Raw genomic sequence first — 57,671 nt, 5'->3', positions numbered from 1 at the left:
ACATGATTGCCGTGAACTTGATTTAACCACGTAATAGCATTGGCATAGGGTAAACCAGCGCGATTTAATGCCACGGCTTCCTTGTCATCACCCACGTGGTCTCCGACATTACATTGGGCAAACTCCCCACGACTGGCACCTTCGCCATCATGGTCACAGCCACTGCCATCACGCGTGGTAGTGTAAGCAACCACGTTTTCAGGGCTATGCCATTGAGGTGTTATCATGTTGAGCTCCGTCGCTCTGCAGCCATTTTATTGGGTCAGACAAACCAGTTGCACTGATTAAATCATATCCTCAGGGTTTTCTTTAGAGTCTAAGCGTACTGCAGCCAATAAATCTTGCATATCTTTTGGCAGTGGCGCTTGCCATGTCATCCACTCTTCCGATTCTGGATGATACAAAGAAAGCTGAGCTGCGTGTAAAGCCTGACGCTGGAAACCCCGTAACGTGTTAACAAAATCATCAGATGCACCTTTCGGTAAGCGTGGTCTACCACTGTAGGTAGGATCGCCTAGTAACGGATGCTTAATGTGGGCCATATGCACACGAATTTGGTGGGTTCTGCCTGTTTCCAGCTTTAAGCGCAAATGCGTATAAGCACGAAACTTCTCGATAACACGAAAGTGAGTTACTGCAGGTTTACCATTTTCACGCACGGCCATGTGTGTACGCTTAGTTGCATGGCGCCCAATAGGCGTATCCACCACACCACCAGCTACCATAGTGCCCATCGCAACGGCTTCATACTCTCGGCTCATCACTCGTGTTTGCAGCTGATCTACCAGGTGGGTTTGTGCTGGTAAGGTTTTCGCTACTACCATCAGGCCTGTTGTGTCTTTATCTAAACGATGCACTATACCGGCACGAGGCACTTTATCGATGTCAGGAACATGATTAAGCAATGCGTTAAGCACAGTGCCACTTGGATTGCCCGCACCAGGATGAACCACTAAGTCAGCAGGTTTGTTAATGACTAAAATATGTTCATCTTCATAAACAATATCCAATGCAATATCTTGCGCTTGGCTAGTGACCTGCACTTCTATTTCAGCGCTAACAGTCACCACCTCATCCATTTGCATTTTATGGCGTGGTACTGTGATAACCTGTCCATCAACGGACACATTTCCGCCTTGGATCCAAGTTTTTAGCTTAGAACGTGAATATTCAGGGAACAAATCAGCTAAAACCTGATCTAACCGAAGACCAAAGTGCTCAGCCCCTGTGGTTGCTTCTAATTGTAATGTGTTGTCCGACTCTGTCATAACACCGATTATTAAGTGTAAAAAGGGTATTATAACAAGCTTTCAATCGGTACACTGCGTTGTTTGCGAATTTGTATGGTTTTTATCATCGCGAGTACGTTAGAATACGAGAACATGAGCTTAGACAGCGAAGTAATCAATACTGTTTAGCAGGAAAAAAGAACTATTATGAAATCAATTCGATTACTGGCACCTGTGTTATTAGGTGCAATGGTATCTGTCGCAGGCTGTAGTAGCTCCTCCGACGAAGAAGAAAAAGCCGTTATGGCTAATATGGGTGCGCAACAGCTATATAACAGAGCCAAAGAAAGCATGGAAGTGGGTAACTTCAGTGCTGCGGCCCAGACATTAGGCGCATTAGACTCTCGTTACCCATTTGGCCCGCTTTCGCACCAAGTGCAATTAGACCTTATCTATAGTTACTACAAATCAGGTAAGAGTGATGAGACGTTAGCCACTATCGATAGGTTTATTCGTCTTAATCCAAACCACTCAGATGTTGATTATGCCTACTATATGCGTGGCCTTACCAACATGGAGTCTGACAGTAACCTGTTTCAAGATTTAATGAACATTGATAGGACTGACCGAGATCCTTCGAAATCTCGTCAGGCTTTTGAAGATTTCAGACGCTTAATGCAGCAATACCCTGACAGCAAATATGCTGCAGACGCACGCAAGCGCATGCTTCATATTAAAGACAGGCTTGCACGATACGAAATTGCTATTGCCCGCTTCTACATGCGCAGACACGCTTATGTTGCAGCAGCTAACCGTGGCAGATATGTTATCGAGCACTTCCCTGAAAGTACACAAATTCAGCAAGCGCTTGAAATTATGGTATCTAGTTACGAGCAATTAGGATTAGATGATTTGCGTGGTAATGCCATGAAGACATTGAAGTTGAACTTCCCTGAAAGTGACTTTATTAGTTAATCATTCTAATAGCAGTAATAAAAAGCGCAGTTTAAAACAAACTGCGCTTTTTTTTGAATCTGCTTTTTAACTTTAACTGAGAAAATTTACAAAAATACTATTACGAAGGCTAGCGAAAGAAAAGATGACTAAATGGATTGAGAAGGCGCGCTATACCAGACGTAAAATGTAAGGGCTGGTCAACAATAGTAAATACTAAGCAACCTTGGGCATTATCAGAACGCGGGGTATGCGTATTTTGGCCATCCATGAAAATAAAATCGCCAGAATCGTAGTTGTTAATCCCATCACTGAATTCACCGTTTATCACCAAAGTGTATTCAGTGCCTCGGTGAGTATGTTCGGGCACACTACCACCTTTAGCCATATATATGAAATTGGCTACTCCTTGGCTACCTAAATCCACAGGTGCCTGCCATAACTTCCCTACTAAACTAGACCAGCCCCCTGTCTTCTCTATATACCGCTGAAGTGTTCGCGGGAGGACAAAGTTCCTGCCATCAAGCTCAATAGAATGGATAGCAGCCTTACTGACTTCTGTCTTACTGCTTGGCTTTCGGGAGATTTCTTTCTGATTCAAGCCGGTATCAGCTTCAACAGAAGACGGCGCTTGAGTAATTTGCGCAATCATTGCGCTGTAATCGGCTTTAAGGTCAACTTGCTTAAAACCATTATCTTGCAGTAACGAACCAGCTAGGCGCTCGGTTTCTTGTTCCACAAATCGCTGACACGTGCTGCACATATCACAATGTGCAGAGACCATCAGCGACACCGCCGGCGATAAATTTCCGTCAACGAATGAAACAAGTTGTTGAGCACTCGGGTGGAACCTAATCATTACTTTGCAACATACCTTTTAATCTTTGAAGTGCTAAGCGAGTTCTTGACTTAACAGTACCCAGTGGGATATCTAATTCATCGGCGACTTCTTGCTGAGATTTACCATCAATGTAAATAGCTTCAATAACTGCCTTTTGTTTAACCGGAAGCGATTCAAACAAATAACCGATTTGTTCTAACGTTACTTGTTCGTCAAGAGGTGCTTCGTTTAGGTCGGCAGTTTGTTCACACAATACTGGCCAAAGATCATCAGAGCATACATCTTCTTTTCGGTTTTGAAGCTTACGCAGCATATCAAAACGAATATTTCGAGCAATGGTGAAAATCCAGGTAGATGGCGAACCTTTCTCTGCGTTAAATAAATGCGCTTTTTGCCACACATTCGACATAGTGTCTTGTACTAGTTCCATGGCAAGGGCTTCGTTACCCATCTGCTTTAAAGCGTATGAACGAAGTCTTGGAGCAAAGTAATTAAAAACTCGCGCAAAAGATTTTTTACAACGCTTTTGGGCAACTTCAACTAGGTAATCTGACATCTCAACCGCGCATTCTTTCGGTTTAATCGTACTCTTACTTTGTTCTAAAGGAATTCCAACTAACATAAGGTTTCGTCCGTTTATCCGATTCGATTAATATATTTTACAAACAAACGATGAAAGAAGTTCGAAAAAATCGCCAATTCCACATTACAATTGTTTAATGGAATTTAACACTTTATCTATTAATTCGGTTTATCGAATTAATGCACACAGATAGTTAAGTAAGTTCTTGCCACCACCCTGTCTAAGAAATTGCTGCTTTTGTCCACCATCAACAGGTAGCAATTCAAGCCACCGTCTTAACACCCACATAGGGTCGTCAAACCGGGTTTCCTCATAAAGTGATGCTATCTCCGTATACTTCGCAAAAATTTCTTTCAAACGCTCATTTATAGGCGCTAATTGCTGAGGTGATATTTCGCAGTTCCAAGGCGATACAGAATGACAATGACCTGTACGTAACCCATCTGATTCAACTGCTACATCAGTTACCTCAACTAACTCTAATCCAGCAACCTTTATGCCAAGCAAGCCGTCATCGAGCAAATCGAAGTCGACAACCTTGGCGTAGGTACCAATCGGATAAATATGTTCATTACGGGATTTATCACCAGATGCGTTTAGCATACACATCACAAACCCTTTATTTTCAGCACATGCCTGCTTAACCATGCGCGTGTACCTTGGCTCGAAAATGCGTAACGCCATGCGTCCCTCTGGAAGCAAATGGGCAGATAACGGAAATAGTGGAATGGGTGTCTTACTCATAAACTCTTAACTCTTTTGGTCATAAGCAATTACGCCACTGTGAACAAATTGGATCGCTAGGGAAAAAATTTCACACTTTAGTCTAAAGGTAATGATCCGACGCGCTACATTATTTGTAGAATGAATATATTAAGAAAACATTAACCAACCCGGTTACGCTTCGAATAGTAGAACGATAATCAAAATAGCGTGTATAGTATTTGCAAACAAGCTCCCACGCAGTATTAGCAATAGTAACAACACGTTACATGGCCGTTTTATGTTTATCCAAGCAAATTAACAAAGTGAAGAAGTGATGACTGTATTAGATAGATTCTCAACGATGTACGCCGATATATGCCAAATCACCCTAGATGACTTAGCAGATATTTATGCTTCCAACGTGGCATTTGTTGACCCTATCACTACCCACCATGGCCTTAATAGCGTACAAAAGTATTTTGCAAATTTACTTGGGCAAGCCGAACGCTGTCAGTTTGACATATCAATGATAGCGCCAGTGAATAGCAACAGCATCACCCATATCGTTAACTGGACAATGAACCTCAAACTTAAGCAAAGCGACAAGTTAATTGTCGTAGACGGGAATACCCAGTTGACGGTAAAGGATGACAAGATTGTCTATCACAAAGATTACTACGATTTAGGCGAAATGGTATATGAACACATTCCTCTGTTAGGCTTCTTTGTGAAGAAAATTAAAAAGAGGTTAGCGAAGTGAAGACATTACTCATTACAGGCGCCACCTCAGGAATTGGCAAAGCATTAGCACTTCATGCGGCAGAAAAAGGCTATCAGGTTATTGCATGTGGTAGAAATCAAGAAGTGTTAGATGAACTGGCGTCGAAGCCAAACATTAAGCCGCTTCAATTTGATGTAACTTCTCTAAAAGAGGCTAAACAAGCGCTGCACAACGTAAAGTGCGACATTGCTATTTTAAATGCAGGCACCTGTGAATATGTAGATATTGATGAATTCGAGTCGGATATGTTTAGGCGGGTTTTCGAACCGAACTTTTTTGGCGTAGTTCACTGTGTAGAGGCGCTCATTCCTTCATTAAAGAAAGGGAATAAGCTAGTCATCGTAGATAGTATGGCCCGCCTACTTCCCTTTACCCGTTCTCAGGCATACGGGGCAAGTAAAGCAGCTCTTCACTATTTTACAAAAAGCTTAGAGGTTGACTTACACGACCGCGGTATAAATGTTCAAGCGGTATCACCAGGGTTTGTTGAAACACCCCTTACTGACAAAAATGACTTTGATATGCCAATGAAAATTACGGCAAATGAAGCGGCGGTTTCTATGCTTAAAGGTGTTGAGACGGGTAAGCAAACCGTTTTCTTCCCTCGCATATTTGGCTTTATACTTCGATTTATGCATATCTTACCGGTTGGATTACAAAAGAAATTATCGCTATCGATGCGAGAGAAGCAGTAGAGCACAATAACAATGACAAAAAATGTAGCGATTATTGGGACCGGCATTTCAGGCCTGACGTGTGGGTATTTGTTAAATAAAACAGCTAATATCACTGTTTATGAGTCCAATGATTACATTGGCGGGCACACCGCCACGAAAAAAATCAACGATGAGGGTATTGAACGAAATATCGATACCGGTTTCATTGTATTTAATGATTGGACCTACCCTAGATTTATAAAGCTGATGAAGCAGCTTGATGTCGCATACCAGCCTACCGAGATGAGCTTTTCTGTTACCAGTGAGAAAGCTAACATCGAGTACAATGGCAATACGATAAACAGCCTATTTGCACAGCGTCGGAATATACTACGCCCAAGGTTCTGGCGTATTGTGCGTGACATTCTGAAATTTAATAAAGCCTGCAAAGCCTTTGTCGCCGAGAAGCGAGACACTTCTTCTATGACGCTTCAAGATGTCATTAACGAGCTAAAATTAAGCGATGACTTTGCGCGCTATTATATCTTGCCCATGTGCGCCGCTATTTGGTCTGCAAGTCTTGCCCAAACTAGGCAGTTCCCACTGACTTTCTTTCTCCAGTTTTTTAACAACCACGGTTTATTGAATATAACTGACAGGCCACAGTGGTATACCATTAAAGGTGGCTCTAGCACTTATATTCCCCCGTTAACTGCCAGTTTTAAAGACAAGATAAAGCTATCATGTGGCGTTACTAATGTGAAAAAAGTAGGCCAAAAGTGGCAGGTAACTGACACATCTGGCACTCAAGCTTTATTCGATGACGTTATTTTCGCCTGTCATAGCGACCAAGCACTAGCCATGCTAGATACTCCCAGCGAAGTTCAGCAAGCGGTGTTGGGCGCTATTCGCTTCGCTGAAAATGACGTCGTTATGCACAAAGATACAAACCAACTTCCTAAGCGAAAGCTTGCATGGGCAAGTTGGAATTACCGCTTAAAAGACGATGCTGGCGAGGAAGAAAGACCGGCTTCGGTGACTTACGATATGAATATTCTTCAGCGATTAGACGCAGCTAATACCTACTGCGTCACCCTTAATAACACGGATAAAATTGATACAAGCGCGGTATTGGGTAGTTACCAATATTCGCATCCTCAATTTAGTGACGTTATGGTGAATGCACAACAGCGCCGAAGCCAGATATGTGGTGTGGATAATCTGCATTTTTGTGGCGCCTACTGGTATAACGGTTTTCATGAAGATGGTGTGCATAGCGCATTAGATGTATGTGAGCGATTTGGAGCTCACCTATGATGGATAGCGCTATTTATGAAGGAAAGGTGTATCACGAGCGCTTTTCACCTACCCAACATAAGTTCGACTATCATATTTATTTGTTCTGGATAAAGTTAAGTGAAGTCGATGCATTGCCAGCAGCCTTGAAACACTTCTCTGTTAATTCTAAAGCAAGGGTACGCTTTAAACGAGAAGACTATTTAGGTGATAGCAACAGGCCATTAGACCAAAGCGTACTAGAAAAAATGAACAGTTTAAGTGAGGATACCTTAAGCGGCGATGTGTACATGCTTGGGCAACTTCGAATGTGGGGAATGTATTTCAGCCCTGTTAATTTTTATTATTTAAAGGGTAAAGACAATGCCTTTACCCATGTATTAGCAGAAGTCAGCAATACCCCTTGGAATGAGCGGCATTATTATCTGGTCGATTTAGCCGTGCAAGCAGACACACCAAAAGCATTTCATGTATCACCGTTTAATCCCATGGACATGACTTACAAATGGCGAATAACGCAACCTAGCCAACGCCTATCATTAACGATGGACTGTGTTCGAGGCGAAAAAGAGTTCAATGCTGGAATTAATTTAACACGGCTTTCATTAGATAATGCGAATCTAAGTCGGGTTATGAAACGTATACCTAGTATGACCATTAGAACAATAATTGGCATATATTGGCAGGCGTTAAAGTTACTTATAAAGCGTACACCACTTTATAACCACCCTAAGAAAAGTCAGGAATAATAACAACATGTCTTCCGGTGAATCTGTATTTAGTACCCCGTCAGAAGCGTCTCTTTTAGACAAGGTATGTAGGCGCGCATTTTTAAAGTGTTTAGAGAAACTTCCACATGGTTCACTTACCATTATGGAAAATGGCAGCACGATCTCTTCACTGGGTAACCCCAATGACGATTTGCACGCTACGATTAATTTCAAAGACGTGAAAGCGTATCGCCAATTATTATTGGGCGGCAGTGTAGGTGCAGGTGAAGCCTACATGGATGGTCTGTGGGAAAGCGATAATGTGACGGCAGTGGTGCAAATATTTGCGCGCAATTTATCTACCCTTGACGCATGGGAAAACAAGTTCAAATGGATTTCCATGCCTATTTTAAAAATTCAGCACTTTGCCCGCCGCAATACACAAGACCAAGCCAAGAAAAATATTGAAGCCCATTACGATTTAGGTAATAAACTCTATACTCGCTTTTTAGATAATACGATGATGTATTCATCGGCGATTTATCCTGATGTGAATGCCAGTTTAGAAGAGGCGCAAAATCACAAACTTAAAACAATTTGTGACAAGCTTCAGTTAACCCAAAGTGACCACCTTTTAGAAATTGGCACTGGCTGGGGCGGTTTGGCGGTATATGCTGCCAAGCATTATGGTTGTAACGTGACCACCACAACTATCTCTGAAGAACAATATGCGTGGGCAGAGCAATGGATTGACCGCGAACTGGTATCTGACAAAGTCACCTTGCTGAAAAAAGACTATCGCCTATTAGAAGGTAAATACGACAAGCTGGTTTCAATAGAAATGATTGAAGCCGTTGGGAAAGATTACTTAGGTAACTTTTTTGAAAAGTGTTCATCGTTATTGAAAGACGATGGGCTGATGTTGCTTCAATCCATTACTATTGACGATAGACGTTACGAGAGTTACGCCAATAGTGTGGACTTCATTCAAAAATACATATTCCCCGGTGGATTCTTACCCTCGCAATATCAATTAAACTCTCATTTAAAGCGCTATAGCGACATGATGATTAGAGATCTGCATGATATCGGGTTAGATTACGCCCAAACCCTAAATCATTGGTACGAGGCCTTTATTAGCGCCAAAGAAGCGTTACTAAACGACGGTTACGATGAACGTTTCATGCGAATGTGGATTTACTATTTAAAATACTGTGAAGGCGGTTTTTTAGAAAGAACCATTAGCACTGTGCAATTGGTAATATCTAAGCCGCATCACAGGGAGGCATTGCAACGCTAGTTGCATACGAAAGACAACTTCAAACCAAAAGGGCGAATCATCTGATTCGCCCTTTTTGATTTTGTGTTCGGTTTAGTAACCTATTCATCAACCACGGATATAGGTTGGGAGGTCATGGGTTTACCTTGATTAATATTAATCTCTACCCGTCTGTTTCTTGCTCTATCGGCAGGCGTTGTCGCCTCTTCCACCATGGGGTCGGTATCAGCCTTGCCGACTACAGACATTCTGCTTTCATCGAACCCCGGCGCTGTTCGCATGGCCTCGGCTACGGCTACGGCACGCTGAGACGATAAATCCCAATTAGAACGATAGAGTTCATTAGCAATGTGTTGTCCGTCACTGTGCCCTGAGATTTCTATTTCCCCTGGAACATCTGCTAACAACACCCCAATTTTGCGTAAGATAGGCTGGAATTGAGGTTGTAAAAATGCAGAACCTGCAGAAAACGAACCGTTCTCTCTAATGCGAATAGTCAGCTGCTGACCCAAAGACTCTAACTCTACTGCGCCATCGAGAATTTGCTTTTGTAGCTGCTGCGCCACTTTTTTCATTAACTCAGCAGTTTGAGTTTGATCTGAACTTTGCGACTCCGAGGACGACTGATCAGTGGCCGTTTGCTGTGACTGCCCCCCGCGTTGCTCACCCCGTTGCTTCTGCCTACCGCCTGATGAGTCTTCATCACCCGCTTGAAACTCCAGCATCTGCTGGGTCATTTCAATTGTTTGTTGCTGAATAGTGTCGATGGGCGACGGATCTGGACGACCAGGCCTAAACTCCATAGCAATAACACTGGTGCCTTTAGGAATGTCCTTAACTTCAATTTTGTTTTGTACACCGAAGGCAAACTTCATAGAGCCCGCGATTTGCTTAAACTTCAGTACATCCATTTCTGAAAACGAAAGTAAGAGCACAAAGAAGCACATCAGTAGCGACATAAGATCCGCGAAGGTCCCCATCCATGCAGGAAGCCCCTCGGGAGGACATTTTGGGCACTCTTCTTCAGCCATTATTCATCCTCAGCGCCCGTACCGCGTTTACTTGCCGCCAAATAGTTTTTCAGTATACCTTCAATTACACGCGGGTTTTGCCCATCGGCAATCCCGACAATGCCATCGAGCACTAGCATTTGGTTAAGCTTTTCTTCTTGTGCGCGGTTACCGAGCTTTACCGCCATGGGTAGGCAAATAATGTTGGCAAGAAATGCACCATACAAGGTGGTTAATAGTGCTACCGCCATCGCCGGCCCAATCGATTTAGGATCATCCATGTTAGAAAGCATGGCCACCAGGCCAATCAGAGTTCCAATCATTCCCATCGCTGGTGCGATATCACCCATGCCTTTAAATATGGTGGCACCAAACTCGTGTCGCTCGGTGGTCATAGAGATATCTTTCGCTAAGGTTTCTCTGACCACTTCTATGTCGTGACCATCAACCAGCATGTCTACGCCTTTTTGCATAAACGGGTTTTCTATTTCAGCTTCTTCCAATGCAAGGAAACCGCCTTTACGCGCTGCATCTGCCATCTCAACAATTTTTTCGATAAGATCTTCAGGCGTATCAATTTTGAACATGAATGCTTTGCCTGCAATTTTACCTGCACCAAAGAACTGCCCTAAAGTGTATTGGGATAAAATAACGAAAAGGGTGCCACCAAATACGATCAAGATAGACGGTACGTTGATGAACATGGCAATACTGCCACCCATAACCATGGCCATTACTACAAAGCCGATGGCGCCCAACATACCTATGACGGTTGCTAAATCCACTCACTCTTCCTCATTTTTTGCAGACGCTGCATAACTATTACTCGTATTCTATCGGCATTGTATAGAATTTCTATAACAAGATTATCGCAAATTGCCTTAATTATTGTAGACATAATGACGTTAGTCGAACTTTAGGCAGCAGTTTTGATGGCAGCGCCTAGATCACAATGCTTTATCATAGATAGTAGCAATAGGGCATATGTTGACAAACCATTTGACCCATTGGCTACCCTCAGTTAATGTGCGCGTAATCCCAAGAAACGCCTAAAATTGAGTGCTATTGTGACGAAAAAGACAGATTCTCCCTCGTTTGAGGAAACCCTTACCGAATTAGATGCCATAGTCAATGAGATGGAAAACGGTGAGTTGCCATTAAACGTTGCACTTGAAAAATTCGAGCGAGGCATTGCCCTTTCTCGCGAAGGCCAGAAATCGTTAGAGCAAGCAGAACAAAAAGTTAAAATTTTGCTTAATGAGCAAGGTGAAAGCGCACTACACCCTCTTCCTGAAGACGAGCAACCTTAAGCCTCGTGTCGCAACAAACAGGTACAATATGAATTTCACTGCATTGCATCAGCAAGTTAAGCAGCAGACCGATACGTCGTTAAATACGCTTATTGATGACCTTCCCGACGACGCACCGCGGCTTAAAGAAGCAATGCGTCATGCGTTGTTGGTGGGCGGTAAACGCATGCGACCTTTACTGGTTCAAGTTATCGGCAACACCCTGGATGTGCCTAAAGGCGATCAAATGGCTATCAGTATGGCAATTGAGTGTGTGCATGCTTACTCGCTTGTACACGATGACTTGCCAGCCATGGACGACGACGATCTGCGTCGCGGCCAACCAACTTGTCATATTGCATTCGATGAAGCCACCGCAATATTAGCCGGTGATGCTTTGCAAGCCCTCGCTTTTAGTACATTGGCAGACGCGCCGCTGAGTGAATTCGCAACCAATAAACGTGGCGAGTTACTTTCTGTATTAGCGCGCGCCGCAGGCTATCGCGGCATGTGTGGCGGGCAAGCTATCGATTTAGCCAGCACGGGCGAAGAAATAAGCCTTGAGCAGCTCAAGCGTCTACACAATTTGAAAACCGGCGCGCTACTTCGTGCATGTATTGAAATGGTATCTATTGTTTCTCAAGACCTTGATAGTGGCAGTAAAGCAGACTTATTAGCCTACGCTGACGATATTGGCCTTGCATTTCAAGTCCAAGATGACATTCTGGACGTAGAAGGTAATAGTGAGCAATTAGGAAAGCCAGCAGGCTCTGACATTGCTTTGGGTAAAAATACCTTTCCTGCCAAGCTTGGCATCGAAGGCGCAAAACGAGAACTTGATAAGCTGCATCAGAATGCCCTTCAAGCCTTGGCTCGTTTACCCTACAATACAGACAGTTTAATTGCGTTTAGCGAACTATTGGTAAAACGAGACCATTAGTTCTGCAACCATGTTGAAAAAGATAATAAATAATGAGTTTAGACCTCCAACATTACCCCACGCTTGCTATTGCGCAAACGCCGGATAAGTTAAGACAGTTACCGCAAGATAAATTGCGTGAGTTGTCAGATGAATTACGAGAATATTTACTAAATAGTGTAAGCCAAACCAGTGGGCACTTTGCATCGGGCTTAGGCACGGTAGAGCTTACCGTTGCTTTGCATTATATTTATAATACCCCTGTAGACAGATTAATCTGGGACGTGGGCCATCAGGCCTACCCCCATAAAATTCTGACTGGCCGAGCCACTCAAATGTCGACTATTCGACAAAAAGACGGGTTACATCCCTTCCCTTGGCCTCCTGAAAGCGACTACGACACTTTTGCGGTGGGTCACTCTTCGACTTCAATTAGTGCTGCGCTCGGGATGGCTGTTGCCGCCGAGCAAGAGGGCAAAAATCGTAAAGTGGTTGCCGTTATTGGCGATGGCGCGATTACCGCAGGCATGGCATTTGAAGCGATGAATCACGCAGGCGATATCAATAAAGATATGGTTGTGGTGTTAAACGACAACGAAATGTCTATCTCTGAAAACGTAGGAGCCCTTAATAGCCACCTTGCACGCTTACTTACAGGTAATGTATTTAACTCTATTCGTGACGGTTCTAAGAAGTTATTAAGCAACGTACCTCCCATTAAAGAGTTTGCTAGTCGCGCAGAAGAACACCTTAAAGGCATGGTAGTGCCCGGCACTATCTTTGAAGAGCTTGGCTTTAATTACATTGGCCCTATTGATGGCCATGATGTCGATGCCGTTGTAGATACTTTGCGTAATATGCGCAAATTCAAAGGCCCACAACTGCTTCACGTGGTCACTAAGAAAGGTAAAGGCTACGCCCTTGCTGAAAAAGACCCGATTAAATTCCACGCAGTGCCTAAATTCAACCCTGCCGATAACGCGTTACCAAAAGCGAAACCTTCAGCGCCTACTTTTTCTGCTATTTTTGGCAATTGGTTGTGCGATATGGCAGCGCAAGACCCCAAATTGATGGCGATTACACCCGCCATGCGTGAAGGCTCTGGTATGGTCGCGTTTTCGCAGCAATACCCCAGACAATACTTTGATGTAGCCATTGCAGAACAACATGCGGTTACCTTCGCTGCGGGTTTAGCTCGCGATGGTTGTAACCCGGTGGTTGCCATCTACTCAACCTTTTTACAGCGTGCGTACGATCAGCTTATTCACGATGTCGCATTGCAAGACTTGCCTGTTTTATTTGCCGTGGACCGTGCTGGAATTGTAGGTGCTGATGGCCCTACTCACCAAGGTGCGTTTGATATTGCCTTTTTACGCTGCATACCGAATATGATTGTCATGGCTCCGTCTGATGAAAATGAATGTAGACAAATGCTATACACGGGTCACAAAGCGCAAAAACCTGCTGCGGTACGCTACCCTCGTGGTTCTGGAATGGGTATCACCCCTGACACCGCAATGACCGAGTTACCTATTGGTAAATCGAAGGTTAGCCGTGCCATTAGCGGTAAACCATCGAAAAAAGCAGCAATATTGAATTTTGGCACACTCTTACCTAATGCATTAGCCGCTGCCGAAGCGGTGGATGCTACGGTTATTGATATGCGGTTTGTAAAGCCCCTGGACGGCCAGGCTATTGAAAAAGCGGCTAGTGAACACGATATGCTTATTACCTTAGAAGATGGGTGCATAGCTGGTGGTGCGGGCTCTGGTGTACTTGAGTACTTGCAACAACAAGGTATTATGAAACCGGTTCGTACATTAGGGCTTCCTGATAGCTTTATTTTACAAGGTACGCAGCAAGAAATGTACAAAGAACATGGACTAGATATCGAAGGTATTAGCGCTACTCTTAAAAGCTTACAAAGCTAGCTAATTGCTTTCTTTCTAACTAGCCTTTATATATAAAAAGCCCGCATTAGCGGGCTTTTTAGTATTTATGATTCTTTGACGTATGAACAAGCTAGCTTACATCAGCCCGATACTAAAACAAGGTGGTAAATGCCGGCCATACTAGCATCATGATATGTAAGCAAGCACACGCCATTGCGCCTGCCACTATATCATCAAGCATAATGCCTGTACCGCCGTGTAAGCGCTTATCGATAGGCCCTATTGGCCAAGGCTTTAAAATATCGAATATACGAAACAGAACAAACCCTGCTAACAGAGACGGCGCCGTGATGGGTACAAATAAAAAGGTAATAAACATACCCGCCACTTCATCCCACACAATAGAACCATGATCGTGCACCTGCATATCATCAGCAGTTTTTCCGCACAGATAAATACCAATAATTGAGGCAAAAACGGTGAAAGCGATAAACGCTATCACTGGCATATTCGCAGACAACATTAACAGTGGAAGCGCAGCTGCCGAACCAAATGTGCCGGGCATAAACGGAACAAGTCCGCTACCAAACCCAAGCGCTAAAAAGTGCACTGGATTCTTCATGCTAATTCTAGCGCGATATTCTTTTTGCATATAATGCTCTGTTAGCTTCTAGAAACTATGCTCGTAACCATTTTCATTGGTTGGTGTGAACGGCTGATTATCTTTTAACAAAAAAAGCTGACCGACTTGACCAGTCAACTGACCAATACAAGTGGCTTTCACGCTACTACTGCCCATTGAGGTTTCAAAGTTGCCTCGCTGTTCTTCGCCTACGGTAAAGATAAGTTCATAGTCGTCGCCTGCTGACAGTGCATATTCGATAGCTTGGGCATTATCAACTGCACTGGTTAACGCTCTCGATAAAGGGAGCTTATCAACGTGCACATTTGCACCACAGCCTGATGCTTTCAGTATATGGCCTAAATCAGAAATTAAGCCATCAGACACATCAATACATGATGAAGCAATACGACGAAGAGCCGTTCCCATTGCTACCCGAGGCGTAGGGTAATAATGGCGATTAATAAGCACATCTCGCGCTTCCCCGGCCACAGTGAGCTTATTCTGCAGAATATCTAAGCCAGCACCAGCATCACCTAACGTCCCTGTAACGTAGACCCAGTCGCCGGGTTTTGCATTACTGCGGGTTAGTTCGGAGCCGGGTGGAATAAACCCCTGCGCCGTAATGGTCATGGCCATTGGGCCTTTAACGGTATCGCCACCAATCAACTGCACAGAATAGTACTGCGTAAGCTCATACAAACCATCTACGAACTCGCTGAGCCACTCATCTTTCACGCTTGGCAATGACAACGATAAGCTGATCCACGCGGGTTCAGCGCCCATGGCGGCTAAATCGCTTAAATTGACGGCTACGGTTTTATACGCCACTGATTTTGCTGGCGCATCTTCTAGGAAGTGCACGCCGGCTACCAAGGTATCGGTAGTAACGGCAAGTTGTTGGTTACTAGGAACGTTAGTTACGGCGCAATCATCACCAATACCAATAACAACGTCTTTACGAGTGTGGCCACCATCAGAGAAGTAGCGGCCGATAAGATCAAATTCTTTCACGATAGTCTATTAAACCCTTGTGACATCCAATGCCACTGTACAAGGTTAATCGCGTTCGTCTTTACGCAACGAGCGAACCGCTTTATCAAGCGCACCATTGATGAATTTATGACTTTCTTCGGCCCCGAAAGACTTCGCAAGTTCAATCGCTTCATTAATAATTACGCGATAAGGCACATCCTTACGCTCTGTAAGTTCCAGTGTCGCAATGCGTAAAATAGCCTTTTCGATTGCATCTAGTTCTTCAGGCAAACGGCCCAAATACGGCTTGATAGTCGTATCTAAGTGGCTAGCGCTGTGCGCCACACCGCGAAGCAGTGCCTGAAAATAAGCCATATCAACTTTCTTCATATCGTTACTGGTCGCAAGCGCCAGTTCAATTTGCTGAATATCGTTATGACTCATTTGCCATGAATAGATGCCTTGAAGGGCAAGTTCACGGGCTTTACGACGAGCTGAAACTTTCACTTAATTTTTTACCTTAAAGCTTTTCAACAGCATCGATAACGTTAACCATTTCAAGCGCACCTAAGGCTGCTTCAGCGCCTTTGTTGCCTGCTTTGGTTCCAGAACGTTCGATAGCCTGTTCAATAGAATCTGTAGTGATAACGCCAAAAGATACCGGTACACCGTATTCTAGCGATACTTGCGCTAGGCCTTTGTTACATTCGCCTGCAACAAAGTCAAAATGAGGTGTGCCGCCACGAATTACCGCACCTAGTGCAATAATGGCGTCAAAAGATTTTTTCTCAGCAAGTTTCTTAGCAACAATAGGCAACTCATAAGCACCTGGAACACGAACCACTGTGATATCGTCTTCGTTCACTTCGCCGTGACGGTCTAGAGTATCTAATGCGCCTTCCAATAAGCTCTCAACAACAAAGCTATTAAAGCGTGCAACAACAATAGCAATCTTCTTACCGGTCGCTCTGATATTACCTTCAACTACTTGCATGATTTCATTCCTCGAGAAAAACGGCGCGAAGTATACCACAACTACGCCCAAACTAAATCGATTGTTTCTTTTACTCTGCTACTTAGTTCATTAGTCGCAGCCAAGTAATAAGGAGGGGGAGTGCCTGCCGTAAACCCTCCACCGCATGGATGCGGTGGCGGAGCGTACATGGATGTATTCACCGCGTGTTTGCGGCAGGCACTCCCCCTCCTTTATAAACTGCTCAGTCGTGAACGTACTCAACTACTTCTAGGCCATAGCCTGATAAGGCATGGTACTTAATAGGCTTGCTTAGTAAGCGCATTTTCTGAACGCCAATAGAGGCTAAAATTTGGCTACCTACACCAATAGTACGTGACGAGCCCTGCCAATCAGCACCAGTTGGACGCTCGCCTCTATCTTCTGCAGCAAAGCGGCGAACCTGTTGTTCAATTTGCTCATCTTTACCAAGCAATACCAGAACACCGCCTTCATCAGCAATTTTTTGCATACCTTCAGATAAGGTAAGCGAACGATGAATACCACGGGTAGAACCCAGCAAATCACTGAAGGTATTGTGAAGATGCACGCGAACTAATGTTGGATTCTCAGCGCTAACTTCCCCTTTCTTCAAAGCAAAGTGTAGCTGATTATCAATACTGTCTTTGAAAGTATGAAGCTCGAAATCACCATATTCTGTAGGTAGGTTGCACTGAGCGACCTTTTCAATGGTAGTTTCGTTTAAATTTCTGTACTCGATTAAATCGGCAATGGTGCCAATTTTAAGGCCGTGTTTTTCAGCGAATTTCTCAAGCTCTGGTCGACGAGCCATTGAGCCGTCTTCATTTAAGATTTCAACGATAACACCGGCCGGCTCTAACCCTGCTAAGCGCGGCAAATCGACTCCCGCTTCGGTATGCCCTGCGCGGTTTAATACGCCGCCTTCTTTAGCAATTAGCGGGAAAATATGCCCAGGCTGAACAATGTCGGTAGCTTTCGCTTCTTTGGCAACAGCAGCCTTAATAGTTACAGCCCGATCAGCCGCTGAAATACCAGTAGTAACGCCTGTTGCCGCTTCAATCGATACGGTGAAGTTTGTCGAAAACTGCGCTTCGTTTTTATCCACCATTAACGGAAGGTTAAGGCGTCTACAGCGTGCTTCGGTCATCGGTAGGCAAACTAAACCTCTGGCATGCGTTACCATAAAGTTAATGGCTTCTGGCGTTACATGTTCTGCTGCCATAATAAGATCGCCTTCGTTTTCACGATCTTCATCATCCATCAAGATAACCATTTTACCTTGACGAATGTCTTCAATAATTTCTTTCGAGGTGTTAAATGCCATAGTTTTTATACTTCTTGTAGGGTTACTTTCTCAAAAATCCGTTCTCAGCCAAAAATGCCATATCAATGTCTTTTGATATAGGTGAGGCTGCTTTATCACCCATCATTAAGCGTTCAAGGTAACGTGCTATTACATCTACTTCTAAATTTACGGCGCTGCCAACGTCGTAATGTCCCATCACCGTTTCTTTCAGCGTATGGGGAATTATCCACAGCATAAACTCAGCACCGTTGACTTCATTCACCGTAAGGCTCACGCCATCAACAGTGATGCTGCCCTTATGAGCAATGTACTTGGCTAAAGATGTAGGTGCTTTTACCCAAAATTCAACATAGTCGGTGTGTTTTATAATTTTACTGATCTCGCCCACGCCATCGACGTGACCTGAAACAATGTGTCCGCCCAGTCTGTCAGTGGGTCGCATTGCCTTTTCAAGGTTCACAGTAGAGCCCGTGCCGTAATGGGCAAACCCGGTAAGTTTTATGGTTTCAGCCGATACATCAGCGCAATAATAATCGCTACCCATATCAGTTACGGTAAGGCATACCCCGTTGGTAGCAATACTATCACCAAGCGCTACATCGGCCATATCCAGTGTAGTTGATGAAACCGTTAACCGTATGTCACTACCTCGGTTATCGAGTTTGGTAATCTTGCCTAAAGCTTGAATAATTCCAGTAAACATAATGTTCCTATAAGGCTATTGAGGCGTGTTAAGGGTGTTAAGAAGGTAACGAAGCTTAATATCGTTACCTATTTGTCGACTTTCAATCAGCGACAATTCAATAGCTTGATTCAATTCGGTAAAGGTGGGTAAAGATACCATACTCACCCCTTTGTCTCCCAATAGCTTAGGCGCTTGATAACAGATGAGTTCATCTACTTCACCAGCCATCAGTAATGCGCCAACCAAACCTGGTCCTGCCTCTACCCACACTTCGTTAAACTGCATGTCGCCTAACTGCAGCATCAATTTACTGATATCCACTTTACCGTTCATCGCATCAACGGTTAGGTGTTGGCGATTGTCAGTATCGGCGCTATTTTGGGTAGATACCACGAAGGTTGGATGACCATCGTTCATGCACGTGTAGTCCCTTGAAAGATCATCGGCACTATTCACAATTATCCGCACTGGCTGGCGAATAGCCTCCAATGGGTAATCAGTGAACTTCGCTTCGCCTGATCTGACTAATAGACTAGGATTATCGGCTTTTACCGTTCCCGAGCCTGTTAACACCGCGCAGCTTTGTGCACGGTAATGCTGCACATCTCTTCTAGCTCCTGGCCCAGTTATCCATTGACTGTTACCATTTTGAAGGGCAATTTTTCCATCCACACTTATGCCTAATTTCACTCGCACATAAGGTTTGCCAGTTAACATTCGCTTGATAAAACCCGGGTTCAACGCGGCAGATTCTGCCGACATAATATCGGATGAGACCTCAATGCCCGCATCTTGTAACATGCGAATACCATTACCGCTAACATTGGGGTTCGGATCAGTCATGGCAATAACCACCCGCGACACTTGTGCTTTTATAAGTGCTTCAGCACAGGGGGGCGTTCGTCCATAATGGCTACATGGCTCTAAAGTCACATAGGCCGTAGCACCTTTTGCGCTTTTACCTGCTTCACGAAGGGCATGAACTTCGGCATGAGGCGTACCGGCTTGGACATGAAAGCCTTGGCCAATAGATTCATTGTTATTATTAACAATGACACAGCCAACACGGGGGTTAGGAGAAGTAGTATATCGGCCTTTTTGCGCCAGCCGAATGGCTTTGGCCATCCAATAATAGTCAATTTCTACGGCCTTACTCGGCAAGTCACTGGTTGAACTGCTACTGTGATTTTTGCCTAGGTCGGTATTTGAGCCGCTATTTATATGAGCATGGGTAGTATTAATTGACACTGCATATCCCGTGGTTAATCCCCTAGTCTGGCTATTTCCTCACCAAACTCTCGGATATCTTCAAAGGAACGATAAACAGAGGCAAACCGCACATAAGCGACCTTATCTAGCTCTTTGAGCGCTTTCATAATAAGGTTGCCTAACAGTTCACTCCCCACTTCTCGTTCGCCGGTTGCCCGAAGCTCTGACTTAAGCGACAAGATACACTGTTCAACTTTTTCTGTACTCACTGGGCGTTTTTCTAGCGCGCGCTGTAAGCCTGCACGAAGCTTATCTTCGTTGAAAGGCTCTCGTGAACCATCACGTTTAATAACACGCGGCATTACGAGTTCTGCACTTTCGAAGGTAGTAAAACGTTCATGACACATTGCGCATTCACGACGCCGGCGCACCTGATGCCCCTCTGCCACTAGGCGAGAGTCAATCACTTTTGTTTCTTGTGCTGAACAAAAGGGGCAAAACATGAGCGATCCTTAACTTACTATTTACTACGCGTTAGCCTGTGTTTGTATAGACTAACGCGCGGTAACTACCTTATATCGGTTGCTTACGCGTAAACAGGGAACTGTTCACAAAGTGCAACCACTTCACTTTTAACACGGTCAATAACGCTGTCATCACCCATATTATCTAACACATCACAAATCCATGTAGCGACTTGTTTGGCTTGTTCTTCTTTAAAGCCACGACGTGTAATTGCTGGGCTACCGATACGCAATCCACTTGTAACAAACGGTGAGCGAGGATCGTTAGGAACCGAGTTCTTGTTGACAGTAATGTTAGCCGCACCAAGGGCAGCATCAGCATCTTTACCCGTAATATCTTTATCAATAAGATCTAACAGGAACAAATGGTTTTCAGTACCATTAGATACAATTTTGTATCCGCGTTCTTGCATTACCGCCACCATCGCTTTTGCGTTCGCAACAACCTGTGTTTGGTATTCTTTAAAGTCTGCCTGAAGTGCTTCTTTAAACGCTACTGCTTTTGCTGCAATAACATGACACAAAGGACCGCCTTGATTGCCTGGGAATACTGAGCTTTGAAGCTTTTTATAAATGGCTTCGTCACCACAGGCAGACAAGATTAGTCCGCTACGTGGGCCCGCTAGGGTCTTATGTGTCGTTGTAGTTACTACATGTGCATGTGGGAGTGGATTAGGATAAACACCCGCAGCAATCAAACCTGCAACGTGCGCCATATCAACTAACAGGAAAGCGCCTACACTGTCGGCGATTTCCCGAAATTTTGCCCAATCAACAACACCCGAATAAGCAGAGAAACCGCCAATAATCATTTTTGGTTTATGTTCTTCTGCTAACGCGGCAACTTGTTCGTAATCGATTTCGCCCGTTTCGTGGTTCAAGCCATACTGAACGGCATTGTAGGTCTTACCCGAAAAGTTTACGTGAGAACCATGCGTTAAATGACCACCTTCAGAAAGGCTCATACCTAATACAGTATCGCCAGCATCAAGCAATGCCATGAATACCGCAGAGTTAGCTTGTGAACCTGAGTGAGGTTGCACGTTAGCGTAGTCTGCACCGAAAAGCTCTTTTGCTCTATCGATAGCCAATTGCTCTACTACGTCTACGTGTTCACAACCGCCGTAATAACGCTTACCTGGGTAACCTTCAGCATACTTATTAGTTAACTGAGAGCCCTGAGCTTCCATAACACGTGGGCTACAGTAGTTTTCAGAGGCGATAAGTTCGATATGCTGTTCCTGACGGACAACTTCTTTCGCCATTGCTTCGGCTAATTCTGGGTCAAAGTCAGCGATATTCATTTCGCGAGGTAACATGAGGGCTCCTTAACGGCATTGATTGATGGCTTGTTCGTGGCATATTCTAGTCATTTTCAAGGGCTTGTATACCGCTTTATGACCAATTTAATTTAAATGGCGCAGGTTTAACGTAACGCCTGCGCTCCATTGAGATCAGACCTGTTTTTCTAGCGCCTTCACGCGGTCAAATAAACTGCCTATTTTTTGCAGCCTTATAGTATTTCGCTTCCATTCTCGATTAGACGTAGCCGGCTGACCTGAAGAATAAACCCCTGGTTCGGTGATATCTTGGACAATCATGGAGTAGCCAGTTACTTGCACTTTGTCGCAAATAGAAATATGGCCGTTTACGCCAACACCACCGCCGATAACAACGTACTTTCCAATGTGGCAACTGCCCGCGATACCGGTTGCACCGCAGATACACGAATGATCGCCAATAATGCAGTTATGACCCACTTGCACTTGGTTGTCGATAATGACGTTGGTGCCTATAACGGTGTCTTCCATAGCTCCGCGATCGATACTGCTACTGGCGCCAATTTGACAGTCATCACCAATGCGAACAGAACCAGTTTGCGGAATAGGAAGCCATACGCCTTTATCGTTCGCGTAGCCAAAGCCCGCTGCACCAATGACCGTTTGGCTATGCACCGTAACCCGCTTACCCATTATCACGTCATGATAAATCGTCACATTAGGATGAATAACACTGCCTTCACCAATGCGCGTACCTTTGCGAATAACCGAATTGGCACCAATAGTGACGCGGTCACCTAGCACCACGTTATCTTCAATAATCACATTGTGGCCTAACGACACATCGCTACCGATATTGGCCGACGATGCAATCACGGCGGTGTCGGCAATCCCACTTGCTACTGCGGGCGTAGTGTCGAAAAGCTGTGCAATGCGCGCGAACGCTACATGAGGATTGTCTACCACTAGCGCTGGGCATGGGGCTTTATCTTTTAAACTGCTGTGAAGAATAACCGCACCAGCAGAGGTATCGCTTAACTGTGATTTATATTTCGGATTAGTAAGAAATGAGATTTGATGGCTGGCAGAGCCTGCTAGCGTTCCTACCGCAGAGATAACGACACTGCCGTCTCCCTCTACAACACCGCCTACATGGCTGGCAAGTTCCGATAGGCTGTAAGGGCGTTTGTTCATTGCAGTCATACAGTGAATACCTATTTTTTCATTGAAGCGTATGCTAGTGAAGTTTACCTCAATTTAGGAAGGTGACCGACGTATTATTCGTACTTTTCGCCTTCTTTTTACTTCAATTGAACAAAATACCATCAAGCATGAGCCTGTATGGCGGTTCACACTGGCACAGACTATCCTGTTACGAGTACAATGATACTTTATTTTCTGGCAAGGACACAGCATGGCTCAATACGTTTATAGTATGCATCGCGTGGGGAAAATTGTTCCACCGAACCGTCAAATTCTTAAAAATATCTCTCTGAGTTTTTTCCCCGGCGCAAAAATTGGCGTATTGGGTTTAAACGGTTCTGGTAAATCTACCTTACTGCGTATTATGGCTGGGTTAGACACCGAAATTGAAGGTGAAGCACGCCCTCAACCAGGGCTTAAAATAGGCTACCTACCTCAGGAGCCACAACTAGACGAATCGAAAGATGTACGTGGAAACGTGGAAGAAGCGTTAGCCGACGTTAAACACGCGCTAACTCGCTTAGATGAAGTGTACGCTGCGTACGCAGAAGCAGATGCCGACTTCGACGCCCTTGCAAAAGAGCAGGGTGAACTTGAAGCTATTATTCAGTCGAAAGACGGACATAACCTAGAGAATACCTTAAACCGTGCTGCCGAAGCCCTTCGTCTTCCGGCATGGGATGCAGACGTCAGCAAATTATCAGGTGGTGAACGCCGCCGTGTTGCCTTGTGTCGTTTGTTGCTTGAAAAGCCAGAAATGCTGCTGCTTGATGAACCTACCAACCACTTGGATGCTGAATCTGTTGCTTGGTTAGAACGCTTCCTTCACGATTACGAAGGTACGGTTGTGGCTATTACCCATGATAGATACTTCCTAGATAATGTTGCAGGCTGGATATTAGAACTAGACCGCGGTGAAGGAATACCTTGGGAAGGTAACTATTCTTCTTGGTTGGAACAAAAAGATCAGCGCTTAGAGCAAGAAGAACGCACAGAGAATGCGCGTCAAAAAAGCATTAGACAGGAACTCGAATGGGTTCGCTCTAATCCAAAAGGTCGCCATGCAAAAAGCAAAGCGCGTATGGCGCGTTTTGAAGAGATGTCTACTGGCGATTACCAAAAGCGTAACGAGACTAACGAACTCTTTATTCCACCTGGTGAGCGCTTAGGTGATAAGGTTATTGAAGTTGAACACCTTAGTAAATCCTACGGTGAACGTGTACTTATTGATGACTTGTCGTTCAAAGTACCTAAAGGCGCAATCGTAGGGATTGTAGGGCCAAACGGTGCGGGTAAATCGACTTTATTTAGAATGCTTACTGGTGCAGAGCAGGCAGATTCAGGCGACATTAGCCTAGGTGATTCTGTAAAGATTGCCAGCGTTGAGCAATTTCGTGACCACATGAACGAAAACACGACGGTGTTTAAAGAGATTTCTGAAGAACAAGATATTATTCGTATTGGTAACTTTGAAATTAACAGCCGCGCCTACTGCAGCCGCTTCAACTTTAAAGGCAACGATCAGCAGAAGTTCATTAAAGACTTATCGGGTGGTGAACGAAATCGTGTGCATTTAGCCAAGCTATTAAAAGCAGGCGGCAACGTGTTGCTACTCGATGAACCAACCAATGACTTGGACGTTGAAACCCTGCGAGCGCTTGAAAACGCCTTGCTTGAATTCCCAGGTTGCGCCATGGTTATATCGCATGATAGATGGTTCTTAGATAGAGTTGCCACACACATCATGGATTACCGCGACGAAGGTAAAATCAACTTCTTTGAAGGTAACTACTCTGACTACGAAACCTGGCTTAAAGCTGAATTCGGTCAAGATGCGGTTGAACCACACAGACTAAAATACAAGCGCATGACCAAATAGCGTTACAAAACGGGCTTATATGAGCCCGTTTTTTTGTGCCGTAAAGACTTGCTTTACACTCCTACACTTATTGCTAGTTGCCATGTGTACTAACATCACTAATACTGAGTGAATCAAAGATTTTCAAGCTTGAGGAAGTTATGTCAGACAAACGCTTATTTACACGTATTCCATTGGCCGTAAAAGGAACACTCGCCCATCATGATAAGCGCATTGATGTCATTATTATTGATGTCTCTCTTCAAGGCGTAAAATTAAGCGCAAACGAAGATGCACTTAACGAATTGCCCTTCGACAGTCACGATCCTTACACTGCCACTTTCAGAGCAAATGAAGACAGCCCGGTTATCACCCTGCATATTGAGCAACTGTATCGACAGAACGATACCCGCAAAGATTCGGTATCTTTAGGCTGCAAAGTATCTCAAATGGATGTGGACAGCATAAGCGCACTTAGGCGCTTAATACTGCTTAACAGCCAAGATGCTGATTTAAATGAAAAGGAACTAAACGCGCTAATTGAAGCGGTTTACTCTAATGCGTCTAACGCATCGCTAAGCTGAGACACAGGAATAACTTTCATACCATTTACTGCCTGTTTAGGCGCATTTGCCTTTGGCACAATCGCACGTTTGAAACCATGTTTAGCAGCTTCAATAATGCGCTCAGTGCCATTGGGAACAGGCCTGATTTCTCCGGCTAGTCCAACTTCTCCAAATACAATTAAATCTCTGGGCAAAGAGCGATTTCGAAAGCTCGATACCATTGCTAAAAGTAATGCCAAGTCAGCGCTGGTTTCACTCACCTTCACGCCACCAACCACATTCACAAATACGTCTTGGTCATTCATTTGTACATTACCGTGACGATGCAATACCGCTAATAACATCGACAACCGGTTTTGATCAAGCCCCACAGCAATCCGCCTAGGATTAGACATTTGTGAATAATCCACCAAAGCCTGTATTTCTACCAATAGCGGCCGCGTGCCTTCCCAAATCACCATAACGCTCGATCCAGGGGTTTCATTTTCGCCACGGCTTAGAAAAATAGCAGAAGGGTTATTCACCTCTTTAAGCCCTTTTTCTGTCATCGCAAATACGCCTAATTCGTTTACAGCGCCAAAACGGTTTTTGTGGCTACGCAACGTACGATAGCGCCCATCACTCTCGCCTTCTAGCATCATTGAGCTGTCAATACAATGTTCTAGCACTTTCGGACCAGCTAAGTTGCCGTCTTTGGTTACATGGCCTACTAGAAACATTGAGATATGGTGTTGTTTTGCAAAGCGGGTTAAATAGGCCGCACTTTCTCTAACCTGAGATACACTGCCTGGTGCAGATTGCACATCGGCCACATGCATAACCTGAATGGAATCAATAACCATGATTTTAGGTTTTTTGGTTAACGCCAGATCGCAGATAGTTTCTACGCTGGTTTCCGCCAACATCATTAGCTTATCATCGGGCAGGTTCAAGCGCTTAGCACGCATAGCTACTTGCTGAAGCGACTCTTCCCCTGTTACGTATAAAGCCGTTTCAGTTTGTGCCATTTGACACATTACCTGAAGTAATAGTGTACTTTTACCGGCCCCAGGGGAGCCGCCAATTAACATAGCGGCGCCGGGCACGATACCACCGCCCAATACCCTGTCTAGTTCTTTAAACCCTGCGCTAAATCGCGGTAGTGATTCCAAATCAATCGCGTTGAGCATTTCTATTTTAGCGGCAGTTTGCCCAGCGTAACCTGATAAAGTTGGTTTTGAATTGGTTTTGGCGCTACTTACTACAAACTCGCTAATGGTGTTCCATGCTTTACATTCAGAACACTGCCCCTGCCAGCGTGGAAATTCAGCCCCACAATCTGAGCATACATAAGCCGTTTTTCGTTTTGCCATATTCCAGTTTTATCCCAGCGTGAAAAAGAGTATTCTATCTTATTAAGATACCAAGGCACACTAACCCATCTAACAGTTTTGTCAGACTCTCATCCCAGTCGTCATTCGCGTTGCAGTTTGCAAAACACTGTTTATTAATGGGTTTAGCATTCGTGCCGATAATAATAATGTCTATAATAATAGAAAGTAACTAAGTTGTGCATACATGAGCCAAGATTTACAGCAGTACGCTGACATAATTGAGCAATTGAAACCACTGGTAAATGAGCCTGAATTCAATAAGGTTCTTTTACAAATTGGTGGTGATATTCCCAAGGAAAAACGCTTTCTATTAAAAATGGAAGTGAAACGCCTTGCGAAACCCTGTATGCGATCAATAGACTTACGTGGCCAAGTAGATGGTAAGTGCAACAGCTACTTACATGATGGCAGAACCCATTACATGGATGAAATTGCCGTCGATAAATTCGAAGAGCAAATTAGGATATTTGGTGGGTACACTTTCGGTGTTTACGAAGCCGTTCAAAATACTGAAAACAATTACCGCATTATTCGTGAGAAAGCAGAGGAAGCGCGGGATAAAGGCACAACCTCAAATACGTCGCGCAAAAAAGGCTCTGCAATTTTAGAGCAGTTTAAAGTGCCAACGGTAAACCTACTAGATTATCGTCAACGCAGCACAGAACGTATGAACTTTGCTGTTGCGGTAGAGCTATTCAATGAAAGTAATCACTCGATTAAAGGCTTAAGCGTTGATGTGTCGCTAGAAGGGTTGCAAGTCAAACTCACCAAAGAAGCGCTGTTTAAACAAAATGAGCTGTTACAAGTCTACTTCCGTGGGCTTGAAGGTGAGTTTGCCATGGATAAGAAAAATGGCATTGCTTACCGTCTTGTGAAAACAGTTCGCAAAAAAGATGTTATCTACTTAGCTTTACAGCGCGCGACAGAGCGCCCATCTCCCAGTTTCGATAAGTTTTTAGAAAGCTTTATTCACGGAAATAAACGCCGTTATAAAGTGAATATGAACAACACCATCGAAGCAATAACCAGTAAAACGTGTGAACAGTACTTTTCGCCAAGAAGCCCTACTCTGCCTATTTATATCGATGTAATTGAAGAGCGGCTTATCCCTCGTTTCGCTATGGTTAACGAAGTTAACCGTGAAACTGTGAACTACTGGCAAGATGAAGAAGATGAGTGTCGCTTAGGTTTTCTGCTGTCACAAAATAGATTGAACACCTTGCACGCTATGCCTGCGCATCGTCGCGAAATATTCGTGTTCAGCTTTACCCATTTACAAAATGACAAAGTCTTTTTTTACTCGGCCTCTTACGAGCAGCTTGTAGAAAAAGACATGCTAAAACAGGTTTTTTTAGGCTTTGGCTCCAAAAAGGTCAGCTGGCGAGTATTTAAGCTTACCTTAACCGACATGCAACCTGAGCAAGCCCATACCCCCTTGTCTATTCCAGACTCTGTGGGATCGAAAATAAAACGCCAAAATACACCGCCTTCGCCTCGGGTTATGTCGAAGTTGAAAAACCTTAAATACTTGCTTCACGTTACTGACGTTACTTCGATATATGGGCAACAGGCGTACAACGAATTACAGTTCAACCGCGACAGCCTTTCTCATCTTCGCGTTTTTGGTCACCCTAGAAATCAGAAGACCCCGAATGTTGAGTTATTCCGATTTAAGTATGAAGATCAGCGTTTAGAATCTCGCTACCGTTTGCGGTCTCAAATCGAGCTTAGGATACCTCATGACGACAGCGTACACATTGGCGTAAGTGAAGATATCTCGGTTCATGGATTGGGACTTCGTGTTGAATTGAATAAGGAGTACGACGGTGAATTAGAAGGGCAAGTTGAAGTGTCCTTCCCCCGCCTTCAGCAGATTACGCAAAACTTTAACGTAATGAATTTGCAATACTCGGTCATTTACCACAACGCTGAGAAAAATATTCTGCACTTAAAAGCCGCGACGGGTGAAGCTGGAAAAGGGGCTAGAGCGTTTTTTGAAGAACTGATTAAAAAGAACAAACACAGCTTGAAAGAAGACTCTGGCGAGGAAGAATTGCCGGGTATGGGTCAGGCACTTCGCTGTATTAATGCGCGTAATGCGACCTCACTATCCTTCTTAATGAGCAAGGAAGGGGTTAGGTACACACCGCAGGCGGGCATCATCGGAAAACAGGACGAACGGGTTTCAAGCCTAGTCTCCTACTTAACGGAAAAGCGTCAGGTAAATTTAGAGTTCTTATTCAGAGACAGAAAGCTAGATACCCCTTTCATGCAAAGCGGTATTAAGCAGGTGAAGCTGGAAAATATGCCCTTGCGTCAAGAGCTTTTAATCTCTTTTGATGCCAAGCAAAAAGATCCTCGCATGGCTATTATTCCGCGCTATTCTCACCGGTTTGAGAATAATGAGCAGCGTAAGACCTTCATTACTGAAGCGTTAAACCGAGGGCAATTTATTGCTATTCACGTGATGCTTACCACTACAGGAAAACCGGATTTATCGATGTTACAAACAGAGATAAATTACGTTAGCGTGTATGCTATTCACCGTGCTAAGGAGCTTGAAAATAAGCTTTGGAGCTTAGCCGCTTGTTCACACTTAATTGATGTAACCGATGAAGTATTGATTAGATATGAATTCGATGACGACACCATTACCGCTAACCGAGACACTAAAGCGAAAGCAGAAGAGCGCGCTCAGTCCGGTATTCAAGCATTATTACAAGACCAAGCATTTGCGAAATAAAAACAAGCTCTGATACAACCTTCAGAGCTTGTGCTTACTACTTATTCTTCGCGCTTAACACAGCGCTGCTAGTAATCAAATATGCATCCTAGTCAACGATCATCTACAAAGACAAAAAGTACAATAGGCAATGTAGGCTGCCCAATCGAATAGCAACGTCAGCTTTTTCGTTCACAACTGGCTTTCCATGGCACGCCACCCCTAACGCCGATTCGGCCATCATCACTAAATCGTTTGCACCGTCGCCCATGGCAACCGTTTGAGCGCTCGGAACTCCCCAACGTTCGGCCAACGCTTTCACGGTTCGCGCTTTTACTTCAGCATTCACAATTTCGCCAGACACTTCGCCGGTCAATATGCCCTGCTCTATCACCAAAGTATTTGAAACCGCTTCATCAAGATCTAAACGGGCTTTTAAATGGTTGGCAAAATAAGTAAAACCACCTGAAGCAATAGCAAGCTTCCAATTGTATTGTTTTAGAATAGCAATCAGCAGCTGTACACCTGGCATGATGGGCAAGCTATCACGTATTTGTTGAAGCTGTTGCTCTGGTACACCATCTAGGCAGGCCACTCGATGATTCAAGCTATCATTAAATGCTATGTCGCCACGCATGGCCTGTTCGGTTACAGCAGCCACTTGCTCACCGACGCCCGCTAGTTTGGCAATTTCATCAATGCACTCAATATCAATTAATGTACTGTCCATATCCATCACGAGAAGGCCTGGCTCGTTGAGCGATGGTTGAGTATCTTGAATGCCTAAATCCACGTGATATCGGGCCGATAATGTCGCTACTAGGGCTGGCACTGTAGTATCAGCTTGGGAGTCGGCGTTTTCACTTAAGCGGCCTTTCACTACCACCACGCCATCACCGAGTTTATTGTGGAACGGATGTAAGTGAATTGATGTAGCCTCAAAAACGTCGCTAAACCCTTCAACAACCTGACTAACAATGTATGGGGTTAATGCTTGACCGATAATGGTTAGAATGGAAAGACCAGCTTCATCCTCACTGGGCGACTTTGTGGTAAGCTGCGTAGATAAAAAAGAGGTATCATGCATCGCATTCGGCGGTATTTCGTTTAAAAACGTGATCACTATTTATTCAAACCTTTGTTAGTCTTGCCCATATGCTACCCAAACATTACACATGTGGAAATACACACTTTCAAATTAGTCAAAATTACCCTACTGTTAGCGCATAAAGATAAAGGAAATTAAGGCGAAATGCTGAACCACTTAGAAAGCGAACGCATTGCTCACAAACACAGCGTTTCACACTCAGCTTACACTGCGTTCAAGCGGCTTATCCATACTATTATCATGGCTACCGCGGTGGCATTGGCAGTGGGTCTATTTCTCATGTACCAGCAGTACCAGACCCATTGGGTTGACGTACAAACGGCCCAACCGGGTACCAGCATTAGCAGTCAATATTCAAAAATCTTACAGCCTGCATTAGTGGCACAAGACACGGTTCAACTAGCCCGTTTAATTGCCATTGCATTAGAAGAACCCGCCGTTATCTCTTTAAGCGTATTTAATGCCCAAGGCATTTATATTGCGCCCTTACCAAGAGTCGACAGTGTGGTAGCGTTAGCCCGAGAACGGGACGTTGCTCCCAATACTCATGTTGAAAAAATTCTCGATGATAACGGCAAGGTAATTGGCTATTTGAACGTCAATATCGACACTGAGGTGGTACTTTCCAGTCCGTTAACGCTTCGCCAGCAATTGTGGCTTATTATTAGCGCCGTTATTGTGTTGGCGCTGATTGTGGGTGTTTATATAACACGAGGGTTTTATAAGTTTCGCCCGTGGATAATTCGAGTTTTTCAGTCTTGAGTGACATTTTTGCTAATTTCAATTAATCCAAGCCAGCAAACTTCACCTGTTTTAGGCCTTTTTCTGGCTATTACGAAAAAGCGTGTTGTGAAAAAGCGTGAAGTAATTTTGCGTGGTAATGGCGTCTAGTGTTTGTGTATCATACTCCCCAAGTTTACCCAGTGCTTCTAGCACTTCCCCAAGGTATTCAGGGCTGTTTCGAGCGCCTTGTCGCCCCTGCATGGGCATATCAGGCGAATCAGTTTCAAGTAGTAATCGGTCTGGGTGGTGCTTAAGTAAGTAAACGATGGTTTCTTTCGTCTTCTTCGCTCTGTCATAGGTAATGGTCCCCCCTACGCCAATATAAAAACCTTTCTCAATATACGCTTTGGCCACCTCTATACTGCCAGAAAATGCATGAATAACGCCGCCTTCTGCAAATCCTGTTTTTTTAAGACTTTCAAAAATAAGATGATGGCTTTTTCGATGATGCAAAATAACAGGAAGGGCGTATTCACTCGCTAAACGTAACTGCACTTCAAATATCTCTTTTTGACGCAGCATAGGTAACGCTATGTGACCATCTAAGCCGATTTCACCTAATGCTACCATACGAGCACTAGATTGAGACAAAAGCCGTTCTAGGATGCTTAACGCGCTGTCATTATCAGTTTCGTGGGTAGACAAGAAGTAAGGGTGCAGACCACACGCGATATCTATCGAAATAGGTTTCGTATTTTGGTTGGCATAGGATTGGATAGCGAGTTGAGTTGACCACTGCGACACTTGCGTACCAGGAATAAGAATGCGCGTTAGGCCTGCGCTGGTTGCGTGGCTTATCACCGACTGCCAGTCACCTTGAAATGCTGGCAAGTCTAAATGGCAGTGGCTATCAATCATTAAAGAATGCCATGATTAATACCTCTTAAGGCATTAAACGCTGAGTGTTCCAGTTGCCATTTTCATCACGGTTGTATTCAAAGCGGTCGTGTAACCTGTCTTCACCGCCTTGCCAAAATTCGATTTGGTGAGGAACAATACGAAAGCCGCCCCAAAAGTCAGGTGCAGGTAGCGTTTTGTTTTCAAACTTTTGTTTCATTTGGGCAAACTGGGTATGCAATAGTTCACGGCTGCTAATAGGCTTACTTTGCTCAGACGCGTAAGCTGCTAACTGGCTGTCTTTAGGGCGAGAAAGGAAGTAGGCCGCGTTTTCCTTAAAGGAAAGCTTTTCTACTACACCGCACACTCTCACTTGTCGCTCCATGAAAAACCAGGGGAAATGACATGAAACCTTAGGGTTTTGACTAAGCTCTTTTGCTTTACGGCTGCCTAAATTAGTGAAAAAGACAAACCCTGCTTCACTTACATCTTTTAATAGCACGATACGTTGAGAAGGCTGTCCTGTGGCATCAACCGTTGCCACTGTCATAGCGGTAGGATCGGGAATTTCAGCGGTGATGGCATCTTTTAGCCAACGGTCAAATAATGAAAAAGGATCCGCGGTGAGATCTGTATCTTGCAGACTCCCTTTTGCATACTGTCTGCGCATATCAGAAATTGCCATACCTACCCCTTTTTATTGCTTTGTGACTAATGGATGCTCGCTGATTTTTTAGCTGATACGTTTGGGCTTATGATTTGGGCTACACTTTTTAAATTATGTTTTGGGCTAACGCGTATTCCGTTGAGCCCAAAACAGATAATTGCTGAGTGCTAACTATCGTCTGAATAACCTAACGAACGTAGAGCACGTTCATCGTCAGCCCAACCTTGTTTCACTTTAACCCACATTTCTAAGAAAACTTTATTATCAAACAGGTTTTCCATATCTTTGCGGGCATGTTCACCAATGGTTTTCAGGTGCTTGCCACCCTTGCCTATAATCATACGCTTTTGCGTTTCACGCTCTACAAGAATAAGACCACTGATACGGTATACGCCGTTTTCAGCTAGCTTAAACTGTTCAATTTCTACGGTTGTAGCATAAGGAAGTTCATCCCCGGTAAAGCGCATTAACTTTTCGCGAATGATTTCAGCGGCCATAAAGCGACTTGAGCGATCGGTAATGTAATCTTCGGGGAAGAAAAACTCACTTTCAGGCAGGCTATTGGCAACAAGTTCTCGGATATCATCCACCATTTTGCCCTGTTTCGCGCTAATGGGGATAATATGTTCGAACTTATATTTTTCTGATAGGCCTTGAAGATGGAGCATAAAGGCTTCTTTATCTTCTACTTTATCCATCTTGTTGACGATAAGGTAGCAAGGTAGACCTGAGGCTTTCACTTTAGACAACACCATTTCATCGTCGTCGTTCCAGCGTGTACCTTCTATCACGAACAACACCAAACCCACTTCGGCAAGAGAACTTGAAGCGGCTCGGTTCATATAACGGTTCATGGCGCTTTTTTCTTCGCTATGAAGGCCTGGAGTATCGACGTAGATGGCTTGATAATCGCCTTCAGTATCGATACCTAAAATACGGTGACGGGTAGTTTGTGGTTTACGCGACGTAATACTCACTTTTTGCCCAAGCAATCTATTAAGCAGTGTCGATTTACCTACATTGGGGCGCCCTACAATAGCGACTAGGCCACATCGGGTTGTATCATTTGGCTGTGTCATCGAGTGTCTCCAAGGTAAGTCTTGCTGCTTCCTGCTCGGCTTTTCTTCGGCTATTTCCAGATGCCGAAACGGGCTTATCTAACGTCGTCACTGTGCAGCTAACTTCAAAAACTTGAGCGTGATCTTTCCCTGAAATAGAGATAACTTCATAGGACGGTAAAGGCAGTTTACGGCCTTGCAGGTATTCTTGAAGACGGGTTTTGCTGTCTTTAGGGTGCGCATTGGGGTTTAACGCTTCAATACGGCTTTCCCATAAATGGTAAATAACGTTACAGACCTCATCCATCCCTGAGTCCAAGTAAATTGCGCCTAACACAGCTTCCACCGCGTCTGCCAATATTGAACTGCGACGATGACCACCGCTTTTAAGCTCACCGGGACCAAGGTGTAGTAACTCACCCATACTCGCTTCACGGGCCAATTCGGCCAACGTATCACCTTTTACTAAGGTTGAACGCATACGGGTAAGCTTACCTTCTGGTACGTCTGGGAAACGCTTAAACAAGGTTTCACCAATAACCATACCTAAAATAGCATCGCCTAAAAATTCTAATCTTTCATTGTGCTGCTTTGCAGCACTTCTGTGGGTTAACGCTTGCTCTAGCAAGGCTACATTATTAAATGTGTACCCTAACGCTTTACTTAAGCGAATATATTTATCAATACCCTGCATTAATTAATGCCACCTACGCGTTCAAATCTAACGCCCGTTGGGATCCATGTTGGTAAAACACTGTCGCGGTCGCGTTCGAATTCAAATGAAATCCAAATGGCAACAGCTTTACCTACTAAGTTTTCGTCCGGTACAAAGCCCCAAAAACGGCTGTCTCGGCTGTTGTCACGATTATCGCCCAATACGAAATAATGACCATCAGGTACAATCCATTCATTGCTACGTGTACCTGGTTGAGTATAGAAGTTACTTGAAGAAATCTCTCTGACAGGGTGGCGCAGTATGTCGTGTTCATTATCACCTAGCGTTTCGGTGTAACGCATAAGCTTAGCCATGTCTTGAACAAATTCGTCTCGGCCGACGAAATCTAGCGGCATAGCCGTAAGCTTCCCGCAGTTTTTCACAGCACCTTCGCATTTCGACTTGATATAAACCTGCTTATCTTGATACACCACAGTGTCGCCAGGCACCCCGATAACACGCTTGATGTAATCTACTGAGGTATCTTCAGGGTATTTAAATACCACGACATCGCCGCGTTCTGGTACACCGGTTTCCACTAGTTTACTGCGAAAAACCGGGTCTTTTATCCCATAAGAAAACTTCTCAACCAGAATAAAGTCGCCCACCAACAAGGTTGGCATCATCGAGCCTGATGGTATTTGAAATGGTTCGTAAATAAACGAACGCAACACTAATACAAAAGCGATAACCGGAAATATTTGCTGCGAGGTATCAACCAAGTAAGGAAGTTGGGGTTCGCCTGCAAAGTTAACCCCTTCCGCTTTTGCTAATTCCTGTAACCGCGCCTTTCGTTTTGGTGCAAACACCATACTATCCACCAGCCAAACAAGCCCCGTGGTTAGCGTTAGAAGTACTAAAATAAGCGAAAAGTAATTGGCCATTACTTACCTACCTTCAAAATTGCCAGGAATGCATCCTGCGGTAATTCAACATTACCTACCTGTTTCATTCTTTTCTTTCCATCTTTTTGCTTTTGAAGCAGTTTTTTCTTACGACTCACGTCACCACCGTAACACTTGGCGATAACGTTTTTACGTAACTGTTTCACCGTACTACGGGCAATAATATGATTGCCAATAGCGGCTTGAATAGCGATATCAAACATCTGACGAGGAATAAGCTCACGCAGTTTTTCAACCAATTCACGCCCACGACCTTGTGAATTATCACGGTGGGTTATCATCGCTAACGCGTCTACGCGCTCGCCATTAATCATAATATCTACACGTACCATGTCAGAGACTTGGAAACGCTTGAAGTTATAATCAAGAGAGGCAAAACCACGGCTCGTTGATTTCAAACGATCGAAGAAATCGAGCACCACTTCAGCCATAGGCAACTCATAGGTTACTGCCACTTGCTTACCGTGATACGTCATAGCGGTTTGCATACCACGCTTTTCAACGCACAACGTAATGACGTTACCTAGGTATTCCTGCGGTACCAGAATGTTCGCTTCAACCAATGGCTCGCGAATTTCGGCAATATCGTTTACCGCCGGTAATTTAGACGGGTTATCACAGCTTAAAATTTCACCTTTTGTGGTTTCTACTTCGTAGATTACCGTGGGTGCTGTAGTAATAAGACCAAGATCGTATTCCCGTTCTAAACGCTCTTGAATAATTTCCATGTGAAGCATGCCCAGGAACCCAATGCGGAATCCAAAGCCTAGCGCTTGCGAGCTTTCTGGCTCATAAAATAATGAAGCATCGTTCAAGCTTAGTTTAGCTAACGCATCACGAAAATCTTCGTAGTCATCTGAACTGATCGGGAAAATACCTGCGTAAACCTGCGGCTTAACTTTCTTAAATCCAGGTAAAGCACCTACAGCGGGTTGTCTTGCTAGGGTAATAGTATCGCCAACCGGTGCGCCTTGGATGTCTTTAATACCCGCAATAATAAAGCCTACTTCACCAGCGCGAAGTACGCCTGTATCTAAAGCTTTGGGGGTAAACACACCAATTTTATCAACTTGGTGAGTTTGACCATTCGACATGATTTGAATTTTGTCTTTCTTAGAAAGCTCACCTTCTACGATACGAACTAATGACACTACCCCTTGGTAGTTGTCGAACCATGAATCAATGATAAGCGCTTTTAGCGGCTCTTCACGGTTACCGCCCGGAGGAGGAATTTTATTTACTATAACTTCAAGGACATCTTCAATACCAATACCTGTTTTCGCCGAGCAGCGCACAGCGTCAATGGCATCTATACCAACAATGTCTTCAATTTCTTCGGCTACGCGCTCTGGTTCCGCCTGTGGTAAATCTATTTTATTTAAAATAGGCACCACTTCCATGTCCATATCCATGGCAGTATAGCAGTTGGCTAATGTTTGTGCTTCAACACCCTGCCCTGCATCAACCACCAACAATGCACCTTCACATGCGGCAAGTGAGCGAGATACTTCGTACGTAAAGTCTACGTGTCCGGGAGTGTCGATGAAGTTCAACTGGTAAACTTCACCGTCTTTAGCAGTGTAATTAAGCGTTACGCTTTGTGCTTTAATAGTAATTCCACGCTCCCGCTCCAAGTCCATTGAATCAAGAACCTGTTCAGCCATTTCACGATCGGCTAGCCCGCCACAATGTTGAATAAGGCGGTCAGAAAGAGTCGATTTACCGTGATCGATATGAGCAATAATACTGAAGTTACGAATGTGCGATTGTTGCATAATGCTGGAAATTACCTGCAGAAAAATTCATTAATATAAAAAAGAATGGTAGCTATTGTTTGTGTTGTAGCTAGCGCGTGCGGATTTTACCCATTTCTTTACACAAAAGCGAATAAGCTTGTGGGTTATATTGCCAAAGATAGAAATAGTGTAAGCCAAAGTAGCCATTTTCGTCATAATAATACCGAATTAGCGCAAGTATTACGCTAAATAGTATTCAACAGTACGGGTTGAAACTTACCTTTATCAAGTCGTTTAAGCTTAAATGCGATGGCTTTATAAGTTACAAAGGTAAACGTCGCGGCGGGGAGTAAACCCCACAATTCATGACTAAGCCCAATGGAAGATAGCGTGGCATTCGCAAATGCAAAAACTGCGATGAAAACCATTAAGGGTAATAAATACAGCCACGCCGAGGCACTTAACACTCCTGCTTCAGGCACACCCACTGTCACATCTTGCCCTATCACTACCGGCATTGGTGAACGCAACGTTAGCTGCTGAGTTTTCGGCGCTAACGCTCTGGAAATGGCACCCGTTCCGCAGTCACTTTGCGCTTGGCAACTACTACAGGTTGATTTAATGGCAGCCTCGACGGTAATAAGATCACCCTCTACAGCGACAACACGCGCGGTTTCGGTAATCACTATTTTTCCGCCGTTGGGGAAAGTGAGGTAGCAATAGCATTAGCGGTTTGCAGGGGTATTTCACCCACCACTGTCACTTGCGTATTTCCATCAGTAAGGGTTAAAAAAGTACTCAAGTCGTTCCTAAGCACTAAATCACCACCAAGGGCATCTTTTGCTGGTTGCACATAAACAGACACATCTACCAACCCATCACTGTACATTTTATACTCTACCACTTGCCCAGTTAGCGCTAACCGGCGGGTATCGCCGCGTACTTCTTCCATACCATTAGGCAAATACTTAACTTCCCAATTAGGTTGGCGAGATTGCTTTTGCGTTAATGCCATCGGTTTGGGTAAAGACGCCTGATTAATTCGTGCAAAATACTCATCAGGGGTATCGGTTATTTTAAGCGAAGTCACTTGTATTTGCTCTAATAATCCGCCCTGTAAATCAAGCATATTAAGTTTCAATACCATGCCTGAATCTTCGTCTAACCATAGTTGATAGCTAAAACGACTATTATCGCGACTGACAATACGGATTTGTTGAGCAGGTCTCCCTGCAACACGGGCTCGGCCCACAGAGACAAATTCATAACCGCTTTTCAATCTCTCAGGATGATGAAGAAGTTCGCTGGGAATTGGCCCATTGATAAATTCAGAACGAAGACTATAAGGTGACACATCAGGTTCAAACACACTGACTATACCATTAACACGAATTTGCTCGCGGCCTGGCCCGTTTTGTAAATTGAGTTGCTCCATGCTGGTGCCATCCTCTAGCACACCATGCCGCCATAAAAAGGGAATGGTCTCACGTCCCGCACGGCTCTGAACAAAAGCAACCTCGAAGTTCTGGGTTTTCACCACTTCGCTTAATTGCATAAGCCAATCTGATGTGGTTTGAGGGTGTGCATTCACTACCACCAGATCAGTGGCTTGAGGTACTGCTTGGGGCGGAGTTTGTGAAGCATCTGCAGGTAAAGGCAAGGTTGAAGATGAAGTTTGAGCGCTTTCTGAAGATGTGTTTTGTGCAGATTCGTTTTCTTGCGCTGCACTGCTAAACGATAAACCTGAAGACACTATGACGACATAGGTCATGGCACCGATGAGAATCCGAGGGCGAATACTTACTTTTACGTTGGCTAAAAACACGCGTACCAGCACTAAAAGCGCTGGTACGATATTACGATAATCTATTTTCATTAAACGATATTCTTATTGAGCGTCGTATGAACTGCTTACGGGCGGTTATCTGCACTCGCCTCGGCATCGTCAGTTTCAGATTCTTGCGCTTGTTTCAATTTTACTTGTTGCTCGTGATCGGCAATAAGTGCATTAATTTTGCGCTTTTTCTCTAATACTTCGTTCATGTCATTGCGAGGCAATGCGCGAGTTTGCTCTAAACTAACTGGCGCTAAACCACCCTGCGGGCCTGCCGTAGGTGCTGTCATGAAAGGCTCGGTTGGCGCAGGTTGATTGAAGTGTTGAACACCTAAAATCACTGCTACCGCAACTGATGCAGCAACGGCAAACTGGCCAGACTGTTTCGCGAATGGCACTACGCTGCCGAGTACTGGAATTGAACGCCAGCGTGACGCTTTTGGCGCGACAATAGCAGGCTCACTTTCAAGCGCGGCGGCAACGCTAGCAGTAATATCTAACTGCGGTGCGACACTTGCTTCTTTGCGCATTGCGCCCCTAATTACATGGTAGCGTTTCCATTTGGCCTGTAATTCATCATCTTGCTTAATCGCATCGATGATTGCATCGCCATCTATTTCGCCATCCATGAAAGCGGACAAATTTTCTTGCTGTTGCGTCATAAATTCATTTCCTGATCAACTGTGATCAATTAATACCCTAACACAGCTGTTAGTCTGCTCAATATAATGAAAGTTCATTTTCATTATATTTAATTTTCTAACAATGGCTGAATCACTTTATCGATAGCCTCTCGCGCTCGGAAAATTCGAGAGCGAACCGTACCTACTGGGCACGACATCACATTTGCAATTTCCTCATAACTTAGCCCTTCTATTTCACGAAGGGTTATTGCCATACGAAGGTCATCGGGTAACTTTTCCACCACTTTAAATAAGGTTTCTTCAATTTCATCCGTTAACAAACTACGTTCTGGCGTGGATTGCTCTTTGAGCGCATCACTGCCTTCGTAAAAGTCTGCTTCGTCTGCGTCGACATCACTCGCGGGGGGCTTCCTTCCTTGCGCAACCAGATAATTTTTAGCACTGTTTACCGCGATACGGTACAACCAAGTGTAAAACGCACTGTCGCCACGAAAGTTTGGTAATGCCCGATAAGCTTTAATAAACGCTTCTTGGGTAACATCAGCCACATCACCGCTGTTTTTTACATAGCGCGATACCAAATGCATGACTTTATGCTGATAGCGAGTTACCAGTAAGTTAAATGCATTTTTATCGCCACGCTGTACTTTTTCGACCAATTGTTGGTCGGTTATCTGCTCGCTCATTCGAGCCATTACTCCTACTTCAACTACCCAATAGCTCTAACAAGCATTGATATAGACGCGTACTGTTACAAAAAGTTCTGTATTAGCATTAAAAATATTTAAAAATGCTGAGGGAAAGCCATCTGGATCATTGTGTTTTGCCACTCATCCTTTAGACTTGCCGAACCTTTGCTCGTTTAATATATACAAAAATACATGAAATCAGTGTCATCTTCACTAACTTCCACATCAAATTCAATTGAACATCGATGTGATGTACTGATTATAGGTAGCGGCGCAGCAGGGCTTAGCCTTGCACTTAGGCTTGCCGACCACTGTCAGGTTATCGTGCTCAGTAAGAGCGATCGTAATGAAGGGTCTACCCGTTATGCCCAAGGCGGCATCGCCGCGGTGTTCGATGAGCAAGACTCTATCGATGCTCATGTGCAAGATACCTTAAAAGCAGGCGGAGACTTATGCGATGAACCAGCCGTGCGCTTTACTACCGAACGAGCGAAAGAAGCGTTAAGCTGGCTTATTGGATACGGCGTACCCTTTGATACCGAAACAACTGAGTCTGGTGAAGAACGTTTTCACCTTACCCGTGAAGGTGGGCATAGTCACAGACGTATTCTTCACGCCGCCGATGCTACCGGTGAAGCGCTGCAAATAACATTAAACGATGCTGTTTCTGCTCACCCTAATATTCACGTCTTTGAACGTTACAACGCTATCGACCTTATCCCATCGAAGGACGATAAAAAGCGAGTGATTGGCGCGTATGTGTGGAACCGCCAACAAGAGCACGTTGAAGTCATTCGCGCGCCCTTCATCTCATTGGCAACGGGCGGTGGAAGCAAAGTATATCAATATACCTCAAACCCAGATGTTTCCAGCGGTGATGGCATTGCTATGGCCTGGCGTGCAGGTTGTCGTGTTGCCAACATGGAATTCAATCAGTTTCATCCAACCTGCTTATTCCACCCGCAAGCCCGAAATTTTCTTATTACAGAAGCCCTGCGTGGTGAAGGCGCGAACTTATGTCACGCCGATGGCACCCGTTTTATGCACAAGTTTGACGAGCGTGGCGATTTAGCGCCCAGGGATGTGGTTGCACGTGCCATCGATTATGAAATGAAGCGCCTTGGCGCTGACTGTATGTATTTAGATATCAGTCATAAACCCGCTGACTTTATCGTTAAACACTTTCCTAATATTTATCGTAAATGCCGCTCATTAGGTATAGATATTACCCGAGAGCCTATCCCTGTAGTGCCCGCAGCTCATTATAGCTGCGGTGGCGTTGTAACCGACTTCAATGGAAAAACAGATTTAGTCAATGTGTACGCGATAGGAGAAGTCGCCTATACCGGTTTACACGGCGCAAACCGCATGGCATCTAACTCGCTGTTAGAATGTGTTGTCTTTGCCAGCGCTGCCGCCGAGCATATTATCTCTTCGTTACCTTCAGCCTCCTGTGAAGAAGCCATTTTGCCTTGGGATGAAAGTCAGGTATCAGACTCTGATGAAGAAGTTATTATTCAGCATAACTGGCACGAACTACGCTTATTTATGTGGGACTATGTAGGCATTGTTCGTACTGACAAACGGTTAGAACGCGCCATGCGCCGAATTAACTTGCTGGAACAAGAAATTGCTGAATACTACGCACACTTCAGGGTAAGCAATAACCTTCTTGAATTAAGAAACTTGGTGACTGTTGCTGAATTAATTGTGCGCTGCGCTATGCAGCGAAAAGAAAGCCGGGGTCTACACTTCAACCTGGATCACCCGGGACAACTTGATAACCCTCAACCTACTTTTTTGTGCCCCGAAAAAGATGCCTTACCATCGGTACCAGGAACACTTATTTCTTAACGGTTTTGGGTGAATTTACGCGTCCCCTTAGCGTTATCTGCGTGTTTTGGATATACAATAGAAATACGAAAAAGCCCACTTCCTAATACAGCGTGTTCAATACACTACATTAGGAAGTGGGCTTTTCTATTTATATTGCGACTTTGAGTTTTACTCTGCTTTTTTTTTAAATCTACTACAAAGTACCAAAGTCATAGCACGCAAATATAGCACGTTATAAAAACACCAAACTAAGCAGGCTGACTTACCCGTTGATGATAGTAGACTTGATACCGTATCGGAATAACAGCTTCAAGCTACAGTGTCGATACTTCAGCATCTAGGTGTACTTGCTGATCATCACTGCTAGTAATTTCCAAAATAGAGCGGTCTTCATCTCGGCACATTTGATAGATATTAATACTGCAAGGCAGCATAACGGGCCGTTTAAAACGGCAAACCACATCTGAAATATGCTGACCATCGGATACCGGTACGAATGATAACGCGCGGGCTAGTGTCCACATTCCATGCGCTATGGGGCGTTTAAAGCCAAATGCTTTGGCACTTAGCCCAAACAAATGAATGGGATTATAGTCGCCAGAAATTTTCGCGTAACGTCTGCCTGTATCGGCCGTAACATCAAGCTCTGCAAGCAAGTTTTTAGGGCTATCAACACAGGCTTCGGTAGTATCTTGCAAAGGTGCTCTGGGCGCCACGTGTACCGCTTTCACCTTCACCAAGTAGCTACTTACTGCTTTGTAAACACAGCGCCCTTGTTGAAAAGCGTCCAAGGAAACATCAACTTCCCAGCCACGGGAGTGTGGTTTAACATTGCTGAATCGAACACGGCATTCAAAAGCGTCGCTTAAATCGCATTCTTCTAGCACTTCTACACGATTCGCAGCATGTATTAACCCTAGCAGCGGAAACGGGCTTTTCTTATCAAGTAAACACTGCATTTGAAGGGGCAGAGACAGCATTTGCACATACAAAGGATGCATGGTTGCAGCATCTGGCCAGGCCACTTCCTGACAGAACGCCCCGTAGTGCTTGTTATCAACATTAATTTGCTTAGTGTAAATACGAGGCGGTAATGTGGGTGGTTTGAATTGCATTAACTGTCGGGTATCGACACGTTTAAATAAAGCTTTTGCATACTCACGAAACATCAATGTTATTCCTTGTTTGGCCCGCTCCTTGAGCGAAGATTATTGCTCGACATAGTCGCCGATAATCTGCTTCAGAGCATTCACCTTTTAATACCCAGCGTACATGCTCGTAATACGGCTGGTACCATTTTCGCGCAGTTCGTTCTACATTGAGGGTAAGACCCCATGGGAACAGTAATGAAGACTTGTGAAGATTCACCGCTGGCGAATAAACCTCTTCACCCGATACCATCAACGCCCGCAATGTAACATCGCCTGTAAGCGTGTAAACATCATTACATGGCACCGTCGTCAGTTTGCTTGACCTACACCATATATGCAGGCAGAAGGTTATATACAACGGCACACACACAAGCGCGCACAACCAAAGCCAGCTTGGGCTTACCCACGTCCACAAGGCTTCAGGCAAATTTATAATACTGAAGCCTAAAGCTGTAATAAGAATGAGTATTCCTACTACATGTCGCCACGGCGAATAACTGAGTTTAACCCTGTACTTTGACACGATTAACGATAGTAGACACCATGCCAGCTAGCTCTGGATCTTGGCATTGCTGATGGCCCATAAACCAGGCAAACAAGTCCGGGTCGTCGCTGGTAAGTAAGCGTTCGAATATTTCTTGTTGTTCGTAATCAAGCGAATCGAAGGCTTCATCTACGAAAGGCATGAGCAACACATCAAGTTCCAACATCCCTCTGCGGCACGCCCACTTTAATCTAGCCCGTCTTTTTGGCTCAAACATATATCCACATTCTTAATTATTGTTTTGACACTATCATCATATTACCACGGTGATGGGCGAAGGATCACTGCCCTTTTAGACAGAAACTCGTATCAATAGCGTCTTGTGATAAACGAATTACCCACAAAATACGATAATCTCAGGGGTTCCCCTTGATAAAACCCACAACCCCCTCACCTACTACATTATAAATTCTTCATTCGGAATCTTTGATGACAGCGTTAACGACTCTTTCTGATTTACCTTCGCACTATGCAATTAAGTTAAATGACAACATGCTGATAAAGCTAGAAGGCGAGCAAGCTGATAGCTACCTGCATGGACAAGTGACAGTCAACATCAACGCCTTAGATGAGAATACGGTGAGGCATTGTGCCCATTGCGACAATAAAGGAAAGACCTGGTCTATTTCTTTTGTGAGTCGCCATGAAAATGCAATTTATATGTTAACCAACAAAGACTCAGGTGCGCACTCTCTTGCTCAGTTGAATAAGTATGGTGTGTTTTCAAAGGTAGATATATCCGAGGAAACAAATCAGTACACGCAATTTTTCTTAGGTGAAAACCTTGGGCAGATGTTACTTAGTAGCTATTTCGACACCCTTCCGAGTGAGCCATTGGCTAGTGTTCATAGTGATGCGGGGTGGGTATTTAAAAGTGATACTCTGCGGGCTGGCTATTATGTGGTACTGGATTGCGCACAAGTCGCTGAATTTGAGCAAAAAGTAAAAGATACTAACGGCGCCATTTTTGAACAAAATGTATACGATGCTATTATGATAGAAAGTGCGATACCTTCTATTCAAGAAACTGGCATCAGTGAGTACGTTCCCCAGATGATGAACGTACAGGCACTTAACGGTATCGATTTCGACAAAGGCTGTTATATGGGCCAAGAAGTGGTTGCTCGCACACGCTTTTTAGGCAAAAACAAGCGCGCTGCCTATAGCTTTTCAGTGCCAAAAGCGTTTCACATTAACGCTGGCGATACGCTAGAAAAGCAATTAGGCGAGAACTGGCGTCGCGCTGGCATGGTAATTCGTAAGGCTGAACTTAGCGAAGAAACATGGTTCATGGCTGTGCTTTCAAACGATACCACTGAGCAAGATATTCATCGCCTAGCTGACCAAGTTGAAATTACCTGCTACCCTAACCCTTTACCGTACAGCATTGAGCAGGCAAAGAGCTCATTGGTGAAAAACCGTAAATAAGCATTAATAAATTTAAAACCACCGCCCAGTAGGGCAAAACTACAGGACAAATTATGACTATAACCTCTGACAGCGTTGTCACCCTTCACTACACCGTTTCAACCGAAGACGGTACCGAGCTTGATTCATCAGCCGGTAAGGAGCCGCTTGTAGTGCTTCAAGGGCGCCGCTTTCTTATTGAGGGACTAGAAGACGCATTGGTTGGGAAAGAAAAAGGCGAGAAGTTCAACTTGTCTGTTGAACCAGAGAAAGCCTACGGTGAACGTATCGATGAACTCGTTCAGCGCGTACCTAGTTCAATGTTTGAAGGCATGGACGTTGAAGTTGGCATGTCTTTTCGTGCAACCACACCAGAAGGTGAACAATCGGTTATTATTATCGAGACATCTGATGATGAAGTGGTTGTAGACGGTAACCACCCGCTTGCAGGTATTCCACTTACTTTCGATGTGGAAGTGGTTGATGTACGCGATGCGACTGCGGAAGAATTAGAGCACGGCCATGCCCATACGCCAGGCGGTTGTGGTCACGACCACTAATTTGCCTTACTAACGTAAGTGCAATAAAACTAAAAAGGGAGCCAAAGGCTCCCTTTTTTGATATCCGCCCTAACGTTACCTATATGCAACGCTAAGGTTTTGTCTTTACTCAGTAGCGACTATTTATATCGCGTCTTCGTTTTGCTCACCAGTACGAATACGCACTGCTGCTTCAACATTAAACACGAATATTTTGCCGTCACCAATTTTGCCTGTTTTTGCTGAGTTTTCGATGGCTTCTATCGCCTGCTCGACGCGCTCATCATCAAGCACTAACTCAATCTTAATTTTAGGCAGAAAATCCACTTGATATTCGGCACCGCGATAAAGCTCAGTATGTCCTTTTTGTCGTCCGAAGCCTTTTACTTCAGACACTGTCATTCCAGCAATACCAACTTCGGCTAATGCTTCCCTTACATCGTCCATCTTGAACGGTTTAACTATCGCTTCAATCTTTTTCATGGTAACTACTCATCATAAATGGTTGGAATAGGTACGCGCTTGTGCTGAGTACGCTGATAAATGTACAACAACTTTTCATCTACCTCGGCGGAAACTGATTTACCTTCTAGGAAGTCATCAATTTGATCGTACGTCATGCCAAGGGCTTGTTCATCAGCTTTTTGCGGCGCGAGAGTTTCGAGATCGGCGGTGGGCGCTTTTGTAATAACAGTTTGCGGCGCGCCTAAGTGCGAGGCCAGTTGTCGAACTTGGCGTTTGCTCAACCCAAACAAAGGCGCTAAATCGCACGCTCCATCGCCATACTTTGTATAAAAACCCGTAATATTTTCAGCTGAATGGTCTGTGCCTAACACTAATCCATCAACCATGCCGGCAATTTCATACTGAATCACCATACGGGTTCGTGCTTTTACATTACCTTTAACGAAGTCACGCTTTGCTTCACTTTCAGGCAATATGCCAGCACTTGATAATGACTCAGTGGTAGAAGCGTGAATGGCATCTGCCCCAGGCTGAACATTAACCGTTACAGAATGGGAAGGCTCAATAAAGTCTATCGACAACTGAGCATCAGCTTCATCGGCCTGCGTTTGATAAGGTAGACGAACGGCGACAAACTGAAAATTTTCATGCTTTTCCTGGTTTAATTCGTTCACTGCTAACTGGGCTAATTTACCCAAAGTACAAGAATCGATACCGCCACTAATGCCTAGCACCAGTGAATTTAAACCTGACGTAAGAAGCTGCTTTTTAATGAAAGCCACTCGACGAGTAACTTCAAATGCCACATCAATTTCAGGCAGCACTTTCATTTCTTCAATAACTGCTTGTTTTTGCATTATAATGTCCAATTAGTGAGTGGGCGTCCTGATATCTGAGTTTACGATAAACTCGCCTTAGATGTTAGTGGTAAAAGAATTCAAACTTCATTAATCACTAAAATTCATTACTTTTTGTATCTTGGAGTATGCCTACATGCCTTTTTTTATACCATTCTTGAGGCAAATTGGTTTACCTTGAATACTCGCGCGTGTTTGCATCTAATGTTGTATAAATTGAGGCTAACGCTATGATCAGTATTAAATTAACTTAGTAAAAAAATATCAGTGAAAACAGAGTCTTCTAGCACTATGCATCTTCAGTACGGTTTTACGCTTTTAGAGATGCTAATTACCGTAGCCATTTTGGCCATTTTAGTAGGGGTGGTTGCCCCGTCTATTAATACTATTTTAGTCAAAAATAGAGTGACCGGCGATATCAATACGTTAAGCGCTATTGCACAGCAAGCTCGGTTTAGTGCCGTCAATGAGCAGTTTGATGTAATACTTTGTCCTACCACGAACTACGATACGTGTGTAAGTGATTGGGCGAACGCGAAAATGGTCTTTATTGATGAAAACGCAAACGGAAGCAGAGACAGTAGCGAATCGCTTATTGCCAGCAGCGATCCGTTAAATACTGGTAACATAATCAGTGGCATTTCTGGTGCTATTTCTTTTTCTGAACAAGGAAGTATTAGTACCAGTGCAACCATAACAATTTGTCCAAAGAGTAAAGATGCTTCATATGCTTCAGCCCTCTTATTATCACTCTACGGCAGAATATCCGTCGCCATCGACAGTGACAACGATGGCGTTAACGAAGACTTATCTGGCACAGCCCTTACCTGCACCTAATGCCTTGCGATTTTTGCTATAGCGCAGGCCTCCTTTAGGGTTGAAGTAATCATAACCACGTACGAAAAACAGGCTATCTTCCCCAACATCCATGGGGTAAATTCTCATAAGGCGTGATCGTTAGCAGCCGACAAGGATTGGACTCATCCAAAAAGCCTAAAGACGCTGCAATGCTATAATTCCCATCCTTAGATTCGCTGTATGTCAATGTGACGCCGTCTATACTGGGCGCCGGTAATCCACTAAGCCCTGCGTATTTACCTTCGCTTAACCAGTACCTTTCTTGCTTTATTTGCAAAGAAAGTAAGTAACTAATGGTTTCATGCTTGTTCGCAAGGGCGATAGTTGATGAGTAGCTAGGTATAGCAAACATAGAAATAATGCCCACAATCGCAACGGCGACCAAAAGCTCGATTAACGTAATACCCCGTCCCTTAATTAAATTGATTTTCCCTTCCATGGTACAGCAGCCCGCTATTGGTTGATTCGCTATGCTGTAAATCTAACAGCAAACAAATGACAAATAACCGGACTAAAGCATGGTTTTATTCAAAGCAGATGGATTTTCATTATTAGAATTGCTTCTGGTACTTTGCATAATGGGCATTTTTACTGGCATAGCGGTTCCCTCTTTTGTTGAATGGCGGCAAGTCATCGCCATGAAAAGTGCATTAAGGCATACCGCTGACATCGCAAAATACGCCCGCACACTAGCTATCGCTGAGCGTAAGCCGATTACCTTGGTAGTCGACTCGTCCGTTAATCATTGCATCAGCGTAACTTCTGCTAATGACTGCGATTGCAATGTAGCAAGCAGTTGCCATGTTTTTGGCCAACACAAGCGGCTCATGATGCAAAGTTATAATGCAGTGATTGCTAATCCAGCCAATAAAAAGTCGTTGTTAACCTTCGATGGTACTCATGGGATGAGCTTCGGCAGCGCAATGACCGTCACGTTAAGTAACGCACGATTTACCGGCAAGGTTATTATTAATAATCTTGGTCGAGTACGGTATTGCGCCTCTCCCGCATTTGAGGATGTTTCTCTATGTTAACGTCATCTGGCATCACCCTTGTAGAGCTCACCATTGCCATGGCCATCAGCACAACATTGGTGCTTTTTTCTGCCATGGGGGCTGCTACCATTTCCAAGGAATTAGGTTACTTTCAGCAGCAACTCGCACTGCACAGTGAACTACGTCTTTTGAGTCAGTCTCTTTCTTTACAACTACAGCGGGCGGGTTACGTAGCTCGCACCTTTGAAGAGATTTTTGCCAACGGTGCATTGCTACCGCCCTCTATTGAAATCAGCCACCATCCACTAGAGGTTGAAAATTCTTGTGTGTTATTTTCTTATGATAAAAATGCTGACGGAGACATTACCCATGAAGATCCAGCCGAGCTATTGGGTTTTCGGTTGCGCAATAAAGCACTTGAGTACCGTGTAGCAAGTAAAAGTTGCGCACAAGGTGGATGGCATGATCTTACCGACGCATCAGAATTGTACGTCACTCAATTCACTATATCCCTTCACGGTGAGGTAAACCGTGCCCCTGTTTACAAGGTAAAGCTTGCCCTTCAAAGTAAAGCGTCTGCAAAACTGAGCGCCGAGCAACATCTGTATATACGAGTTGCCAATGCAATATAACGCCGATTTTTACTCATTCCCACTAGCCCTCCAAACACATGTGATAGGTGCAAGAGACGCAAGCGCTAGGAAATGTCCTAGTAAGGTAAAAGGCGCCGTATTGTTAAGTGTCGTGGGTATACTGTTAAGCTTAATAACACTAGCACTTTGGGCAACCAGTTCACTGCTGACAAGCGAGTTTCAAGCCAACAAGCGCAGCCTTGCTTATGTTGAGGTGATGAATACACTGCACAACGACTTAACGCTATTAACAGAGCAGTTGCGTACCAGCGATGATTGGCGGCAAACCGCAAGTTTATTCACACGAGCAACAGTAACGGCCACTGACTACGCTGGGAAGGATTCTCAATATTTAACCCTATTCACAGTGGCCATGCTCCACCCTGCGACTTCACTCTTTGTTCGGCAAGGTTTTTTACGCCATCCCGCATTGGTTCGTCTTCCTACCACTGGCTTGGTAACCGGTAGTACCAACGCCATACTTCCTCATCTTTTTGAACGAGATCATAGCCACTTTACGCCGATGTATTTTTCAGAGCCGCTTATAACAAATAAGTGCGAAGCTCTTACCGGTAAACTCGTTATATGGGTTCGTGGTGACTGTTATATTTCGTCGAGTGAAACAATAGGGGAAGCGAATCATCCCGTTTTACTTGTTGTGGAAAAAGGTGATTTCACCCTTGAATCCCATGCACAAATTTATGGGTTAGTGGTGATGTTAAGCGATACCAGTATGCCTACAAACCCTAAAGCCACTATCGCCGCTTCGGCCAAATTCGTAGGCGCTATGGTAAGCAATGCAGATGTTTCTACGTTTTTCTACGGACACATCGATTTCAATGTAAGCGTATTACATACCCTTCAATATTCTCGTGGTTTGCAAAAGATGCAACCCATACCCGGGAGTTGGCATGACTTCAATTAAATTGACCAAAGGGTTTTCACTAATCGAAGTAATTATCGCATCAGGACTCTTTGCGCTTACCTTTACCGCCGGCCTTAAGCTTTATCAGCAAATTTTCGGACAGTGGCAGCAACTTCGCGCAGTGCAGCAAGCACGACATCAACTTGAGATCGCCCAAACTGATTTACTAATAAACGTGAACACCAACCCAAATTCATACGTCACCATTACACCCTCGTATTCCACGAGCGTGGCAAAAGCCGTTATCTTAGAGCAAATCATAGAACCTTTGCCCAAATTGCCCCATACAGAAGAAGCGCTAAATACCGAGGAGGAGGTAAATGTAGAAGGCACGCTTGATGAAGTGCAAGGACTTACTGAAAAAGAAAAACTTGAAAGCCAAGTTATTACTCAACAATTGACATTTATCGTTGCACCGCCGTATCAGTCGAGTTGGCAAGATGTGGTGAGCATGGGGCCGTTAGTGCCACTATCACCCGCAAAACCCTAGTGAATTAACAAGACCAACAATACTCGCCCGCCGCCAACGACCCATTATTGTTCACGTCCCAACCTTTCCGTCCATCGCTAAAGTAGAATAGCGCGCCATCAGCAGCCTGCGCAGAACCGCTTACTGGTGTTGCTTTGAGCTGATAACTGGTTGCATCAGCAGACACGATGGTGAGGTTGTAGCGTTTATTAGCCGCGGCTTCTGTTGAAGGCGAATAAGTGGCAAATATAGTCGGCGCCCCCGTATTTCCGCCGCCCGCGCCCGCACCTTGGTAACTAAATGAGCCACTATGATGGCGCTCCATTGCAGCAGCAAATGCCAACAAATCCGCCTGCCCCGTCCCTCTATACCCATCAGTCATAAAAGACTGATACGAAGGGTAAGCAATACTGGCAAGAATGCCAACAATCGCCACGACTATCATTAATTCAATAAGGGAAAAGCCTTTATTTCTTTCGTTACTAATAATCACTGAGATGTATCCTCTCGCTCAGTTTCTGTATGCCAACTGCCTCGTTGTATTCGTTCAAACTTACCATAAATATTTTGCGCTAAACATTCAAACACTGAGCCGCAGGCCTCTTCGTTACCATCATCGTCGACACTGATAACGGTAGAGGCACACTCGGTACCAAGGCACACCACAGGGCTAGTTATATCTTCGATAAGAATTTTAGTCTCTGGTGCGATCCCCGTTTGCTGTAACTCTACGGATCTGTCAGAACTATCGAGTTCACCATTATTATTAAGGTCTGTTACGGCATTAGCATTAAATAAGTTAACGAGATATGCCCTGCTATTTCCGGACGGTGGCGCGCACAAACTGGTACTGCTTACGGCAGGTACATAAGTAGTAAAGAATATTTTATAATCTAGTATCAAGGGTGACGCTAATACTTTTTCTCCCTTGGTCGTAAGCTCGATATACCACCCCGCTTTATTTGCAAAGCTGGATGCGGCCACGCCTTGCTCAGTTTCATCGCTACTCGTGAGCAAATGTTCGGTGGCATTATATAAATCCGACTCAGACACGGTGCTCATGAAGGTATATTCACCATTCACATCGCGACTAAATACACTATCGTCTTTGAGCATATAAAAATTGTCTTCTACCGTGACATCAAGCGGTGATGCTCGCCATCCACTTCCCATTGCAACGGCATAATACAATTCGTCACCCAACGCAACTTCCGAAACATCAGGGCCATAATAAAAACGACGATTGGTTTCGGCGGTGTCCCCAGCAAAATCAGCCAGCCTCGCACCTTTTATAAAGTTGCTACCCGACTCGCCATTATAAATATCCAAGCGAAACAGTTGCCCGCCCATGTCACCGACATACATATGGTCAGCGAAGCCATCGTTGTCTCTGTCAATCACGGATATTCGACCCGGGATACTGTAGTTCATATCAACCAGATTCAAATCGGCATCAGTGTTGCTGGCGTGCCAGAGTAAGCTTCCAGTGTCTGCATCGAACATATAAACTGCATTTCCAATGGCATCAGCACTTCTCACCGACTTATCGTCTTGCGATTCATCGTAACCGCCACCGATGATCATGACATTCTTCTCTTGGCTGCCGTAGCGCACTTTAGTGATGGTGGGACGCGACCATGTTTGCCCTAATTTCTCAAGACCCGAGGTACCGCCTGCGATTACAAACTTAACGGTGGGCGACGTCTTCTGTGTCACATCAAACACATAATAGTTCCGGCCACCTCGGCGCATACCTAAATACAGGTAAGTCGAAGTTCCCACCGTACGCAATACCATTTCACCGTCTAAGCCATAAACATGATTAAACGTAGAGATATCTTCATAAAAGTGGTGCAAGTTAGGCAGCAACGTTTTAGGCATAATGCCAAAGTTTTCTTCGCCGGTTTCAGCGTCAAACGAATGCAGCATACCTTGGTTTGTGGCAACTAATATGGCTGAATCGGTGCTGCCGTAATTAACCACCACAGGTTGAGAATGAATGGGGTCGCCCATTTGAAGCCGGTAGTCAGTGGTATCACCATCTCCATCATTATCTTTAACATCTATGCCCCGCGCCCATTTAAGCAGCACTTCGCGAAGTTCTTCCGCGTCGAGTTCGTCATCAACCCCCATCATTGCTGCTGTAATATCCTCGTTGTTTTCATGCAGTTCATTACTAGATTGAACAATAGTTCCAGCACCATCGAAGATATATAAGTTACGGTTAGACGTCATTTTGCTCGCGGTACCGCCTTCTCGAACATCACTACCATCAACAAGAGTCGACCAAAAGCTATGGGAATTATCTTTAAAGAATCCCGTATCACCATCTACCGCAACCAGTGAGTTTTGATCTAAAATATCCTCGCCATCTAATCGGTAACGCTTAAGGTTACCCGGCCAGATAGCACCTTCACTGGGTTTAAACAACGCAAAGTAGAGTTCGTCGTTATGGGTCAAGCGATTAAGCTGATTCACCGCTACTCCGGGTGATACAAAAGTAGAATTCACATCCTTTACTGAACGAAGAATAGTGTTAAATGCTTCAAGCAGTTCTGCGCTGTCATCAGCTTGATAGAATCCGCCACCACTTTGCACTGCCAGCTGATTCAAGAAATTGTTGGCGGTACTATTCGCGGCAAACCCTATTGTATGTGTGATCACCCGACGTCCAATAACCGATGTATCCGAATCGCTGACATTTTTAACTAAACTCAAACCACACTTTTCACCCCCACTACCTGTACAGCTATCGCCTAGCAATGATTCGATAAGAGATACACTGTGGTTATTGTTTGCTTCCCCATCAGACAGCAAAACAATATGATTGTTGGTCTGACATTGCAGATCGCTAACCGGTGATATATAGGTTGCCCCGCTAGGAATATATTCATTAATACAGTCGCTATCAGATAGATTGTCATCGGAACACCCGTTTGGTTGAACAGCATCACCGCCCAAATACGCGCTTCTGTGGCTGACTCGCGTATTCTTCCTTACCGTGTTTGAAACATTGTAGTTACCACGGGTTAGCCCGTAATCAACGTCTCTGCCACCGTAATAGTTAACCGCCTCATACAGCGTATCTACAATGGGCGTATAGCCACTGGCAGTAAGCTCATCAACTTTACTGATAAGGTGTTCTCTCACTGTCGATGTCTGCCCAGGCGAGGCTGAACCATTGAATTTAACTACTAATTTTGCCGCGGATGACTGAGAGCCACTGTAGGTATATGCACCTCGATAGCCGGTGAAGTCACTAAACACGAACGCCATCGCATTACCTGATTGCCATCCCGCTCTATCTACAATCTCTTTAACTACGCCGGAAATATCCGGTGAGGCGTAATCATTGCCCGATGAAAACGACCCCATAGTCCAAGTTACACCTGACGTTTTGCCAATATTTCTAAGCAAATAACGATTTCCAGAAGAGAAGTCGTCAGCATCATTATCAGCAACACCGCGAATTAACATGCTCGAGTTATTGTAGTTGTAGCTGCTATAAGCAGTAAGTTCTATGTAGGCTTCGGAAATTTCAGCTCCTTGAGGGATGTTTACGTTTTGAAAACGAACCCCTATATAACTGTTATAGCTGCTTGAGAAAGTAAGCTCTGAGCCTGTATTTTCATACCCTTTGTTGTTTTCTTCTATATTGTCGTTAGAACGGCTAACCTGGTAAACGCTTTCACCGCTGATGCAACCTGTAGCGGTTGTATCATCATAAGACACCACCAATTGCGGGGACCCAGTTTGCCCAGAATCAAATGCTCGGGCTTCTCGGCTGCTTGCTGTATCTGAACTTGTGCCCTCTATAAGAATATTGAGGTCATCACCGCCGCACCATTGTGGCAAATCTACAATTTCTTGAATAACCGATGAAATATCAGGCGTGGCAATAACCTCATCAGCAGAAGGAAAGTCATTGTTACTTATCCATTCAACTTTTGATGCGGTTTTAGTTCGTGACGAAAGGTTGTCATATGCCGTGGAAAATGCCGTGCTAGTTGCCGACGCCTCACCGCTTATCGTGAGTGTGGTGCCTGCTATATTAAATTTTTCTGATGTAAAACGAATATATGCACTGACTATCGTTGCCCCTTGAGGAATATTCATCTCAGTAAAACGCATGCCTGATGTGACTATATTCGTGCCAGAGCTCAACACTAGGTTGTTAGCATTAGTATTTACGGTACCGTTGATTTCTGACGCATCATGACTACTTGAACCGGTTGAGGTGATGAGTTCTGGTTGAATAGCATCGTCAATCCCGCTTACTGGAAAGAGTATAGGGCCACCATAGTCGGAAAAACGCATAAGGCCGGCATCTATATTGGTGGCTGAAGTTAACGCCTCTTTAAGTGCGTTTTGTACTCTAAGAATACGCGATTGGCCGGTGCCATCTTTGCCCGTCATACTGCCTGACGTGTCCATAATAAAGAGTACATTTGGATTATAAGTAGCCGACTCTGACGCGGTACCTAAGTAAATATCCAAATCATCACCGACAGCGGAAAAGCCAATACAAGAAAACATCACTACCGAGACAAAAAAACTACTCACGCGTTTCATAATTATTACTCTACTTATTGTGATGCGGGGCCAAACACTGATGCCGCTAGGGAGTTTGCAACCACCGTGGATTTGGCACCTACCTTGCCGCAGCCTCTAATAATGAACACGTGGCAATTTACGTTGCTACCACCAATCACGTTGCTTGAGCCCCTACATGCCTGCTCTCTTATAAACGCGGTACGAGACCAACTCTTAGTACCTGCCAGGGTTTGATACGTGCCGTTTGTGGTGTGCTCACTGCCCGTAGAGAGACCACTTTCAGTCATGTACCTGTCGGTCCATTCATTTTCATCAAAACAACTCATTGATGCGGTTTCTGGATCAAAGGCCGCAATTTGGCGAGCAGCTGATAAAGGGTCTGTTTTAGTGCTATCTTCTAACAAGACTTCATCTTCCGACTCAAAAAAGACGCCCGCAATTGCCGCTTCTGCAGCATCAAATGCTAAGCCACTTTGCTGCAAAGACATGGCCATTTTAGATTGAGATAAGCTACTAGTTACGGCGCTTACCCCTAAAATAGTAAGGGAAAGTAGTACCAGCAATGCAAACACCATGACCAAACCGCGCTGCTTCATCGGATACTCCTAACAAAATTTTTCATATTTCGAAGTGATAACGTTTTCGTAAACACCTGATAGTAATGCGCTGAGTCTAAGGTCACCGCATTTTCATTAAGTAGTGCAAAAGTAGGAGCTGAGGTTTGCTGCACTTGGTTTTGATAGCTTTTAAGTAAGATCCCCCAGCGCAGCGCAACTACTTGTTGATTTTGTGCTCGTAGCGCTGACAACTTGTCTGCTGTCACATAGGTTATAGCTTGCCCATTGGAATCCTCAGCAACATCACTGACGCCATACTGAAGTTGAAAATTACTGACATTGTCTAGCAAGGTCACGGTAGTCGGTGAAACGGATTGTGCTTTTAGGCCTCGTAAAACTCGGCCATCGTAACCCGTGCATTTAAACTCTGTCCCACTCACAAAATAACGATTCACAACATGGAACTCATCACCCGCAGCATAGCCATGTTTATTTCCCGTACAGTCTTCAAGTGCAAGCAGGCTTACTACTAGCTGATCATTCGCTCCACTTGATGCTTGAGTACTACCTAGGCTGGCATTAGCCGAAAAGTCTCCAACTAAACTAACCGGGTTGTTTTGAACAAACGCAGCTTCTGATACGGTATCTACAGAGTCATCGACGCTGGCAGTAATAAGGTCGTAGCGACCTATTTCGTAAAACTCTCCGGTGAGCCGACTGGTTATATACCGGCCCGACTCCTGAACCTGAGAAACAGCTTGGTTTAGTGTATTGGTTACGCTGCTGCTTACCAGCACTTGAATGATAGCGCCAGAAATAACCAGCCCCAATACCAATGAAATCATTAGCTCTACAAGCGAAAAACCCTGTACACGCTTCACAAGGTTAAATCCTTAATGACGCAAGCATTGCTGTCTGATTCGTTTGGGTTGCAACGCGTGTTTAAGGTATACGTTTGATTACCTGTTGATGCTACTGGCCATGCTAAAATAACTTGCAACCTTGAGCCCGCACTGCAACTGTAAACATCCGCTGCATTGTTATCTGCACAGGTTAACGACAATGTGGTTTGAGGGTTAGTTTGTACTGCCGCGCATGAGAGTGCCCAGCCATCGTATTTAGCCATATCCAGCTCGTTGCAGGTGGCGGTTTCACAATTGGGCACCCCAGAAGGACGACTCAAACAAAAACATTTATAAGGATGGGTGGAACCCGAGCAGGTGAGCCCGGTGAAGTTGTAATTACTTGCATTGAAATATTGGTTGTTAACCACCATGCCATCACCTACCGTTGCCACACGCGCAGCAGCACGTAAGCGCTCTGCAACTTGAGCCGCAACAAATTCGCTTTGCGTTCGGCTAATAGCATCTTTGTTGGCAAACGAACCGGTGAATTGAAGTGCAGCAACCCCGAGTAACCCAATCGCAAGAATGAACAAAGTAACA

At 44.5% G+C, this 57,671-nt stretch carries 61 protein-coding genes (2 of these 61 only partly in view); 21 read left to right on the top strand and 40 right to left on the bottom strand.

What is annotated here, in order from left to right; all coding sequences use genetic code 11:
- On the bottom strand, nt 1–227 hold the 5' end (the start) of the coding sequence (gene pgeF, locus JKP82_RS04935; protein ID WP_218396057.1) for a peptidoglycan editing factor PgeF. The gene continues 508 nt to the left of window position 1, outside the view; only the first 227 of its 735 coding nucleotides appear in the window; its start codon is at nt 225–227; its stop codon lies off the left edge, out of view.
- Between the two features lie 57 nt (nt 228–284).
- Nucleotides 285–1,268, bottom strand: a complete 984-nt coding sequence (rluD, locus tag JKP82_RS04930) for a 23S rRNA pseudouridine(1911/1915/1917) synthase RluD (RefSeq protein ID WP_218396055.1) — start codon at nt 1,266–1,268, stop codon at nt 285–287.
- 168 nt (nt 1,269–1,436) lie between these two features.
- On the opposite strand from rluD, the gene JKP82_RS04925 reads away from it, so the two are divergent.
- Nucleotides 1,437–2,204 (top strand): outer membrane protein assembly factor BamD, encoded by a 768-nt coding sequence (locus JKP82_RS04925; RefSeq protein ID WP_159532033.1) that lies wholly within the window; start codon nt 1,437–1,439, stop codon nt 2,202–2,204.
- A gap of 109 nt (nt 2,205–2,313) precedes the next feature.
- Here JKP82_RS04925 and JKP82_RS04920 read toward each other — a convergent pair whose 3' ends face one another.
- The 3 genes from JKP82_RS04920 to JKP82_RS04910 all read right to left on the bottom strand — a co-directional run bounded on the left by JKP82_RS04920 (nt 2,314) and on the right by JKP82_RS04910 (nt 4,351).
- Nucleotides 2,314–3,042, bottom strand: a complete 729-nt coding sequence (locus tag JKP82_RS04920; RefSeq protein WP_159532035.1) for a ChrR family anti-sigma-E factor — start codon at nt 3,040–3,042, stop codon at nt 2,314–2,316.
- Nucleotides 3,035–3,646, bottom strand: coding sequence for a sigma-70 family RNA polymerase sigma factor (locus JKP82_RS04915; protein ID WP_159532037.1), 612 nt, complete (start codon nt 3,644–3,646; stop codon nt 3,035–3,037). Before JKP82_RS04915 ends, JKP82_RS04920 begins: the two co-directional genes overlap by 8 nt.
- Before the next feature lie 129 nt (nt 3,647–3,775).
- Nucleotides 3,776–4,351 carry an LON peptidase substrate-binding domain-containing protein gene (locus JKP82_RS04910; protein WP_159532039.1) on the bottom strand — a complete coding sequence of 192 codons (576 nt, stop codon included), beginning with the start codon at nt 4,349–4,351 and terminating at the stop codon, nt 3,776–3,778.
- A gap of 295 nt (nt 4,352–4,646) precedes the next feature.
- On the opposite strand from JKP82_RS04910, the gene JKP82_RS04905 reads away from it, so the two are divergent.
- The 5 genes from JKP82_RS04905 to JKP82_RS04885 are packed head-to-tail and all read left to right on the top strand — an operon-like array spanning nt 4,647 to nt 9,055.
- Entirely contained in the window at nt 4,647–5,072 is a 426-nt protein-coding gene (locus JKP82_RS04905; RefSeq protein WP_159534611.1) for a nuclear transport factor 2 family protein, read from the top strand.
- Complete coding sequence (locus JKP82_RS04900; protein ID WP_159532041.1) at nt 5,069–5,788, top strand: SDR family NAD(P)-dependent oxidoreductase; 720 nt, start codon at nt 5,069–5,071, stop codon at nt 5,786–5,788. Before JKP82_RS04905 ends, JKP82_RS04900 begins: the two co-directional genes overlap by 4 nt.
- Nucleotides 5,789–5,800: 12 nt before the next feature.
- Entirely contained in the window at nt 5,801–7,066 is a 1,266-nt protein-coding gene (locus JKP82_RS04895; RefSeq protein ID WP_159532043.1) for an NAD(P)/FAD-dependent oxidoreductase, read from the top strand.
- Complete coding sequence (locus JKP82_RS04890) at nt 7,063–7,794, top strand: DUF1365 domain-containing protein (protein ID WP_159532045.1); 732 nt, start codon at nt 7,063–7,065, stop codon at nt 7,792–7,794. Before JKP82_RS04895 ends, JKP82_RS04890 begins: the two co-directional genes overlap by 4 nt.
- A 7-nt stretch (nt 7,795–7,801) precedes the next feature.
- Nucleotides 7,802–9,055, top strand: coding sequence for an SAM-dependent methyltransferase (locus JKP82_RS04885; protein ID WP_159532047.1), 1,254 nt, complete (start codon nt 7,802–7,804; stop codon nt 9,053–9,055).
- A gap of 80 nt (nt 9,056–9,135) precedes the next feature.
- Here the strand turns inward: JKP82_RS04885 and JKP82_RS04880 are convergent, their stop codons facing one another.
- Nucleotides 9,136–10,065, bottom strand: a complete 930-nt coding sequence (locus tag JKP82_RS04880; protein WP_159532049.1) for a flagellar motor protein MotB — start codon at nt 10,063–10,065, stop codon at nt 9,136–9,138.
- Entirely contained in the window at nt 10,065–10,829 is a 765-nt protein-coding gene (gene pomA / locus JKP82_RS04875) for a flagellar motor protein PomA (RefSeq protein WP_159532051.1), read from the bottom strand. The genes JKP82_RS04880 and pomA overlap by 1 nt, the downstream gene beginning before the upstream one ends.
- 282 nt (nt 10,830–11,111) lie before the next feature.
- On the opposite strand from pomA, the gene xseB reads away from it, so the two are divergent.
- From xseB to dxs, 3 genes are read left to right on the top strand one after another with little or no spacing between them, the layout of a single operon-like run.
- Nucleotides 11,112–11,354: an exodeoxyribonuclease VII small subunit gene (xseB, locus tag JKP82_RS04870; protein WP_082605035.1), complete on the top strand. Its 243-nt coding sequence runs from the start codon at nt 11,112–11,114 to the stop codon at nt 11,352–11,354.
- Between the two features lie 28 nt (nt 11,355–11,382).
- The gene (locus JKP82_RS04865) at nt 11,383–12,273 is read left to right on the top strand and encodes a farnesyl diphosphate synthase (RefSeq protein ID WP_159532053.1); all 891 of its coding nucleotides are present in this window, start codon (nt 11,383–11,385) and stop codon (nt 12,271–12,273) included.
- 32 nt (nt 12,274–12,305) lie between these two features.
- Nucleotides 12,306–14,183, top strand: a complete 1,878-nt coding sequence (gene dxs, locus JKP82_RS04860) for a 1-deoxy-D-xylulose-5-phosphate synthase (RefSeq protein WP_218396053.1) — start codon at nt 12,306–12,308, stop codon at nt 14,181–14,183.
- 112 nt (nt 14,184–14,295) lie between these two features.
- Here the strand turns inward: dxs and JKP82_RS04855 are convergent, their stop codons facing one another.
- From JKP82_RS04855 to lpxD, 10 genes are all read right to left on the bottom strand, one after another.
- Nucleotides 14,296–14,796 carry a phosphatidylglycerophosphatase A family protein gene (locus JKP82_RS04855; protein WP_159532057.1) on the bottom strand — a complete coding sequence of 167 codons (501 nt, stop codon included), beginning with the start codon at nt 14,794–14,796 and terminating at the stop codon, nt 14,296–14,298.
- Nucleotides 14,797–14,814: 18 nt separating this feature from the next.
- The gene (gene thiL / locus JKP82_RS04850) at nt 14,815–15,780 is read right to left on the bottom strand and encodes a thiamine-phosphate kinase (protein WP_159532059.1); all 966 of its coding nucleotides are present in this window, start codon (nt 15,778–15,780) and stop codon (nt 14,815–14,817) included.
- A 45-nt stretch (nt 15,781–15,825) separates the two neighbouring features.
- Nucleotides 15,826–16,248 carry a transcription antitermination factor NusB gene (nusB, locus tag JKP82_RS04845; protein ID WP_013783366.1) on the bottom strand — a complete coding sequence of 141 codons (423 nt, stop codon included), beginning with the start codon at nt 16,246–16,248 and terminating at the stop codon, nt 15,826–15,828.
- A 13-nt stretch (nt 16,249–16,261) separates the two neighbouring features.
- Entirely contained in the window at nt 16,262–16,735 is a 474-nt protein-coding gene (gene ribH, locus JKP82_RS04840) for a 6,7-dimethyl-8-ribityllumazine synthase (RefSeq protein ID WP_013783365.1), read from the bottom strand.
- Between the two features lie 223 nt (nt 16,736–16,958).
- The gene (gene ribBA, locus JKP82_RS04835; RefSeq protein ID WP_159532061.1) at nt 16,959–18,059 is read right to left on the bottom strand and encodes a bifunctional 3,4-dihydroxy-2-butanone-4-phosphate synthase/GTP cyclohydrolase II; all 1,101 of its coding nucleotides are present in this window, start codon (nt 18,057–18,059) and stop codon (nt 16,959–16,961) included.
- 22 nt (nt 18,060–18,081) lie between these two features.
- Entirely contained in the window at nt 18,082–18,744 is a 663-nt protein-coding gene (locus JKP82_RS04830; protein ID WP_159532063.1) for a riboflavin synthase, read from the bottom strand.
- A gap of 15 nt (nt 18,745–18,759) precedes the next feature.
- Nucleotides 18,760–19,851, bottom strand: a complete 1,092-nt coding sequence (ribD, locus tag JKP82_RS04825; RefSeq protein WP_218396077.1) for a bifunctional diaminohydroxyphosphoribosylaminopyrimidine deaminase/5-amino-6-(5-phosphoribosylamino)uracil reductase RibD — start codon at nt 19,849–19,851, stop codon at nt 18,760–18,762.
- 137 nt (nt 19,852–19,988) lie between these two features.
- Entirely contained in the window at nt 19,989–20,438 is a 450-nt protein-coding gene (gene nrdR / locus JKP82_RS04820; RefSeq protein ID WP_013783361.1) for a transcriptional regulator NrdR, read from the bottom strand.
- An 83-nt stretch (nt 20,439–20,521) separates the two neighbouring features.
- Entirely contained in the window at nt 20,522–21,778 is a 1,257-nt protein-coding gene (gene glyA, locus JKP82_RS04815; protein WP_159532065.1) for a serine hydroxymethyltransferase, read from the bottom strand.
- 135 nt (nt 21,779–21,913) lie between these two features.
- The gene (gene lpxD, locus JKP82_RS04810) at nt 21,914–22,942 is read right to left on the bottom strand and encodes a UDP-3-O-(3-hydroxymyristoyl)glucosamine N-acyltransferase (RefSeq protein WP_159532067.1); all 1,029 of its coding nucleotides are present in this window, start codon (nt 22,940–22,942) and stop codon (nt 21,914–21,916) included.
- Between the two features lie 211 nt (nt 22,943–23,153).
- On the opposite strand from lpxD, the gene ettA reads away from it, so the two are divergent.
- Both ettA and JKP82_RS04800 read left to right on the top strand, forming a co-directional pair.
- Entirely contained in the window at nt 23,154–24,821 is a 1,668-nt protein-coding gene (gene ettA / locus JKP82_RS04805; protein ID WP_159532069.1) for an energy-dependent translational throttle protein EttA, read from the top strand.
- Between the two features lie 140 nt (nt 24,822–24,961).
- A complete protein-coding gene (locus JKP82_RS04800) occupies nt 24,962–25,384 on the top strand; it encodes a PilZ domain-containing protein (RefSeq protein WP_159532071.1) in 423 nt (140 codons plus the stop codon).
- Here the strand turns inward: JKP82_RS04800 and radA are convergent.
- Entirely contained in the window at nt 25,351–26,718 is a 1,368-nt protein-coding gene (gene radA / locus JKP82_RS04795) for a DNA repair protein RadA (RefSeq protein ID WP_159532073.1), read from the bottom strand. The two genes, JKP82_RS04800 and radA, sit on opposite strands and share 34 nt — an antisense overlap.
- 205 nt (nt 26,719–26,923) lie before the next feature.
- On the opposite strand from radA, the gene JKP82_RS04790 reads away from it, so the two are divergent.
- Complete coding sequence (locus JKP82_RS04790) at nt 26,924–29,482, top strand: PilZ domain-containing protein (protein ID WP_159532075.1); 2,559 nt, start codon at nt 26,924–26,926, stop codon at nt 29,480–29,482.
- A 103-nt stretch (nt 29,483–29,585) separates the two neighbouring features.
- On the opposite strand, the gene serB is transcribed toward JKP82_RS04790, so the two are convergent.
- Complete coding sequence (serB, locus tag JKP82_RS04785; protein WP_218396075.1) at nt 29,586–30,587, bottom strand: phosphoserine phosphatase SerB; 1,002 nt, start codon at nt 30,585–30,587, stop codon at nt 29,586–29,588.
- 126 nt (nt 30,588–30,713) lie between these two features.
- Here serB and JKP82_RS04780 point away from each other — a divergent pair, with 126 nt between their 5' ends.
- A complete protein-coding gene (locus tag JKP82_RS04780; protein ID WP_218396051.1) occupies nt 30,714–31,331 on the top strand; it encodes a hypothetical protein in 618 nt (205 codons plus the stop codon).
- 51 nt (nt 31,332–31,382) lie between these two features.
- Here JKP82_RS04780 and JKP82_RS04775 read toward each other — a convergent pair whose 3' ends face one another.
- The 10 genes from JKP82_RS04775 to rpoE form a co-directional block, all read right to left on the bottom strand.
- On the bottom strand, nt 31,383–32,210 hold the full coding sequence (locus tag JKP82_RS04775) for a TatD family hydrolase (protein ID WP_159532079.1): 828 nt from the start codon (nt 32,208–32,210) through the stop codon (nt 31,383–31,385).
- A gap of 25 nt (nt 32,211–32,235) precedes the next feature.
- Nucleotides 32,236–32,874 carry a pyridoxamine 5'-phosphate oxidase gene (gene pdxH, locus JKP82_RS04770; protein ID WP_159532081.1) on the bottom strand — a complete coding sequence of 213 codons (639 nt, stop codon included), beginning with the start codon at nt 32,872–32,874 and terminating at the stop codon, nt 32,236–32,238.
- A gap of 149 nt (nt 32,875–33,023) precedes the next feature.
- Complete coding sequence (era, locus tag JKP82_RS04765; protein WP_159532083.1) at nt 33,024–33,935, bottom strand: GTPase Era; 912 nt, start codon at nt 33,933–33,935, stop codon at nt 33,024–33,026.
- Entirely contained in the window at nt 33,919–34,608 is a 690-nt protein-coding gene (gene rnc / locus JKP82_RS04760) for a ribonuclease III (RefSeq protein WP_159532085.1), read from the bottom strand. The genes era and rnc overlap by 17 nt, the downstream gene beginning before the upstream one ends.
- On the bottom strand, nt 34,608–35,513 hold the full coding sequence (lepB, locus tag JKP82_RS04755; RefSeq protein WP_159532087.1) for a signal peptidase I: 906 nt from the start codon (nt 35,511–35,513) through the stop codon (nt 34,608–34,610). Before lepB ends, rnc begins: the two co-directional genes overlap by 1 nt.
- On the bottom strand, nt 35,513–37,309 hold the full coding sequence (gene lepA, locus JKP82_RS04750) for a translation elongation factor 4 (protein WP_159532089.1): 1,797 nt from the start codon (nt 37,307–37,309) through the stop codon (nt 35,513–35,515). The genes lepB and lepA overlap by 1 nt, the downstream gene beginning before the upstream one ends.
- Nucleotides 37,310–37,515: 206 nt before the next feature.
- Entirely contained in the window at nt 37,516–37,956 is a 441-nt protein-coding gene (locus tag JKP82_RS04745) for a SoxR reducing system RseC family protein (RefSeq protein ID WP_159532091.1), read from the bottom strand.
- A complete protein-coding gene (locus JKP82_RS04740) occupies nt 37,956–39,146 on the bottom strand; it encodes a MucB/RseB C-terminal domain-containing protein (RefSeq protein WP_159532093.1) in 1,191 nt (396 codons plus the stop codon). The genes JKP82_RS04745 and JKP82_RS04740 overlap by 1 nt, the downstream gene beginning before the upstream one ends.
- A 35-nt stretch (nt 39,147–39,181) precedes the next feature.
- The gene (locus tag JKP82_RS04735) at nt 39,182–39,766 is read right to left on the bottom strand and encodes a sigma-E factor negative regulatory protein (protein WP_159532095.1); all 585 of its coding nucleotides are present in this window, start codon (nt 39,764–39,766) and stop codon (nt 39,182–39,184) included.
- A gap of 89 nt (nt 39,767–39,855) precedes the next feature.
- Complete coding sequence (rpoE, locus tag JKP82_RS04730) at nt 39,856–40,434, bottom strand: RNA polymerase sigma factor RpoE (RefSeq protein WP_159532097.1); 579 nt, start codon at nt 40,432–40,434, stop codon at nt 39,856–39,858.
- A 195-nt stretch (nt 40,435–40,629) separates the two neighbouring features.
- On the opposite strand from rpoE, the gene nadB reads away from it, so the two are divergent.
- Nucleotides 40,630–42,291, top strand: coding sequence for an L-aspartate oxidase (gene nadB, locus JKP82_RS04725; protein WP_159532099.1), 1,662 nt, complete (start codon nt 40,630–40,632; stop codon nt 42,289–42,291).
- 296 nt (nt 42,292–42,587) lie between these two features.
- Here the strand turns inward: nadB and JKP82_RS04720 are convergent, their stop codons facing one another.
- Genes JKP82_RS04720 through JKP82_RS04715 form a run of 3 tightly spaced genes read right to left on the bottom strand, consistent with a single transcriptional unit; the run spans nt 42,588 to nt 44,185 of the window.
- Complete coding sequence (locus JKP82_RS04720) at nt 42,588–43,442, bottom strand: MaoC family dehydratase (protein ID WP_159532101.1); 855 nt, start codon at nt 43,440–43,442, stop codon at nt 42,588–42,590.
- Nucleotides 43,432–43,947 (bottom strand): protein YgfX, encoded by a 516-nt coding sequence (locus tag JKP82_RS21100; protein ID WP_476726932.1) that lies wholly within the window; start codon nt 43,945–43,947, stop codon nt 43,432–43,434. The genes JKP82_RS04720 and JKP82_RS21100 overlap by 11 nt, the downstream gene beginning before the upstream one ends.
- On the bottom strand, nt 43,928–44,185 hold the full coding sequence (locus JKP82_RS04715) for an FAD assembly factor SdhE (protein WP_013783338.1): 258 nt from the start codon (nt 44,183–44,185) through the stop codon (nt 43,928–43,930). The genes JKP82_RS21100 and JKP82_RS04715 overlap by 20 nt, the downstream gene beginning before the upstream one ends.
- A gap of 212 nt (nt 44,186–44,397) precedes the next feature.
- On the opposite strand from JKP82_RS04715, the gene ygfZ reads away from it, so the two are divergent.
- Both ygfZ and JKP82_RS04705 read left to right on the top strand, forming a co-directional pair.
- Nucleotides 44,398–45,396: a CAF17-like 4Fe-4S cluster assembly/insertion protein YgfZ gene (ygfZ, locus tag JKP82_RS04710; protein ID WP_218396049.1), complete on the top strand. Its 999-nt coding sequence runs from the start codon at nt 44,398–44,400 to the stop codon at nt 45,394–45,396.
- Nucleotides 45,397–45,449: 53 nt separating this feature from the next.
- Nucleotides 45,450–45,935 (top strand): FKBP-type peptidyl-prolyl cis-trans isomerase, encoded by a 486-nt coding sequence (locus JKP82_RS04705; protein WP_159532105.1) that lies wholly within the window; start codon nt 45,450–45,452, stop codon nt 45,933–45,935.
- A gap of 123 nt (nt 45,936–46,058) precedes the next feature.
- Here JKP82_RS04705 and JKP82_RS04700 read toward each other — a convergent pair whose 3' ends face one another.
- Both JKP82_RS04700 and nadE read right to left on the bottom strand, forming a co-directional pair.
- Entirely contained in the window at nt 46,059–46,397 is a 339-nt protein-coding gene (locus tag JKP82_RS04700; RefSeq protein ID WP_129739438.1) for a P-II family nitrogen regulator, read from the bottom strand.
- Between the two features lie 5 nt (nt 46,398–46,402).
- Nucleotides 46,403–47,236: an NAD(+) synthase gene (gene nadE / locus JKP82_RS04695; RefSeq protein WP_218396047.1), complete on the bottom strand. Its 834-nt coding sequence runs from the start codon at nt 47,234–47,236 to the stop codon at nt 46,403–46,405.
- A gap of 267 nt (nt 47,237–47,503) precedes the next feature.
- Here nadE and JKP82_RS04690 point away from each other — a divergent pair, with 267 nt between their 5' ends.
- The gene (locus JKP82_RS04690) at nt 47,504–48,073 is read left to right on the top strand and encodes a GspH/FimT family pseudopilin (protein WP_201299268.1); all 570 of its coding nucleotides are present in this window, start codon (nt 47,504–47,506) and stop codon (nt 48,071–48,073) included.
- Nucleotides 48,074–48,146: 73 nt separating this feature from the next.
- Here the strand turns inward: JKP82_RS04690 and JKP82_RS04685 are convergent, their stop codons facing one another.
- Nucleotides 48,147–48,533 (bottom strand): type IV pilin protein, encoded by a 387-nt coding sequence (locus JKP82_RS04685; protein ID WP_159532109.1) that lies wholly within the window; start codon nt 48,531–48,533, stop codon nt 48,147–48,149.
- A 79-nt stretch (nt 48,534–48,612) separates the two neighbouring features.
- Here JKP82_RS04685 and JKP82_RS04680 point away from each other — a divergent pair, with 79 nt between their 5' ends.
- The 4 genes from JKP82_RS04680 to JKP82_RS04665 are packed head-to-tail and all read left to right on the top strand — an operon-like array spanning nt 48,613 to nt 51,136.
- On the top strand, nt 48,613–49,128 hold the full coding sequence (locus tag JKP82_RS04680) for a GspH/FimT family pseudopilin (protein WP_159532111.1): 516 nt from the start codon (nt 48,613–48,615) through the stop codon (nt 49,126–49,128).
- Nucleotides 49,122–49,721 carry a hypothetical protein gene (locus JKP82_RS04675; RefSeq protein WP_218396045.1) on the top strand — a complete coding sequence of 200 codons (600 nt, stop codon included), beginning with the start codon at nt 49,122–49,124 and terminating at the stop codon, nt 49,719–49,721. Before JKP82_RS04680 ends, JKP82_RS04675 begins: the two co-directional genes overlap by 7 nt.
- Nucleotides 49,711–50,646: a hypothetical protein gene (locus JKP82_RS04670; RefSeq protein WP_159532115.1), complete on the top strand. Its 936-nt coding sequence runs from the start codon at nt 49,711–49,713 to the stop codon at nt 50,644–50,646. Before JKP82_RS04675 ends, JKP82_RS04670 begins: the two co-directional genes overlap by 11 nt.
- On the top strand, nt 50,633–51,136 hold the full coding sequence (locus JKP82_RS04665) for a PulJ/GspJ family protein (protein ID WP_159532117.1): 504 nt from the start codon (nt 50,633–50,635) through the stop codon (nt 51,134–51,136). Before JKP82_RS04670 ends, JKP82_RS04665 begins: the two co-directional genes overlap by 14 nt.
- Nucleotides 51,137–51,140: 4 nt before the next feature.
- Here the strand turns inward: JKP82_RS04665 and JKP82_RS04660 are convergent, their stop codons facing one another.
- The 5 genes in view from JKP82_RS04660 to JKP82_RS04640 are tightly spaced (at most 14 nt apart) and all read right to left on the bottom strand, a layout consistent with a single transcriptional unit that may run on beyond the window.
- Nucleotides 51,141–51,608, bottom strand: a complete 468-nt coding sequence (locus JKP82_RS04660; protein ID WP_201299269.1) for a type IV pilin protein — start codon at nt 51,606–51,608, stop codon at nt 51,141–51,143.
- Nucleotides 51,605–55,687 (bottom strand): PilC/PilY family type IV pilus protein, encoded by a 4,083-nt coding sequence (locus JKP82_RS04655; RefSeq protein WP_159532119.1) that lies wholly within the window; start codon nt 55,685–55,687, stop codon nt 51,605–51,607. The genes JKP82_RS04660 and JKP82_RS04655 overlap by 4 nt, the downstream gene beginning before the upstream one ends.
- Before the next feature lie 14 nt (nt 55,688–55,701).
- Nucleotides 55,702–56,265, bottom strand: a complete 564-nt coding sequence (locus JKP82_RS04650) for a PilX N-terminal domain-containing pilus assembly protein (protein WP_218396044.1) — start codon at nt 56,263–56,265, stop codon at nt 55,702–55,704.
- Entirely contained in the window at nt 56,262–57,107 is an 846-nt protein-coding gene (locus JKP82_RS04645; protein WP_218396042.1) for a PilW family protein, read from the bottom strand. The genes JKP82_RS04650 and JKP82_RS04645 overlap by 4 nt, the downstream gene beginning before the upstream one ends.
- A protein-coding gene (locus JKP82_RS04640) for a prepilin-type N-terminal cleavage/methylation domain-containing protein (RefSeq protein ID WP_159532125.1) crosses the window boundary here: on the bottom strand, nt 57,104–57,671 show its 3' portion. It continues 65 nt past the right edge of the window; only the last 568 of its 633 coding nucleotides appear in the window; its start codon lies beyond the right edge, outside the window — the gene reads right to left on this strand; the stop codon is at nt 57,104–57,106. The genes JKP82_RS04645 and JKP82_RS04640 overlap by 4 nt, the downstream gene beginning before the upstream one ends.

This window comes from Alteromonas lipotrueae, from assembly GCF_019249215.1.
GTDB lineage: Bacteria > Pseudomonadota > Gammaproteobacteria > Enterobacterales > Alteromonadaceae > Alteromonas > Alteromonas lipotrueae.
The sequence above is the reverse complement of the archived record's forward strand: the minus strand, read 5'-3'. Positions and strand labels throughout refer to the sequence as shown.

Excerpts from the sequence above, each read along its gene's own strand:
- JKP82_RS04715 (WP_013783338.1), bottom strand. The coding sequence starts at position 44,185 with ATGTTTGAGCCAAAAAGACGGGCTAGATTAAAGTGGGCGTGCCGCAGA.
- rluD (WP_218396055.1), bottom strand. The coding sequence starts at position 1,268 with ATGACAGAGTCGGACAACACATTACAATTAGAAGCAACCACAGGGGCT.
- ettA (WP_159532069.1), top strand. The coding sequence starts at position 23,154 with ATGGCTCAATACGTTTATAGTATGCATCGCGTGGGGAAAATTGTTCCA.
- JKP82_RS04855 (WP_159532057.1), bottom strand. The coding sequence starts at position 14,796 with ATGCAAAAAGAATATCGCGCTAGAATTAGCATGAAGAATCCAGTGCAC.
- ribH (WP_013783365.1), bottom strand. The coding sequence starts at position 16,735 with ATGCAAGTAGTTGAAGGTAATATCAGAGCGACCGGTAAGAAGATTGCT.
- JKP82_RS04780 (WP_218396051.1), top strand. The coding sequence starts at position 30,714 with ATGCTGAACCACTTAGAAAGCGAACGCATTGCTCACAAACACAGCGTT.
- JKP82_RS04800 (WP_159532071.1), top strand. The coding sequence starts at position 24,962 with ATGTCAGACAAACGCTTATTTACACGTATTCCATTGGCCGTAAAAGGA.
- JKP82_RS04735 (WP_159532095.1), bottom strand. The coding sequence starts at position 39,766 with ATGACGCAACAGCAAGAAAATTTGTCCGCTTTCATGGATGGCGAAATA.
- JKP82_RS04655 (WP_159532119.1), bottom strand. The coding sequence starts at position 55,687 with ATGAAACGCGTGAGTAGTTTTTTTGTCTCGGTAGTGATGTTTTCTTGT.
- JKP82_RS04880 (WP_159532049.1), bottom strand. The coding sequence starts at position 10,065 with ATGGCTGAAGAAGAGTGCCCAAAATGTCCTCCCGAGGGGCTTCCTGCA.
- JKP82_RS04915 (WP_159532037.1), bottom strand. The coding sequence starts at position 3,646 with ATGTTAGTTGGAATTCCTTTAGAACAAAGTAAGAGTACGATTAAACCG.
- era (WP_159532083.1), bottom strand. The coding sequence starts at position 33,935 with ATGACACAGCCAAATGATACAACCCGATGTGGCCTAGTCGCTATTGTA.
- JKP82_RS04865 (WP_159532053.1), top strand. The coding sequence starts at position 11,383 with ATGAATTTCACTGCATTGCATCAGCAAGTTAAGCAGCAGACCGATACG.
- nadE (WP_218396047.1), bottom strand. The coding sequence starts at position 47,236 with ATGCAAAAACAAGCAGTTATTGAAGAAATGAAAGTGCTGCCTGAAATT.
- JKP82_RS04740 (WP_159532093.1), bottom strand. The coding sequence starts at position 39,146 with ATGAAAATAGATTATCGTAATATCGTACCAGCGCTTTTAGTGCTGGTA.
- glyA (WP_159532065.1), bottom strand. The coding sequence starts at position 21,778 with ATGTTACCTCGCGAAATGAATATCGCTGACTTTGACCCAGAATTAGCC.
- lpxD (WP_159532067.1), bottom strand. The coding sequence starts at position 22,942 with ATGACTGCAATGAACAAACGCCCTTACAGCCTATCGGAACTTGCCAGC.
- JKP82_RS04665 (WP_159532117.1), top strand. The coding sequence starts at position 50,633 with ATGACTTCAATTAAATTGACCAAAGGGTTTTCACTAATCGAAGTAATT.
- JKP82_RS04680 (WP_159532111.1), top strand. The coding sequence starts at position 48,613 with ATGGTTTTATTCAAAGCAGATGGATTTTCATTATTAGAATTGCTTCTG.
- JKP82_RS04705 (WP_159532105.1), top strand. The coding sequence starts at position 45,450 with ATGACTATAACCTCTGACAGCGTTGTCACCCTTCACTACACCGTTTCA.
- ribD (WP_218396077.1), bottom strand. The coding sequence starts at position 19,851 with ATGGCCAAAGCCATTCGGCTGGCGCAAAAAGGCCGATATACTACTTCT.
- JKP82_RS04885 (WP_159532047.1), top strand. The coding sequence starts at position 7,802 with ATGTCTTCCGGTGAATCTGTATTTAGTACCCCGTCAGAAGCGTCTCTT.
- JKP82_RS04685 (WP_159532109.1), bottom strand. The coding sequence starts at position 48,533 with ATGGAAGGGAAAATCAATTTAATTAAGGGACGGGGTATTACGTTAATC.
- lepB (WP_159532087.1), bottom strand. The coding sequence starts at position 35,513 with ATGGCCAATTACTTTTCGCTTATTTTAGTACTTCTAACGCTAACCACG.
- JKP82_RS04670 (WP_159532115.1), top strand. The coding sequence starts at position 49,711 with ATGCAATATAACGCCGATTTTTACTCATTCCCACTAGCCCTCCAAACA.
- JKP82_RS04830 (WP_159532063.1), bottom strand. The coding sequence starts at position 18,744 with ATGTTTACTGGAATTATTCAAGCTTTAGGCAAGATTACCAAACTCGAT.
- rpoE (WP_159532097.1), bottom strand. The coding sequence starts at position 40,434 with ATGAGCGAGCAGATAACCGACCAACAATTGGTCGAAAAAGTACAGCGT.
- JKP82_RS04650 (WP_218396044.1), bottom strand. The coding sequence starts at position 56,265 with ATGAAGCAGCGCGGTTTGGTCATGGTGTTTGCATTGCTGGTACTACTT.
- JKP82_RS04920 (WP_159532035.1), bottom strand. The coding sequence starts at position 3,042 with ATGATTAGGTTCCACCCGAGTGCTCAACAACTTGTTTCATTCGTTGAC.
- lepA (WP_159532089.1), bottom strand. The coding sequence starts at position 37,309 with ATGCAACAATCGCACATTCGTAACTTCAGTATTATTGCTCATATCGAT.
- JKP82_RS04910 (WP_159532039.1), bottom strand. The coding sequence starts at position 4,351 with ATGAGTAAGACACCCATTCCACTATTTCCGTTATCTGCCCATTTGCTT.
- JKP82_RS04790 (WP_159532075.1), top strand. The coding sequence starts at position 26,924 with ATGAGCCAAGATTTACAGCAGTACGCTGACATAATTGAGCAATTGAAA.
- pdxH (WP_159532081.1), bottom strand. The coding sequence starts at position 32,874 with ATGGCAATTTCTGATATGCGCAGACAGTATGCAAAAGGGAGTCTGCAA.
- nrdR (WP_013783361.1), bottom strand. The coding sequence starts at position 20,438 with ATGTTTTGCCCCTTTTGTTCAGCACAAGAAACAAAAGTGATTGACTCT.
- JKP82_RS04905 (WP_159534611.1), top strand. The coding sequence starts at position 4,647 with ATGACTGTATTAGATAGATTCTCAACGATGTACGCCGATATATGCCAA.
- JKP82_RS04700 (WP_129739438.1), bottom strand. The coding sequence starts at position 46,397 with ATGAAAAAGATTGAAGCGATAGTTAAACCGTTCAAGATGGACGATGTA.
- rnc (WP_159532085.1), bottom strand. The coding sequence starts at position 34,608 with ATGCAGGGTATTGATAAATATATTCGCTTAAGTAAAGCGTTAGGGTAC.
- JKP82_RS04775 (WP_159532079.1), bottom strand. The coding sequence starts at position 32,210 with ATGATTGATAGCCACTGCCATTTAGACTTGCCAGCATTTCAAGGTGAC.
- ribBA (WP_159532061.1), bottom strand. The coding sequence starts at position 18,059 with ATGGCATTTAACACCTCGAAAGAAATTATTGAAGACATTCGTCAAGGT.
- nadB (WP_159532099.1), top strand. The coding sequence starts at position 40,630 with ATGAAATCAGTGTCATCTTCACTAACTTCCACATCAAATTCAATTGAA.
- JKP82_RS04925 (WP_159532033.1), top strand. The coding sequence starts at position 1,437 with ATGAAATCAATTCGATTACTGGCACCTGTGTTATTAGGTGCAATGGTA.
- JKP82_RS04895 (WP_159532043.1), top strand. The coding sequence starts at position 5,801 with ATGACAAAAAATGTAGCGATTATTGGGACCGGCATTTCAGGCCTGACG.
- radA (WP_159532073.1), bottom strand. The coding sequence starts at position 26,718 with ATGGCAAAACGAAAAACGGCTTATGTATGCTCAGATTGTGGGGCTGAA.
- JKP82_RS04890 (WP_159532045.1), top strand. The coding sequence starts at position 7,063 with ATGATGGATAGCGCTATTTATGAAGGAAAGGTGTATCACGAGCGCTTT.
- ygfZ (WP_218396049.1), top strand. The coding sequence starts at position 44,398 with ATGACAGCGTTAACGACTCTTTCTGATTTACCTTCGCACTATGCAATT.
- JKP82_RS04675 (WP_218396045.1), top strand. The coding sequence starts at position 49,122 with ATGTTAACGTCATCTGGCATCACCCTTGTAGAGCTCACCATTGCCATG.
- JKP82_RS04720 (WP_159532101.1), bottom strand. The coding sequence starts at position 43,442 with ATGTTTCGTGAGTATGCAAAAGCTTTATTTAAACGTGTCGATACCCGA.
- dxs (WP_218396053.1), top strand. The coding sequence starts at position 12,306 with ATGAGTTTAGACCTCCAACATTACCCCACGCTTGCTATTGCGCAAACG.